This window comes from Kitasatospora sp. NPDC001225, from assembly GCF_053597855.1.
Map to the genome: position 1 here is coordinate 1 of NZ_JBSFJC010000079.1, position 41,575 is coordinate 41,575.

A 41,575-nucleotide genomic window follows, 5' to 3' on the forward strand; every position below is an offset into this window, starting at 1 on the left:
GCACGCCCGCCTTCTCGCAAGCGGCCGCGAACACCGCCCGCCCGACGCCGTCGGTCGCGTAGCGGTTGTTGACGTTGACCTTGAGGATCGGCCCGCCGTTCGGCATCGGGTGGTGGCCCGGCTCGTGCCGCTCGCTGTAGTTCGGGTGGACGGCGTGGCCCATGTCCGAGGAGAGGCAGACGGTGCCGGCGAGGGCCCGGGCCCGGTCCTCGGTGGTGCCGCCGCGCGCGTGCACCGTCCGGTCCAGCACGGTGCCGAGCAGCGGGCTCTGCGCGCCGGTGTCGGACTCGCTGCCGGTCTCCTCGTGGTCGAAGGCGGCCAGCACCGGGATGTACGGCAGGCTGGCGGCGCCCTCGGCGGTGGCGACGGCGGCGAGCGCGGCGGTGGCCGCGTGCACCGAGAGCAGGTTGTCCAGGCGCGGGGCGGCCAGCAGTTCGCGGTCGCGGCCCAGGTAGGAGGCGGGCTGGACGTCGTGGGTCATGAGGTCCCAGCCGGCCACGTCGGCGGCGTCCAGACCGGCCCGCTGGGCGACGTAGGAGATCAGCGCGCCCTCGTCGACCGGGCCGAGGCCCCAGATCGGGGTGAGGTGGCGCTGCTTGTCGAGCTTCATGCCCTCGTTGACCTGGCGGTCCAGGTGGATGGCGAGCTGCGGCACGCGCAGCAGCGGCTCGTCCAGCTGGACCAGCCGGGCGGTGCCGTCCTTGAGCGCGAGCCGACCGGAGAGGCCGAGGTCGCGGTCCAGCCAGGTGTTCAGCGGGACGCCGCCGTAAATCTCCACGGCGACCTGCCGCCAGCCCTCCGAGCCGGTGTCCGGCACGGGCTTGACCCGCAGGTTGGGCGAGTCGGTGTGGGTGCCGACGATCCGGAACGGCGTCTCGGGGCCCGCTCCCTCCGGCAGGTACCAGGCGATCAGCGCGCCCCCGCGGATCAGGTAGCGCCCGCCGGCCGCGTCGTCCCACGCGTCCGTCTCGGCGACCTGCCGGAAGCCCGCCTTCTCCAGCCGCTCCGCGGCGCTCGCCACCGCGTGGTACGGGGAGGGTGAGGTGCCGAGGAACGCGATCAGGTCGTCGCTGTGCGTCCGGTCGAAGAATGCCTGGCGGGCGGCGGTCGACATGCTGCTCCTGGGTCGAGTGAGGGCCGAAGCCGGATGGGGAGTCGGCTTCGCACCTGAGCATATGCCCGTACACGGACAGGGCATTCGGAACACCTGGTTCGGTGCACGACCCGGACACGACCGTGAACCGCCGCGCACGGTCGGAGCTTTCCGCCGCCGGACGCACACCCGGACGCACACCCGGACCACGGCCCCGGACGCCCGCCCCGGCCACGGCCCCGGACGCACCGAAGGGCCCGGTGGCAGCCGGGCCCTTCGGTGCGAGGGTGTGTCAGGCGGTTCGAGGGGTGCGCGGGCCCGGACGGGCCCTGCGGTCCCGGACGGGCCTAGAAGGCCTCCTCCGCCAGGTCCATGATCTCGTTGTCGATGCCCTCGGCGATCAGGCGCTGCGGGGTGACGGTCGGCAGGACGTTCTTGGCGAAGAAGCGGGCCGCCGCGACCTTGCCCTGGTAGAACGGGACGTCCTTCTCGGAGGCGCCGGCCTCCAGCTTGGCCAGGGCCACCACGGCCTGGCGCAGCAGCAGCCAGCCGACCACGACGTCGCCGGAGACCATCAGCAGGCGGGTGGTGTTCAGGCCCACCTTGTACATGTTCTTGACGTCCTGCTCGACCGAGGTCAGGTCGGCGATCAGCTTGCCGACGATGGCCTCCAGGTCGCCGGCGGCCTTGGCGAGCAGCTTGCGCTCGGCGGCCAGGGCGTCGCCGCCGGCGGCCGAGTCGATGAACTTCTGGATCTGCTCGTTCAGGGCGGTGAGCGCCTGGCCGCCGTCCTTGACGATCTTGCGGAAGAAGAAGTCCTGGCCCTGGATCGCCGTGGTGCCCTCGTACAGGGTGTCGATCTTGGCGTCCCGGATGTACTGCTCGATCGGGTACTCCTGGAGGTACCCGGAGCCGCCGAAGGTCTGCAGCGACTGGGCGAGCTGCTCGTAGGACTTCTCCGAGCCGTAGCCCTTGACGATCGGCAGCAGCAGGTCGTTGAGGCGCTCGGCGGCCTCGTCGTGCTCGCCGCGCAGCTTGGCGGCCATCATGTCGTCCTGGGTGGACGCGGTGAACAGCACCAGCGCGCGCATGCCCTCGGCGTAGGCCTTCTGGGTCAGCAGCGAGCGGCGCACGTCCGGGTGGTGGGTGATGGTGACGCGCGGGGCGGTCTTGTCCAGGAACTGCGAGATGTCGGCGCCCTGCACGCGCTCCTTGGCGTACTCCAGGGCGTTCAGGTAGCCGGTGGAGAGGGTGGCGATGGCCTTCGTGCCGACCATCATCCGGGCGAACTCGATGATCTTGAACATCTGGCGGATGCCGTCGACCTTGTCGCCGAGCAGCCAGCCCTTGGCCGGGTGCTTGGCGCCGAAGGTCATCTCGCAGGTGTTCGAGGCCTTGAGGCCCATCTTGTGCTCGACGTTGGTGGCGTAGACGCCGTTGCGCTCGCCCAGCTCGCCGGTCTCCCAGTCGAAGTCGAACTTGGGGACGATGAACAGGCCCAGGCCCTTGGTGCCCGGCTTGCCGCCCTCGGGGCGGGCCAGCACCATGTGGATGATGTTCTCGGACATGTCGTGCTCGCCCGAGGTGATGAAGCGCTTGACGCCCTCGATGTGCCAGGAGCCGTCCTCCTGCTGGATCGCCTTGGTGCGGCCGGCGCCCACGTCGGAGCCCGCGTCGGGCTCGGTGAGGACCATGGTGGAGCCCCACAGGCGGTCGGTCATCCGCTTGGCGACCTCGAGCTGCTCCTCGGTGCCCTCCTCGGCGATGACGCCGGCGAAGGCCGGGCCGGAGGAGTACATCCAGATGGCCGGGTTGGAGCCCAGGATCTGCTCGGCGAAGGCCCAGATCAGCGAGTTCGGGGTGACCTGACCGCCGATCGACTCCGGGATGCCCAGGCGCCACCACTCGGCGTCCATGAAGGTCTGGTAGCTCTTCTTGAAGGTGGCCGGGATCGGCGCGGTGCTGGTCTCCGGGTCGAAGACCGGCGGGTTGCGGTCGGTGTCGGCGTAGGACGCCGCGAGGTCGTTCTCGGCGAGGCGCGCGATCTCGCTTAGGATGTTCTTCGCGGTCTCGACGTCCATGTCCGCGAACGGTCCGGTGCCGTACACCTGCTCGCGGCCGAACACCTCGAAGAGGTTGAACTCCACGTCCCGCAGGTTGGACTTGTAGTGACCCATGGCCGTTATCTCCGGTTCGTCGCTTCCGGGAGACCGCCGCGTTCCGGCGTCCCGTACCCACCAGTAGGCATCATGATGCTACCCAGCGGTAACTTGGGCAAGCCCCCGCCGGCGAATCCGCTATGAACGTGGTCACGTCCCACAGCCGACGCGGCCACTCCTTGTCAGGATCGGCGCCAGCGCAGAGGGGTGCGCTCCCGCTAGCCTGTCCGTGTGTACGGATATGACCAGAACACATACCCGGGCGACCCCTACCAGCAGCAGGCGGGACCGCAGCAGGGCATGAACGGCATGCCCGGACCCGACGCCTACGGCGGGCAGTCGCAGGCCCCCCAGCAGTCCCTGTACCCCGAACCCTCGCCGCCCTCACTCGCGGACGCCGTCCGGGCCTTCACCACCGGCTCGATGGCGGTCGAGGACTTCCAGGCGATCTTCATCACCTCGAAGGTGCACTGCCCCCGCGGCGACCGCCCCGGCTTCCTGGCGCTGCACAACACCCCGACGCCGGTGATCCCGATGTTCAGCTCGCTGAAGGAGCTGCGCCGCTACGCCGGCAAGGACTCCAAGCACTTCACCGTCACCGGCGCCGAGGTCCTGGACCTGCTGCCGACCGGCTACGGCTTCGCGCTGGACATGGAGGGCGAGCACCGGATGGTGTTCGACGCCAAGGCCGTCGAGCAGATGGTCGACTTCACGATGCGCCGGATGTACGGCTGACCCATGCTGGACGAGGAGCCCCGCGCTCCTCCGTCACTACATAGTTCAACTTTCAACTTGCTTGTTGTTGAGGATTGAACTAATCTCATGGATGTAGGCCAGACACCCCCCGAAGGAGGCCGACATGCCCGCCGTGACCGTCGACAACCCGCTGACCCTCCCGCGCGTCACCACGCCGGACCCCGCCGTCACGAGCGCACGGCCGGTCCTCACCGTGGCGACCGCCCCCGAGGGCTACGAGGGCGAGGGCTTCCCCGTCCGCCGCGCCTTCGCCAGGATCAACCAGAAGTACCTCGACCCGTTCATCATGATGGACCAGATGGGCGAGGTGGACTACGCGGCCGGCGAGCCCAAGGGCACCCCCTGGCACCCGCACCGCGGCTTCGAGACCGTCACCTACATCATCGACGGAACGTTCATCCACCGGGACTCGCACGGCGGTGGCGGCACCATCACCGACGGCGACACCCAGTGGATGACGGCCGGCTCCGGCCTGCTGCACATCGAGACCCCGCCGGAGTCCCTGGTGCAGTCCGGCGGCCTGTTCCACGGCCTCCAGCTGTGGGTCAACCTGCCCGCCTCGGACAAGATGATCACCCCGAAGTACCAGGACATCCGCGGCGGCAGCGTCAAGCTGCTCAGCACCGAGGACGGCGGCGCGCTCCTGCGCGTCATCGCCGGCGAGCTGGACGGCCACCAGGGCCCGGGCACCACCTTCACCCCGATCACCATGATCCACGCCTCGATCAACCCCGGCGCCCAGATCACCCTGCCCTGGCGCGCCGACTTCAACGCCCTCGCCTACGGCCTCGCCGGCAACGGCTCGGCCGGCACCGAGCACCGCCCCTTCCACCGGGGCCAGGCCGTCGTCTTCGGCGACGGCGACTCGATCACCCTGCGCGCCGACGAGAAGCAGGACTCCCGCGACAACAACTTCGAGGTCGTCCTCCTCGGCGGCCTCCCGATCCGCGAACCCGTCGCCCACTACGGCCCGTTCGTGATGAACAGCCACCGCGAGCTCCAGCAGGCCATGGAGGACTTCCAGGCCGGCCGCCTCGGCACCATCCCCGCCGACGGCCACTGAGCCCGCCCGCTCGTGAGGGCCCGGACCGCACCCGGTCCGGGCCCTCGCGCGTCCACCGCCTACAGCAGCGCGTACAGGGCCGAGGCGTCGTCGTGCGTCTTGCCGCGCGGCCAGCGCTCGCAGCCGGCGTCCGCCCGCTCCACCGCCCGGACCTGGGCGATCAGCTCGCCCGGCCCGGACTCGGCGAGCAGCCGCAGCACGTCGCCCCAACTGCCCAGCCCGAAGCGCTCGGTGTAGCGCGAGGCGCCGTCGGTGAGGGCGGCCAGCGCGTGCAGCCGGTCCAGCCGGACGGAGCCGGTCTCGGCGTGCTCGGCCGCCCGCGGGCTGGCGGCGGCGATCCACGGGCCGTTGCCCCGGTTACGGGCGGCGCGCACGGCCAGCACGTACTCCAGGTGCAGCGCGGCCCGCTCGGCCGAGCCGGGGACGGTCTCCCAGACCTGCCGGCGCAGCTCCTCGCCGCCGGGGAAGCGCTGGTTGTCCCCGATCACCTTCGGCGGGCCGTCCTTGAACTCCAGCACCAGCAGGGAGTCGCCGAGCACCAGGTACTCCAGCGCCTCGCCGTGCCGCCGGGCCGCGACGACCATCGCGGCGGGGGTGTTCGGGTGGGCCAGGTCGCAGCGGCCGCCGTGCAGCGCGGCCGTCTCGACGATGGCGTCGGCCAGGCAGTCGGCGATCGAGCGGTCCGCCCGGTCGGTGAGCCGGGCGAGCAGGTGCACGCCCAGCCGGCGCACGTACCAGGCCGTCCCGTGCCGGCACCCGGACTCCAGGCCGACCGGCGAGCTCGCGCCGTCCAGCAGGACCAGCGCCTCCGGCGAGGCCACCGCGAAGTCCTCGCTCTCGCGGTCGGGCCGCCGTGCTTCCCCTGCGAGCTGTAGCTGCATCCCGACAGTGTGGCCGCCGCCCCCGGCCCGCGCCCAGACCCGTGCGCCGGTGTGGCGCGGGCCGGGGGCCGGCGCCCGGTGGCAGCCGGGGTGATTCGGCCATACCGTCGGACAGTGACCGGACGATTCGGCCAATCGGAGCGGGTCGGGTTTGGGATCACCTTCGGGTGTCCGGGCGGCCCGCGACTGACGAGGAGCGGAAGATGTTCTGGGAGTTCATCGTGTTGCTGGCCGCCTCGCTCGGCTTCCCGACCGCCGCACTGCTCTTCCTGATCGGCGGCCCGCGCTTCCCCGACGAGCAGCGCGGCCCCGAGAGCCGGGGCGCCGGGGCCGCCCGCCGCCCGTAGGGCCTGCCCGACCGCGGACGCGGGCCGAAGGCAGGCCCCGGGGTTTCCGGAATCCCCTGTGTTCCGGAACCCCCGGGGCGGACAGGGCCGTTACGGCTTCCAGGCCGGGTCGCGGCCGAGCAGTGCCAGGGCGCGGTCGAACCGGCCGGTGCCGCCGCCGGGTTCGAGCCCCGGGGCGAAGGCCCGGCCCGGCGCCCGGTGTTCCTCGGTGTTCGGGACGGCCTCGGTCACCGTCAGCAGCGCGGTGGCCAGCGCGTCGTCGCCGTCCACCGCGGCGACCAGCGCGGCCTGGGTGCCGAGCGCGGCGGCGACGTCCCAGCCGTGCACCAGGGTGTCCAGCAGGTGGAAGCCCACCGCCTGGGTGAGCGGGAAGGGGCCGCCGTCGCGGATCTCGGCCAGCCAGATCGGCCGGTCCGCGGTGGCCGCCTCCCGGAAGGCCTCGGTGAGGTCGGTCCCGGTGCGCCGGAAGGCGCCCGCCGGGTCGGCGCCGAGCGGGGCGTCCGCGAACAGCGCCAGGTCCGGCCCGGCGCCGCGGGCGGCCGCGGCGAAGCCCTGGTGCTGGCCGACGCAGTGCTCCAGCAGCTTGCGCAGCGTCCACCCCGCGCAGGGGGTGGGCAGGTCGAGCTGGTCCGGCCGTAGGCCGTCCACCACCTGGACGGCCAACTCCATGGCCTGTGCGTGCAGTTCGACGATCCTCATACGACAGCGACCTCCCGGCCGGCAGAGATGAATCCGATCACCTGATCAACAACGGCCGGCTCCGCGATAATCCTGCTGTGGCCCAGGCCCTGAGTGATGGTCAGCTCCAGCCGCTCCCCGTACGCCTCGCGCAGCCGGTACGCCTCGCTCGGCGGGACGACGGTGTCGCCCTCGTCGTGCACGACCAGGACCGGCCCGTCGACCGCCCCGACCCGGCGGGCCGCGTCGAAGCGCTCCCAGCCCCCGGCGTCCCCGCCGAACAGCTCCCGCTCGATCCGCTCCCGCAGCGCCCGCTCGACCTCGGCGTCCAACCCGAGCCCGGCACAGAACGCGGCCGGGAAGAAGCCCACCCGGGACACCCCGGAGACGGCCGCCAGCCGGCCCGCCCGCAGGCCGTCGGCCAGCGCCCCGAAGGCCGCGCAGACGCCCAGCGAGTGCGCCAGCACGGCCTCGAACGGCCCGTACCGCTCCTGGAGGCTCAGCGCGAGCTCGCGGTACTCCGGCACGCCGGTGGTCCGGCCGCCGGAGTCGCCGTGGCCCGGCGCGTCGAAGGCGACGACGCTCAGCCCGAGCGCCCGCAGCCGGGGCACGTACGGGGCGAACCGGGAGGCCCGGGAGCGCCAGCCGTGCAGCAGCAGGACCGGCCGCTCGCCGCTGCCCCAGCGGTAGCCGACCACCGCCTTGCCGTTCACGGCGAGCCGCTCGGTGGCCGCCCGTCCGTGCACCTCCCGCTCCGACGCGCGCACCCGGCTGCGCCGGACCGGGTGCGTGAACAGCTCGAAGGCGGCCCGCCCGGCCAGGCCGGGGGCGATCCGGGCGGTGGGGTTGAGGGTCGTACGGATCAGTCCGCGGGTCGGGTCCATCGGGTCTCCCTGCTCTCGCGCTCCTTGTCCTGCCTCGTTCGCGGCGAGATATTAGCACGACCGTTCGTGCAGTTTTAGGGTTCTCCGGGGCCACCCCGATGCACCCACTACCCTGGGCGGCACGCAGGGCGAGCGGAACAGACGAGCAGAACAGGGGCGCGGACGATGGCCGGAACGACCACGGACGGACGGGTCCTGCGCGGCGAGGAGACCCGCCGCGCGGTGCTGCGCCGCGCCGTCGGGATCGCCTCCGTCGAGGGCCTGGACGCGCTCTCCATCGGCCGCCTCGCCACCGACCTCGGGCTCAGCAAGAGCGGCGTCTTCGCCGGCTTCGGCTCCAAGGAGGAGCTGCAGCTGGCCACCGTCCGCGCCGCCCGCCGGATCTTCGCCGACGCCGTCGTCGCCCCGGTCGCCGACACCCCGCCCGGCCTCGCCAGGGCCCGTGCCCTCTGCGAGAGCTGGCTGGCCTACTCCCGCGCCCGGGTGTTCCCCGGCGGCTGCTTCTTCTACGAGGTCACCGCCGAGTTCGACGCCCGCCCCGGCGCCGTCCGGGACGCCCTGGCCGGCTGCGCCCGGGAGTGGTCCGACACCGTCGTCGAGACCCTCGCCGCCGCCCGGGCGGCCGGCGCCCTGCGCCCCGACACCGACCTCGGGGACCTCGCCTTCGCCCTGATCGCCGTCCTGGAGACGGCCAACTCCCAGGCCGTGCTGCACGACGAGGACACCCCGTACGAGCGGGCCGGCCGCCTGCTGCTGCGCCTGCTGCGCGCCGAGGCGACCGACCCGGCCGACCCGACGCTCGCCTAACGCTCCGTCAGCACCCTTTCAACGAACGCTGCTTGGGCCAGCAGAAGCTCGTCCCCGCCGGGCGCGCCGACCACCTGGAGGCCCAGCGGCAGCCCGTCCCCGGTCCGCCCGGCCGGCAGGCTCAGCGCCGGGCGCCCGAGGAAGCTCCACGGCAGCGACATCACCGCGTCCCCCGTGCTGTGCAGGCCCTCCGGCGCCCCGCCGGTCGCCGAGGGCGCCAACCACAGGTCCACCCCGGCCGCCGCGCCCGCCGCGGCCACCCGCTCGCGCAGCCGCTCCCGGAACCGCAGGGCGGCCTCCCGGTCCTCGGCCGCGACGCCCCGGCCGACCCGGATGCCCGCCGCCGTCTCCGGCCGGTAGAGCCCGCCGAAGCGGGCGAACCAGTCGGCGTGGCCGCGGGCCAGCTCGAAGCGGTTGACCGTCTGCAGCTGCCGGACGACCTCGGCGAAGTCCGGGAACAGCTCGACCCGGCGCACCGTGAGCCCGGCCCGCGCCAGCCGGGCCAGCTGCTCCTCGAAGGCGCGCAGCGCGGCCGGCTCGGCGCACTCCAGGTACGTCCCGTCCGGCACCCCGAGCACGGGCGGCCGGACCTCCCCGGCACCGATCCGGTCCGGGGAGGGAAGCCGGTCGTCGCCCCGCCAGTCGTCGCAGAGCAGCGGGGCCGCCAGGGCCGCGCCCGCCAGGTCGGCGGTGAAGGTCCCCAGGGTGTCGAGGCTCGGCGCGTTCGGGATCACCCCCGCGATCGGGATCCGCCCGTACGTCGGCCGGAAGCCCACCACCCCGCAGTACGCGGCCGGGCGGATCACCGAGCCAACCGTCTGGGTGCCGATCGCCAGCGGCACCAGCCCGGCCGCGACCGCCGCCGCCGAACCGCTGCTGGAGCCGCCCGGGGTGTGCCCCGGCCGGTGCGGATTGCGGGTCGGACCGGGGGCGCTCGCGGCGAACTCGGCGGTCACCGTCTTGCCCGCGACCATCGCCCCCGCCGCCAGCAGCCGGTCCACCACCACGGCCTGCGGCCCGGCCAGCACCCCGGGCGGCAGCGCCGAACCGCCGTGCGTGGGCAGCCCGTCCACGTGCACGATGTCCTTGACGCCCACCGCCACCCCGTACAGCGGCGGCCGCCGGTCGGGCTCCGGGTACCGCACGGCCAGCTCGCGCGCCCGCGACCGCAGCCGGTCGTACCGCCCGGGCTCCGGCACGAACGCGTGGATCAGCGGGTCCACCCGCTCGACCAGCGCGCACAACCGGTCCACGTACTCGGGGAGTTCCGGCACACCGGCGCGCAGCCCGGCGGCCTCATCGGTCAACGGCGACGGCCGGACGAGGGATTCCTCCATGCCGAGCACGGTAGCGCCGTTTACGGGTGCTCGGCCGCCAGGTACGGCGCCTCGCGCAGGAAGTACGCCCCGCAGGTGTGGCAGCACAGCTCCGGGGTCTTCCCCCAGTCCACCGCCTCCCGCACCCGCGCGGCCGGGTCGAGCTCGCGGCCGCACATCGCCACACTCTCCTCGCCCCGGACCATGTGCCACAGCCGCACCCCGCCGGCCTCGCCGTCGGCGCCGTACTCGGCCCGCATCTGGTGCATCATGCCCCCATCGTCCGACCGCCGCGCGCACCCGGCAACCGGAGCGGAACCACCGGTCGGCGGCCCGTACGGCCCACCCCCGGCCGGCTCACCGCGGACATCCGGAGCGTCTCTCTCCGTAACATCCACGTTGACTGGGCCTACCGCCCGGCCGAGACTTGTCGTGCGTACGCTCCACACTCGGCTACGGGGGGAACCGATGGGCGATGCACAGCTTTTGACGATCGATCATCTTTCGAGAATGCGCGCGGCGGCCGACCGGGTCAGGGGGCTCTCCCAGCGCCGCGCCCAAGTCCTCGAACTCATCGGAACCGACCTGTCCAACCAGGAGATCGCCGCCGAACTGCGGATCGAGGAGCGGACCGTCAAGGCGCACACCGCCGCCCTGTTCGAGCAGCTCGGCGTGTGCTCGCGCATCCAACTGGCCCAGGCGGCCCTGCTGTTCCGGCTGGAGGACTGTACCTGAGGACACTGGTGGACCGTCCGGCCCGGTGCTGAGATGTCCTGGCCCCACTCGGGGCATCGGCAACTACCCTCCGCACCAAGAGAGATGGGACTCACCATGCTCAAGAACCGCATGGGCCGCGTGGCCACCGTGGCAGCCGCCGCCGTCGCCGCGCTGACCCTCGGCACCGGGGCCGCCAACGCCCTCTACGTCAGCGACTACACCACCGCCGCCAACATCCGCAGCGGCCCGTACACCAACTCCTCCATCAACGGCATCGGCTACCCGGGCCACGGCACCAACGACTGGTGCTTCACCAACGGCTCGACCGTCAACGGCTACACCGCCTGGGACAGCAACACCGACCGGGCCACCGGCGTCTGGGGCTACACCTTCGAGGACTACATCTCCGGTGCCCTCTCGAACCAGTGGACCAAGTGCTGATCTGCTCCACCGCACCACGGCCCTCTTCGCCCCACCGCTAATGGGGCGAAGAGGGCTCCGCCCGAGACTACCGGCCCGCCCACCCGATGAGGTCCACTCGTGAGGTCCCACCGCCGCACCGCCCTGGTCGTCGCCGCCACCGGGCTCGCCCTGCTCACCGGCTGCTCCTCCGGCGGGAGCGCCGCCCCGATCACCGGCGGAACCGGCGGCCAGGCCGCCGCGCCCGCCCTGACCGCGACGCCCACCCCGACGACCGTGGCCGACACCCAGCAGCTCCCGCTGCGGGCCTTCGCGGCGAGCCCCCAGGAACTGACCGGCATCGCGAAGGCGCAGGGCCTGCTCACCCAGGACTGCATGAAGCGGCTCGGCTTCGCCTCCTGGCAGCCGAACAACGCCGACCTCACCAAGGCCGGCAAGGACGACATGCCCACGCCGTACGGGTTCCTCAACGAGGCGCAGGCCGCCCAGTACGGGTTCCACCAGCCCGGCACCGCCGGAGGAGCCAAGGTCGGCAGCGGCAGTCCGATGAACCCCGCCGAGTTCACCGCGCTCTCCGGGCTGAAGTCCCCCACCGGCGGCGAACCGGCCGGCGGCAGCACCCCGCCCGGCGGCTGCACCGGCGAGGCCGACCGCAAGCTCAAGGGCGACAAGCCGCCCGCCGCCGACGTCTACGGGGACCTCACCGGCCAGTCGATGAACCGCACCAAGGCGGACGCCCGGGTGGTCGCCGCCACCACCGAATGGGCGTCCTGCATGAAGCAGCGGGGCTACGCCTACGGCAACCCCGAGAGCCTCAGCACCGAGTCCTGGGGCCCCACGGTGACCCAGCGGGAGATCGACACCGCCAAGGCCGACGTCGCCTGCACCCGGCAGACCAACCTCTCCGGCATCGCCTTCGGCGTCCAGAGCGCCATCCAGAAACAGCTGATCGAGCAGCACGACAACGAGCTGAAGGCCTACCGCGCCGCCATCCAGTCCCAGCTCGACCAGGCGGCGACGGTGCTGCGGGAGCACGGCCAGTGAGCCGCGCCCGGCCCGGCCGCCCGGCGCGGACGGCCGCCGCCGCCCTGGTCTGCGCCGCCGTCCTGGCCGCCGCGGGCTGCTCCGGCACCTCCTCGGCCGCCCCGGACCGCACCACCGCCACCGGCCCGAACGGCGAGCGGCTGACCACGGTCGGGGACGACCTGCGGCAGCCGTACCTCGCCTACTGGGACGAGTGGACGAAGGTCGCCCGGGCCGGCGACGTCGCCGCCGCGCCGCTGGACGCCCACGCCGACGAGCCCAACCTCTCCATCCTGCGCGCCTCGGTGGACCAACTGCGCCAGGAGGGGCAGCACATGAGCGGCGAGGTGAAGCACCGGCTGCTCGGCGTGCGGACCGACGGGGAGGCCCGCCGGCTGTACGACTGCGTCGACCTGAACGCCTGGCGGATCGTGGACGCGGGCACCGGCCACGAGATCAGCCAGGTCAGCCAACGACCAGAACAGCTCAGCATCATGACGATGCGTCGGATCGACGGAGTGTGGAAGGTCACGGACATCCAGAACCCGCTGCCGTGCCCCGGGGGCACCGCCACCCCGTCCCGCAGCAGCTGACCCCCGTCCGAGCGCGAAGCACCGGAAGACGTACCGGAAATGGAAGCCGTGGAAACACCCGAGCCCGAGGCCACCGCAGCGGAACCCGCCACCCCGGCCGGGTCCACCCCGCGTCGACGGCGGCGGCTGATCGTCGTGATCGCCCTGGTCGCGGCGGTCACCGCCGGGGGCGGGATGTGGGCCGCCACCCTGATCCGCTCGCCGGAGCAGGCCGCCGCCGACGCCAAGGCGCCGCCCGCCTCGGTGCTCACGGCACCGGTGGTGCAGCGGGTGCTCTCCAACACCACGGTCCTGCGCGGGGTGTTCACGGCCGGCCAGTCCTTCCCGGTACAGCCGGGCGCGGTCTCGGCCAGCGCCGGCGGCCCGGGCGGCGGCACCCCGATCGTGACGGCGCTGAAGGTCAACAGCGGGGACGCGGTGGACTCCGGGCAGGTGCTGGCCGAGGTGTCCGGACGGCCGGTGATCGCCCTGCCCGGCTCGACACCCGCCTACCGCGACATGGCACCGGGCGAGTCCGGCGGCGACATCGGCCAACTGCAGGACGTGCTCCGGGACATGGGGTACTACCCGGGCGGCGACGACAAGGGGTACTTCGGGGCCGCCACCAAGGCCGCCGTGGCCAGGCTCTACCAGAAGCTCGGCTACCCGGCGGCCACCACCGGCGACCAGACCGCCACCGCCGTCCGGACCGCCCAGCAGGCCGTGGACCAGGCCAAACAGGCCGTCCGGGACCTGGAGAGCCAGCCCGCCCGCGGCGGCGGCGAGCCGACCGCGGCGGCCACAGCGGCCACCACGGCCCCGGCGGCCGGCAAGAACGGCGCACCGGCCCCGGGAGCCACCGGGACCGGCGCACCCGCCGGTGGTGCCGGTTCCGGTGGCGCCGGTTCCGGTGGCGCCGGTTCCGGTGGCGCCGGTTCCGGTGGTGCCGCCGCGCTCGCCCGGGCCCGCGCCGATCTCACCGCCAAGCAGCAGGACCTGGCCCGCGCCCAGGCCAAGGACGGCCCCCAACTGCCCGCCGCCGAGGTGGTCTTCCTGCCCGCGCTGCCGGCCCGGGTGGGCGCCGTCGGCGCCAGGGTCGGCGACAAGGTGACGGCCCCGGTCCTCACCCTCACCGCCGGCGGCCTCAACCTGACCGGCCACCTGCTCCCCGGCGACGCCCCGCTGGTCAAGCCCGGCATGGACGTCACCGTGCTGTCCGAGACCACGGGCGTCCAACTCACCGCCAAGGTCGGCTCGGTGGGCGCGCTCGTCACCCCGGGAAGCCCCGGTGGCGGCGGGGGTGGAGGCGGCGCCGCCAGCGCGGCACCGGCGGCCCCGGGCGCCGGCACCGACCCCTACGTCCCGCTCGTCGTCACCCCCGACGCCCCCTGGGACCCGGCCCTGGAGGGCCAGGACGTCCGGATCACCGTGGTCGCCGCCTCCACCCAGGGCGAGGTGCTCGCCGTGCCCTCCTCCGCCATCAGCTCGGGCGTCGACGGCCGGACCTCGGTGTCCGTCGCGGGCACCGACGGCACCCGGCGCACCGTGGAGGTGACGGTGGGCGTCGCCGCGGACGGCTTCGTCGAGGTCAAGCCCGCCGCCGGAGCCGAGCTCAAGCCCGGCGAGCAGGTCGTGGTCGGCCGGTGAGCGGGGCCGGGACAGACCGCGCCGGAGCCGACCGCGACACCCCGGTGATCCGGCTGCGCGGGGCGTTCCGCACCTTCCCCGGCCCACCGCCGGTCACCGCCCTGCACCCCCTCGACCTGGAGGTCGCCCGCGGCGAGTACGCCGCCGTGATCGGCCCCTCGGGGTCCGGCAAGTCGACCTTCCTCAACCTGCTCGGCCTGCTCGACCGGCCCAGCGGCGGCACGTACGAACTCGAGGGCATCGACACCGGCGCGCTCTCCGAGGCCCGCCGCACCGCGCTCCGCGGGCGCCGGATCGGCTTCGTCTTCCAGTCCTTCCACCTGCTGCCGTACCGGACCGCACTGGAGAACGTGATGCTCGCCCAGGTCTACAACGGATCGGCCAGGGCGGGCCGGGCCGACGCCGCCCGACGGGTCCTGGACCAGGTCGGCCTCGGCCACCGGGCCGAGGCCCTGCCCTCCAGGATGTCCGGAGGTGAACGTCAACGCGTCGCGGTGGCAAGGGCGTTGGTGAACCGGCCGTCGCTCCTGCTGTGCGACGAACCGACCGGGAACCTCGACTCGGCGACGGCCCTGCGGGTCATGGAACTGTTCGAGGAACTGCACGGGAGCGGCCTGACCCTGCTGGTCATCACCCATGACCGCGAGGTCGCCGAACGGGCCCGGCGGACCATCACCATCCGGGACGGCCGGCTGAGCGCGACCGGGGCGGCGGTCGAACGGTGAGGAGGCGCGCCACGTCCACCGAAGTCCCGCTCTCCCGGCTCGGGTTGACCGACCTGCTGAGCGAGGCACTGTCCGGCATGGTGCAGCGCCCCGGCCGGTCGGTGCTCACCCTGCTGGGCACCGTCCTCGGCGTCGGCGCCTTCGTCGCCGTCCTCGGGCTCACCTCCAGCGCCACCGGCCAGATCGGCAAGCGCTTCTCGGCCCTGCAGAACACCACGGTCACCCTGGTCGGCAGCGGAGCGGAGGTGGTCCTCGGCAACGGCCAGCACCGCGCCGCCATGGACTTCCCCGAGGACGCCGACCGCCGGGTGGGCCGGCTCAACGGCGCGGTCGCGGCCGGGGTCTACTGGAGCGCGCCGCTGACCGAGCCGAAGATCTCCACCTCCCCGGTGCCCGGCACCGGCTCCGGCGCCGGGCTCAACGTCCTGGCGCTCTCCCCCGGCGGCTTCGACGCGATCGAGGCCCGGGTCTCCGCCGGCACCGTCTACAACGCCTTCCACAGCGAACGCGGCCTGCGGGTCGCGGTCCTGGGCTCGGCCGCCGCCGGACGGCTCGGCATCAGCCGCCTCGACGCCCACCCCGCGGTGTTCGTCAACGGCGTCGGCTTCACCGTCATCGGCATCATCGACGGCAGCGCCCGGCTGCCCGAGACCGCGCTCGACGTCATGGTGCCCACCACCACCGCGCGGACGCTCTGGGGCAACCCGCCGCCCGGGGAGAACGGCCGGGCCCGGATGGTGGTCCGCACCCGGACCGGCGCGGCCGCCCTGGTCGCCTCCCAGGCCCCGACCGCCCTGCGCCCGGAGGCCCCCCAGGACTTCGAGGCCCTCGCCCCGCCCGACCCGCACACCCTGCGGGACTCCGTCTCCACCGACCTCACCGGGCTGTTCCTGCTGCTGGCCGCCATCTGCCTGGTGATCGGCGCGGTCGGCATCGCCAACACCACGCTGGTCGCCGTCCTGGAGCGCACCGGCGAGATCGGCCTGCGGCGCGCCCTCGGCGCCCGGCCCCGGCACATCGCGGCCCAGTTCCTCACCGAGTCCACCGTGCTCGGCACCCTCGGCGGGCTGATCGGCACCGCGATCGGCGTGGCCGTCGTGGTGCTGGTCGCGCTGGCCCGCGACTGGACCGCCCTGCTCCAGCCCTGGACGGTCCTGCCCGCACCCCTGGCCGGCAGCCTGGTGGGCCTGTTGGCCGGCCTCTACCCGGCCCTCCGGGCCGCCGCCGTCGAACCGGCCGAAGCCCTGCGCCACTGACCGCCCCCGGCTCCCCCGCCGTCCCCTACAACGCCACCCGCCCTACGAAGCCGCCCGCAGCAGCGCGTCGTCCTGCCACTTGAGGATCTTGTCGAAGCTGACGATCGCCCCGCGCAGCGGGTGGTTGCGCAGCTGGACGTGGTCGGTGAGGGCGTGGATGAGGAAGAGGCCGCGGCCGGACTCGGCGGTGAGGTCGGGGAGGGTGTCCAGGTCGACCGGGCGCAGGGTGGGGACGCTGGGGCGACAGGGCAGGACGTGGGTGTCGTACGGGTGGCCGTCACGGCGGGGGCCGTACGCGGCGAGGACGCGGGCCGGGACGGTGGCGCGGCCGCGGCGGGTGCGGCGGGGCGCCCGGCCGGCCACCGCCGGACGGGCCTGGTCCGGCGCGGGGGTGCGGCGGACGGCGGCAGCGGCCCCGGCGGGGGCGGGGGCCGGCAGGCCGGGGCCCGAGTCGGTGACCTCGATCCGCAGCCGGTCGCCGCAGATCGAGGCGGTGACCTGGAAGCCGTCGTCGGGCCGCCCGGTGGCGCCGTGCTCGACGGCGTTGGCGCAGGCCTCGGTGAGGGCGACGCCGAGGTCGTCCGCGATCTGCGGGTCGACGCCCGCGGTCGCCATCGCACCGAGCAGGATGCGCCGGGCCAGCGGAACGCTGGCCGGGTCGCGCTTGAGGTGCAGAGTCCACCAGATGTCCACGGGAGGTCCCTCCTGGCTGCGGCTCCACATACAACTAGGTATCTCCGGGCGATTCCCCGGCGAACCGTGCCCGGGGGCCGCTACCGCCCGTTCGGCGGATGGACCGGGGGCCGGGGTCTGTGCCGGGCGACGCGTACGCCCCCTCGCACGCGCCGCCGAAAGGGGCATTCGTAGGGATTTCCCACCCTGCCCGTGTCGGCGGCGTACGCAATGAGAGGATGGCCCGGCCATGACTGCCCTCGCCGCCGCCCCGCTCCCGGGCGCCCCCGGACCGGCCCAGCCGGTGGGGTCCGCCGCCTGGGACCTGCGGCTTGCCCGGGCGGTCCCGTTCGCGCTGGTGTGCACCCTGATAGCCGCCGCCGGGCACGCCCTGGCGGGTGGCGGGAACGTGCCGCCGACCGCACTGGCGCTGGGCTTCGCCGCGGTGCTGGCGTTCGCGGTGGTCTGCGGCGGGCGGGAGCGTTCGCTGGCGGCCATCGCCGGGGCGCTCGGTGCCGGGCAGCTCGGACTGCACTGCCTCTTCCACGGTTTCAACGGTTTCGGCGGCTCCATGGCCGGCATGCACCACGGGGGCTCCGGTCCGCTGACGGTGCCGCAGGTGGCCGGCCGGCTGATCTGCAACGAGGCCCGCCCCGGCACGCTGCTCGGCCTGCCGGGCAGCCCGTCCCCGGAGCAGCTGGTCTCCTCCGCGGGCCTGGACCCGCACGCGTTCGCCGCCGCGCCCTGGTGGCAGGCCGGGGTCTTCGGCATGACGCCGTCGATGCTGGCCGGGCACCTCGGCGCCGCGCTGGTCGCGGGCTGGTGGCTGCGGCGCGGCGAGGCGGCCCTGTGGCAGCTGCTGCGGGTGGCCGCCACAGCCGCCCGGGAGCACTGGGCGGCGCCGCTGCGTACGGCGTTCGCGCTGGTGGCCGCGTTGCTGCGCGGTCTGTTCGGGACGGCCGGCCCGGCCCGCCGGTTCGGTGCCCGGGGCGGGGAGAGCCCGCTCCCGGCGGGTGCCGTGCTGCGGCACAGCGTGGTGCGGCGCGGCCCGCCGTGCGGGGCCCTCGCGTACTGACCGGCGTTTCCTGGCGGCCCTCGGCCGTCCCGGGTGCCCGGCGTGCGTACCGTCCGGCCGTTCCCCCGACCACCGGGGCGGCCCGAGGCTCCACCCCCACGTCCCCACCCCCGCGGCCCCCGCGGCACGGCTCCCGTCCGTCGCCGGTTCCGGCTGCCGCCGAGCTCCGATCGGAGACCCGCATCATGCGTTCCCTTCCCGCCCGCCGTCTCGCCGCCGTCGCCCTCACCGCCGCCGCGTCCGTGGTGGCGCTGGCCGGCCCCGCCTTCGCGCACGTCACCGTGAACCCGGGTGCGGCCGCCCAGGGCGGCTACACGGCCGTCGACTTCCGGGTGCCGAACGAGAGCGACACGGCGGGCACGGTGAAGCTGGAGGTCAACCTCCCGCTGGACCACCCGCTGGCCTCGGTCCGGACCCTGCCGCTGCCGGGCTGGACCGCCGCGGTCGAGAAGGCCAAGCTCGACAAGCCGATCAAGGTGCACGGCAACGACGTCACCGAGGCCGTCTCCAAGATCACCTGGACCGCCGACGCCGGCACCAAGATCGCCCCCGGCCAGTTCCAGGAGTTCCGGGTCTCGCTCGGCCCGCTGCCGACCGACACCGACAACCTGGTCTTCAAGACCCTCCAGACCTACGACAACGGCGACATCGCCCGCTGGATCGACGAGACCAAGGACGGCCAGCCCGAGCCGGCCAAGCCCGCGCCCGTCCTGAAGCTCACCAAGGCCGCCGAGGGTGACGGCCACGGCGTCACCGCCTCCCCGGCCGCGGGCGCCCACGGGGGCAGCTCCGACCAGGCCGCCGCCGGCGACACCAAGTCCAGCGACTCCACCGCCCGCACCCTGGGCGTGGTCGGCATCGTCGTCGGTGTGATCGGCACCGCCGTCGGTGTGCTCGGCCTGCGCCGCAAGAGCGGCAACACCGCCTCCTGACCCCACGCCGGCGGGGCCCGTACCCGGACCACGGGTACGGGCCCCACCGGTGGCCCACCCCGCACGATCGGAACTCCCATGCCCCGCACCACCCGCCTGGCCGGCGCGGCCGCCCTCGCGCTGGCCGCCGCCCTGACCCTCTCCGCCTGCGGCTCCTCCGGCGGCGGCTCCACCGCCGCCAAGGTCACCCGGCAGAAGGAGGACACCCCGTACCAGGGCACCAAGCTCGCCAAGAACTTCGAGAAGCCGGACCTCCAGCTGACCGACACCGCCGGCCAGCCCTTCGACCTGCGCCAGCAGACCAACGGCAAGGCCACCCTGCTGTTCTTCGGGTACACCAGCTGCCCGGACGTCTGCCCGACCACCATGGGCGACATCGGCGTCGCGATGAAGGCGCTCCCCGCGGAGGAGCGGCAGAAGGTCAACGTCGTCTTCGTCTCCACCGACCCGCAGCGCGACACCCCCCAGGTGCTGCGCACCTGGCTGGACTCGATGGGCAGCGACTTCATAGGCCTCACCGGGGACCTGGCCAAGGTGAAGACCGCCGCCAGGTCGCTCGGCATCATGATCGAGGACCCGGTCGTCAACGCGGACGGCACGGTCACCTCCACCCACGGCGCGCAGGTGCTGGCCTTCCTCCCCTCGGACGACAAGGCCCACGTGCTCTACATGAGCGGCACCGAGGAGAAGACCTACGAGCACGACCTGCCGCTGCTCGCCAAGGGGGTCGCGGCGTGACCCCGGCACAGACCGGGACCGGCCGCTTCCGCCGCAGCGCCCTGCTCGGCGCCGTCGTCGCCACGGCCCTGGGCGGCGGCGCCATCCTGGCCGCCTGCGGGACGGGCGGCGGCGCGGGCGGCCAGGACGGTGCCGCCGCCGGGCCGGCCCGGCTCAGCGTCGCCGACTCCTACATCCCGCTCCCCCCGGCCGGCGGCATGGCGGCCGGCTACCTGACCGTCCGCAACGACGGCGGTCAGGACCAGCTGCTCAAGGTGAGCAGCCCGGCCGCCGAGTCGGTCACCATGCACCGCTCGAGCGCGTCGACCATGGAGCAGGTGGACAGCCTCGACGTCCCCGCGCACGGCGCGCTGCAGCTCGCCCGGGGCGGCAACCACCTCATGATCATGGGATGGCAGAAGGCCCCGGTCCTCGGCGACGAGCTGGAGCTGGACCTCACCTTCGCCAAGTCCGGCACCATCTCGGTCAAGGTGCCGGTCAAGGAGCTCACCTACCGCCCCGGCCAGAGTTAAGGGGACCGCCACCATGCAGTCGGCCGGCCTGGAGAAGGCCACCCACCGCCGGATCGCCGGGGTGCTCGGAGTGCTCGGCGCGTTGCTCGCGCTGATGCTCGCGGGCGCCGGGCCGGCCTCCGCGCACGCCACCCTGGATTCCACCGACCCCCGGCAGAACTCGGTGGTCGCCACCGCCCCGCAGGCGGTGACGCTGACCTTCAGCGAGTCCGTCTCGCTCTCCAACGACTCCGTCCGGGTGCTCGACCCGGCCGGCAAGGCCGTGGACACCGGCAACCCGGCGCACGCCGACGGCAAGGGCAACACCGCCCGGGTCGGGCTGCGCGACGGACTCGCCAACGGCACCTACACGGTGGCCTGGCGGGCCGTCTCGGACGACTCCCACCCGGTCGGAGGGGCGTTCACCTTCTCCATCGGCGCGCCCTCGGACACGTCGGTGTCGGCCACCGCGCTCCAGGGCGCCGAGGCCGACGGCCTGGTCGCCGCCCTGTACGGCACCGGGCGCACCGTCGCGTACGCCGCCTTCGCGCTGCTGGTCGGCGTCGCCGCCTTCGTGCTGCTCTGCTGGCCGGCCGGCACCGCCCGGCGCCGGGTGCAGCGGCTGCTGATGACGGGCTGGACGGCGCTGCTGGTCTCCACCGTCGCGGTGCTGATGCTGCGCGGCCCGTACGAGCGCGGCTCCGGGATCGGGCAGGCCTTCGACCTGTCGCTGGTGCGCGCCACGCTGGACGAGCGGATCGGCACCGCGCTGGCCGCCCGGCTGCTGCTGCTCGCGGCGGGCGGGGTGTTCCTGTCGCTGCTGGTCGGGCAGCTGGGGCAGCCGCCGCGGCCGGTCGTGCCGAAGCCGCGGGACGAGGAGGAGGCCGGCACCGACGACCTCGCGCGCGGCGCGGCCGCCGAGGACGACGCCGAGGCCGCCGAGCTGCGCGAGCTGGAGCGGCGGGCCGCCGAACGGCCGCAGCGCGAGGCCCGGCTCGGCCTCGGCGTGGCCGGACTGGTGCTGGCCGTCGCCCTCTCGGCGACCTGGGTCGGCGCCGACCACGCCTCGGTGGGCATCCAGGTCTGGCTGGCGCTGCCGCTCGGCATCCTGCACCTGATCGCGATGGCGCTCTGGCTGGGCGGGCTGGCCGCACTGCTGGTCGCGCTGCGCGAGGGCGTCGGCGCCGAGGTCGTGGACCGCTTCTCGAAGATCGCCTTCGGCTCGGTGGCCGTGCTGGCCGGGACCGGGATCTACCAGTCCTGGCGGGGTCTGGGCAGCTGGGGCGCGCTGACCGGCACCGAGTACGGGCGGCTGCTGCTGGTGAAGAGCGGCTGCGTGGCCGCGATGCTGGGCGTCGCCTGGATCTCCCGCTCCTGGCTGGCCAGGCTGCGCTCGGCCCCGGCCGAGGCGGTCGAGGTCGCACCGGCCGAGCTGCCGGAGCCGGTCGCCGTGGCGGCGCACAGCGAGGACCCGGCCCGGCAGGCGCAGCTGGAGCGCCAGCGGGCCGCGCTGCGGAGCGCCGGACGCGACCGCGGGCTGACCCCGACCCGGGCCGGGCTGCGCCGCTCGGTGCTGGTCGAGGCGCTGGTCGCGGTGGCGGTGCTGGTGGTCACGACGATGCTCACCAACTCCCCGCCCGGGCGGGTGGCGGGCGAGGTCAAGGCCGGGGCGGCCGCCGCTCCGGCCGCCGGCGGGGCCGCCGCGGCGCCGCAGACCGAGCCGGGCCGCACCGTCGACCTCAAGCTCCCGTACGACACCAAGGGCCGGACGCCGAACGCCAAGGGCACCGCGACCGTCACCCTCAACCCGGCCCGGACCGGGCCGAACGAGGTGAAGCTCGCGCTGGACGGCGCGGACGGGCAGCCGGTGGACGTCCCCGAGGTGGAGCTCGCCTTCACCCTGCCGGACCGCGACCTCGGCCCGCTGCCGGTCGCGCTCACCCCGGAGGGCACCGGCCGCTGGAGCGGCACCGCGCAGCTGCCGCTGGCGGGCACCTGGGTGGTGTCGGTGCAGATCCGCTCCTCCGACATCGACCAGACCACCCCGACCCAGCAGTTCAAGATCGGGTGAGCGGGGTGACCGACATGTCGACGGACCACGCTTCGACGGGCCGCAACCCGGCGGGCCACGGCCCGGCGGACCACGGCCCGGCGGACCACGGCCCGGCGGACCACGCTTCGACTGGGCCCGCGGGCTTCACCCGGCGGGCGCTGCTCGGCACCGCCGGGGCCGGGCTGCTGGTCGGGGCCGGCGCGGGCGTCGCCGGGGCGGTCGCCTACGACCGTCCCGACCGGAGCGGCCGGGCCGCGGCCGGCCCGGGCGGCGCGCTGGGCGCGGCCCGGGTGCCGTTCCGCGGCGAGCACCAGGCCGGGATCACCGACCCGCCGCAGGCCAGGGTCCAGCTGGCCGCCTTCGACCTGGCCGAGGGCGTCGGCCGGGACGGGCTGCGCACCCTGCTCCAGCGCTGGACGAAGGCGGCCGACCGGCTGACCGCCGGGGAGCCGTCCGAGGAGTTCGACAACCAGGTCGCGCTGGACGCCGGCCCCTGCTCGCTCACCGTCACGGTCGGCTTCGGCGCCACGCTGTTCGACAAGGCCGGGCTGGCCGACCGCCGCCCGCCCGGGCTCGCACCGCTGCCCGCCTTCCCCGGCGACGCGCTCGACCCGGCCCGCGGCGACGGCGACCTGTTCGTCCAGATCGGCGCGGACGACGCCCTGGTCGCGGTGCACGCCCTGCGGGTGCTCCAGCGGCTGGCGGCCGGTACGGCGGCGCTGCGCTGGCAGTCGACCGGCTTCGCCCGCACCCCCGGCGCCGCCGCCCAACCGGTGACCGGGCGCAACCTGATGGGCCAGATCGACGGCACCAACAACCCCCGGCCGGACGAGGACGGCTTCGCCGCCAAGGTGTTCTGCGCCGCCGGTGGCGACCAGCCGGCCTGGCTGGCCGGCGGCTCGTACCTGGTGTTCCGGCGGATCCGGATGCTGCTGGACAACTGGGAGGCGCTGCCGGTGGACCGGCAGGAGCGGGTGATCGGGCGGCGCAAGTCGGACGGCGCCCCGCTCGGCGCGCCCGCCGGGGCCGGCGAGCGCTCCCCGGTCGACCTCGCAGCGCAGGGCCCGGACGGCACCCTGGCGATCCCCGCCGACGCGCACATCCGGGTCGCCGCCCCGGCGGCCAACGGCGGGGCGGCGATGCTGCGGCGCGGCTTCTCGTACCACGACGGGCTGCTGCCGGACGGCTCACCGGACGCCGGGCTGCTCTTCCTCGCCTTCCAGAACGACCCGGGCAAGGGCTTCACCCCCGTGCAGCGCAAGCTCTCCCGGGGCGACGGCCTCTCCCGCTTCCTGCGGCACGAGGCGAGCGGCCTGTACGCGCTGCCGCCGGGCGCGCCGCCCGGCGGCTACCTCGGCCGGCAGCTGCTGGAGGGGTAGTTCCCCGGACGGTTCCCCGGGGGTCCGACGGCGGACCCCCGGGATCCACCGCCGCGGTCCCGGCCACTGGAACGCTTGGCCGCCGGGGCCGTTGAATCGTTAGGGTGACTGCTTCGGCACACCCTGCCCGCGCAGTACCCCGGAACCCCACGGAGGCGTCATGTCGGCCACCCGCTACACCTACCTCGGACCGGCCGGCACGTTCACCGAGGCGGCCCTGCACACCCTGCCCGAGGCGGCGACCCGGGAGCTGGTGCCGCTGTCCTCGGTGGCGCTGGCGCTGGACGCGGTGCGCGGCGGGGAGGCGGCCGGGGCGTTCGTCCCGATCGAGAACTCGGTGGAGGGCGCGGTCACCGCGACCAACGACGAACTCGCCTCCGGCACACCGCTGATGATCTACCGTGAGGTGCTGCTGCCGATTACCTTCGCGCTGCTGGTGCGGCCGGGCACCGAGCTGTCCGGGATCAAGACGGTGACCAGCCACCCGGTGGCCCAGCCGCAGGTACGGCGCTGGCTGGCGGCCAATCTGCCGGAGGCGGACTGGGAGTCGGCGGCCTCCAACGCGGACGGCGCCCGGCTGGTCGCCGAGGGCCGCTACGACGGCGCGTTCGCGGGCGAGTTCGCGGCGCCGATCTACGGGCTGGAGCCGCTGGTCAAGGAGATCGCGGACGCGAAGAGCGCGGCCACCCGGTTCGTCCTGGTCGGCCGCCCGGGGCGGGTCTCCTCGCCGACCGGCGCGGACAAGACCTCGATGGTGGTCTGGCTGCCGGACGACCACCCGGGCGCGCTGCTGGAACTGCTCCAGGAGTTCGCGGTGCGCGGGGTCAACCTGATGCGGATCGAGTCCCGCCCGACCGGCGAGGGCATGGGCAGCTACTGCTTCCTGATCGACTGCGAGGGGCACCTGTCCGAGCGCCGGGTCGGCGAGGCGATGATGGGGCTCAAGCGGATCTGCCCGCAGGTGCGGTACCTCGGCTCCTATCCGCGCGCCGACCGGCAGGAGTCCACCCACCGCCGACCGGGGACCTCGGACGGGGATTTCACCTCGGCGGCGGACTGGCTCTCCCGCGCGCTCGACGGCCGCGGGGACATCTGAGCTTCTCCTCGAGTCCTTCCGGACTTTTCCGACTGTTTTCGCCCGGCCCGGGCGGCCCGGGCGGGTGACCGCACCGTCGTCCACAGGGGCCGTCGGGGCCGGAGACCGCTGTCCACAGGGCTCCCCGCTGTCCACAGCCCGGAGTTATCCACAGGCCTGGGGATGAGTCGACAAACCGGTATAGCCATTGCCCAGACCCGGTCGGACCATCGGTTTGCGTCGCAGAGATGACCAATCGGACCAGAGTCACCCGGTTGCCAGCAAATCACCCGTCCGAGTGCTTCAATTCCCTCACCCGAGAAGGTTGATTGAGGTTTGAAACCTCAATTCCCTGGTTCGTTCACGCGGAAGGCAATCCTCCCCTTTGATCCACAGGTCCGGGGCCAGGCCTGTGGATAACCCGGCGACGGGAAGTTTCCCACAGGAGTTATCCACAGGCGCGGACGAGTTATCCCCAGGGAAAAAGCCGTACCGGTGGAGGAACGGTCTCCCGGTACGCTTGGGCCTGTGATTGACCTTCGCCTGCTCCGTGAGGACCCTGACCGAGTGCGCGCCTCGCAGCGCGTCCGTGGCGAGGACGTCGACCTGGTCGACGCCCTCCTCTCCGCCGATGAGCGGCGCCGGTCCTCGGGCAGCCGCTTCGACGAACTGCGCAGCGAGCAGCGGGTGCTCGGCAAGCAGGTCGCCCAGGCCAAGGGCGACGAGAAGGCCGCCCTGCTCCAGCGCACCAAGGACCTGGCCGCCGAGGTCAAGGCCGCCGACGCCGAGCAGGGAGCGGCCAAGGAGGAGGCCGACCGCCTGCTCCGCTCCCTGGCGAACCTCATCGACCCGGCCGCCCCGGTCGGCGGCGAGGAGGACTTCGTCACCCTCGAGGAGATCGGCACCCCGCGCGACTTCGCCGCCGAGGGCTTCGAGCCCCGCGACCACGTCGAGCTCGGCCAGATCCTCGGCGCGATCGACACCGAGCGCGGCGCCAAGGTCGCCGGTGCCCGCTCCTACTACCTGACCGGCGTCGGCGCGCTGCTGGAGCTCGCCCTGGTCAACATGGCGATCGCCCAGGCCACCGCGGCCGGCTTCATCCCGATGATCACCCCGACCCTGGTCCGCCCGGCCGCCATGGACGGCACCGGCTTCCTCGGCCAGGCCGCCGAGAACGTGTACCACCTCGCCGAGGACGACCGGTACCTGGTCGGCACCAGCGAGGTCCCGCTCGCGGCGTACCACATGGACGAGATCCTCGACGCCGACAAGCTGCCGCTGCGCTACGCCGGCTACTCGTCCTGCTTCCGCCGCGAGGCCGGCACCTACGGCAAGGACACCCGCGGCATCATCCGCGTCCACCAGTTCGAGAAGGTGGAGATGTTCGTCTACACCACTCCCGAGGACGCGGAGAACGAGCACCGGCGCCTGCTCCAGTGGGAGAAGGACTTCCTCAACGCGCTGGAGCTGCCGTACCGGGTGATCGACGTCGCCTCCGGCGACCTCGGCGCCTCGGCCGCGCGCAAGTTCGACATCGAGGCGTGGATCCCCACCCAGGGCAAGTACCGCGAGGTCACCTCGACCTCCAACACCACCGAGTACCAGGCCCGCCGGCTGTCGATCCGGATGCGCGAGGAGGGCAAGACCCGCCCGCTCGCCACCCTGAACGGCACCCTGGTCGCCGTCCCGCGCACCATCGTGGCGATCCTGGAGAACCACCAGCAGGCCGACGGCTCGGTCGTCGTGCCCGAGGCGCTGCGGCCGTACCTCGGCGGACGGACCGTCCTCGAGCCGGTCAAGTAAGCCGGCCCGCCCAGCACCACCTGCGACACTCCCGGGAGACGTACGGCCCATGAGCACCACCAGCCCCAGCCCCGTCTCCCCCGACGGTGGCGACCTGCCCTACCGGCTGGTCGCCACCGACCTCGACGGCACCCTGCTCACCAGCGGGGAGACCGTCTCCGAGCGCACCCGCGCCGCCCTGGCCGCGGCCACCGGCGCGGGCGCGCTGCACATCATCGTCACCGGGCGCTCCGCGGTCTGGGCCCGCCCGGTCTTCGACGAGATCGGCTACACCGGGATAGCGGTCTGCGGCCAGGGCGCCCAGGTGTACGACGCCGGCGCGCACAAGCTGCTCACCTCGCTCACCCTGGACCGGCGGCTCGCCGCGCTCGCGATCGAGAAGATCGAGGCCGAGACCGGCCCGCTGGCCATCGCCGCCAACCAGGACGGCCTCGACGGCCAGGTGCTGGCCGGCCCCGGCTACGAGCTGCTGATCGGCTCCGACCTGCCGGTCGTCCGGGTCGACCGCGGCGGGCTGTACGACTCCCCGCTCAGCAAGCTGTACATCCAGCACCACGCCCTCACCGACGACGCCCTCGCCGAGGCCGCCCGCCGCGCCGCCGGCGACCTGGTCGGCGTGGTGATGGCCGGCGCCGGCGTGGTCGAGCTGCTCCCGCTCGGCCTGTCCAAGGCCACCGGCCTGGCCGTCGCCGCCCGCCGCCTGGGCGTCCGCGCCGCCGACACCATCGCCTTCGGCGACATGCCCAACGACGTCCCGATGTTCGGCTGGGCCGCCCACGGCGTCGCCATGGCCAACGCCCATGAGGAACTCCTCGCCGTCGCCGACACCGTCACCACCAGCAACGACGAGGACGGCGTCGCCGCGGTCCTGGAGCACCTCTACCCGCAGCGCTGACGCCTCCGGCGCGGCCCTTGTGCGCCGTGCTCCGGGCTCGCACACCCCGTAACCCCGCCCGAAGCCGGAGAACCGCCGGCGCTCGGGCCATCCGCTGCGGCCTTCCGCCCCGCGCAGTTCCCCGCGCCCCTGCTGGGGCGCGGGGATTTGGTGTCTGCGGAGGAGACGCGCCCGGGGGTCCGAGGTGGGGTCCGAGGTGGGCATGCCGTGCGGGGCGCGGGGAGGAACCCGCCCCTGGGACCTGGGCCCGGGTTCGGGGCCGGAGGGGCTGTCGGCGGCGGGTGGGGTGAGGCCGATCGGGGGGGGTTCAGGGGCTGGTCAGGGGTGGGTTGTAGGATGACCGGGCAAGCGGTTGTAGGATGACCGACGACTGGTTTCGGCGTGTGCGGTGGGAAGGGAGGTCCGGCATGAGCGGCGGTCTGCAGGCGGCCGGGCGGCGTTCCCTGGTGGACACCGCGATCGAGCAGTTGCGGGAGCAGCTGGCCGGTGGGGCGTGGCCGGTGGGGTCGCGGATTCCCACCGAGCACGAGCTGGCCGAGCAGCTGCGCGTCGGGCGGAACACCGTGCGGGAGGCGATCCGGGTGCTGGTGCACGCCGGGATGCTGGTCTCCCGGCAGGGCGAGGGGACGTTCGTCCGCTCCACCAGCGACCCGGCGTCCGTGCTGCGCGGCGTCCAGCGCTCCGGCATCCGGGACGTCCTGGAGGTCCGTGCGGCGCTGGAGACCGAGGGCGCCCGGCTGGCCGCGCTGCGGCACACCCCCGAGGACGTCCGGCGGATGCGCGCCGCCCTGGCCCGTGAGGCCGAGGTGTTCGCGGCGCACCCCGAGCGGGCGAGCCGCGAGGCCACCGTCGAGCACGACCTGGAGTTCCACACCGCCGTCGTCGAGGCCGCGCACAACCCCGCGCTGGCCGAGGTGTACCGCTACTTCGGTGCCTCCGTCCGCGAGGCGATGACCTCCGCCTTCGGCGACCACGACATGCCCGAGGCGGTCGTGGCCACCCACGAGGCGCTGGTCGACGCGATCGAGAGCGGTGACCCGGACCGGGCCGAGGCGGCGTGTCGTGCGCTGCTCGCCGGCCCGACCGCGGCCGTCGAGCAGCTGCTCGCGGCCATCGCGGCCCGGAAGTAGGACGGCGCGAGCCTCCCTTCCGCCGTCCGCTTCCCCCGCACATTCACGAAAGAACAGCACACCCATGGCCGTCACCCGTGCCCAGCAGCCGGTTGTCACCGCTCCTGCCCCGCTCCCCGGCCGCGCCCGGCTGGCCCATCCGCTGCTGCTGCTGACCGGCATCGTGCTGGTCGCGCTGAACATGCGCGCCTGTCTGGCCGCGGTCTCCCCGATGGTCGGCGAGATCCAGCGGACCTTCGGCCTCTCCGCCACCGCGAGCGGTCTGATCACCACCGTCCCGGTGCTGTTCCAGGGCGTCGGCGCCCCGCTCACCCCCCGGCTGACCCGCCGTTTCGGCGCCGAGCGGGTGGTGCTCGGCGCGGTGCTGGTGCTGGGCGCGGGCGTGCTGCTGCGGGTGCTGCCCTCGGTGGCGGCCCTGTACGCGGGCTGCGTGGTGATCGGCGTGGCGATCGCGGTGCTGAACGTGTCGATGCCGGGCCTGGTCAAGCGCGAGTTCCCGGACCGCGCGGCCACCATGACCGGCGTCTACTCGACCACCATGCTGGTCGGCGCCACGCTCGCGGCCGGCACCTCCGTCCCGCTGGAGCACGCGCTCGGCGGCGGCTGGCGGGCCTCGCTCGGCGCCTGGTCGCTGCTCGCGCTGGTCGCGGCGGTGGCCTGGCTGCCGCAGGTGCTGCGCTCCCGCCAGGAGCGGCAGGGGGCGGTGGCCGCGGCCGCCGCGCCGGCCAAGCCGATCGAGGGCATCTGGAAGTCCGCGCTGGCCTGGCAGATCAGCCTCTTCATGGGCATCTCGTCGCTGCTGGTCTACACCCTGGTCGCCTGGATGCCGACGATCCTGGCCGAGCACGGCATGGACCGCGGCCAGGCCGGTCTGGTCTTCGCCTTCTCCAACCTGGTGCAGGTGGCGGGCGCCTTCCTGGTGCCGCTGATGGCCGGCCGGATGACCAGCCAGCGCGCGCTGGCGGTGGTCATGGTCGCCCTGAACGGGCTGGGCATCGCGATGCTGCTGGTCGCGCCGGTCTCCGCCGCGTGGGTGTCGGCGACGATCCTGGGTGTGGCCCAGGGCGGTTCGCTGGGCCTGGGCCTGGCGTTCATCGTGCTGCGCACCGACACCGCGGCCGGTGCCGCCCAGCTGGGCGGGATGTCGCAGGCGATCGGCTACCTGGTCGCGGCGGCCGGCCCGGTCGGCGCGGGTGCGCTGCGCCAGCTGACCGGCGGCTGGGAGACACCCCTGGTGCTGATGCTGGTGCTGGTCCTGGTGGTCGGCGCGGCCGGCTGGGGCGCGGGCCGCAACCGCACCCTCTGAACCGACCGCGCGCCCGTACGGCCCCGCACAAACGGTGAGCCCCAGACACCCTCACAGGTGTCCGGGGCTCACCGCTTGTGCGGTACGGGGCTCACTCCTCGCCGGCGAGGGTCATCCCGGCCAGCTTCACCGAGGCGAGCACCGTCGCCGCGACGGTGACCACCAGCAGCAGCGGCACGGCCGCTCCGAGCGAGACGTCCGAGCTGATCGCGTTCTGTCCCGCGACCGCCTCGGCCACCGAGCGACCCCACTGCTGGATGCTCAGCGTCCGGGCGCCCTCGACGAAGTTGCCGACCGTCGACTCCCAGATCAGGGCGTACGCCAGACCGGCCACGACCGCGTGCCGGGTGACCACGCCGAGCAGCAGGAACAGCGCGCTGTACGCGGCCCCGGCGACCAGCACGGCCACGGTGTAGCCGAGCGCCACGCCGTCCTGGGTGCCGACCAGCAGCAGCCCGGCCAGCAGCGTCGGGACGACCGAGAACAGCCAGGTGACGCCGATCGCGACGACCAGCTTGGTGGTCACGATCCGCCACCGGGGCAGCGGCTTGGCGAGCAGGTAGACGATCGAGCCGTCGTCGATCTCGTTGGCGATCACCCCGGTGCCGACCACCAGTCCGAGGATCGGGATCAGGGTGCCGAGGCCGAGGGCGCCGAGGATGTTGTTGGCCATGTCGTGCGGGTCGGCGCTGGACACGCTCGCGACGGCCGCGACGACCAGCAGCAGGGCGGGGGCCACCAGCAGCAGCAGGCCGCGGCGGCGCCCCAGCAGCCCGCGCAGGGTCAGCCTGGCGACGGTGGGGTTCATGGTCGGTCGGCCCCTTCCTGGGCAACAACGGTCCTGGCGGCAGCGGTCCCGCCGACAGTGGTCCTGCCGACGGCGCTCACGCGGAGACCAGGTAGGAGAAGACGCTCTCCAGCGATTCGTCCGCCGGGGAGACGGTGTACAGCCGGATGCCGGCCTCCCGGGCGACCCTGGGCAGCAGGGTGGTGAAGCCCTGGAAGTTCACCGCTTCGATCCGCAACGCCCGCTCCCGTTCGTCCACCTCGATGCCGCTGGTCGAGCCGTCGGCGATCAGCGCGGCGGCGAGCCGGCGGTCGTCGCTGGAGCGGACCAGGTAGCGGTGCGGGCGGTCGGTCATCAGCCGGCGGATCTTGCGGAAGTCGCCCGAGGCGGCGTGCCGTCCGGCGACCACCACCTCGATGTGCCGGGCCAGCTGCTCGACCTCCTCCAGGATGTGGGAGGAGAACAGCACCGTCCGGCCGTCGGCGCCGAAGCGGCGCAGCAGGTCCATCAGCTGGAGCCGCTGGCGCGGGTCCATACCGTTGAAGGGCTCGTCGAGCAGCAGGACGGACGGGTCGTGGACCAGCGCGGAGGCCATCTTGACCCGCTGCTTCATGCCCTTGGAGTAGGTGCCGGTGCGGCGGTCCTTGGCGTAGTCCATCTCCACCAGGTCCAGCGCCCGGCGGGCGGCGGCGCCCGGCTGGGGCAGGCCGTGCAGTTCGGCGTTGGCGAGGACGAACTCCCAGCCGGTCAGGTAGTCGTACATCGACTCCCGCTCCGGCACCAGGCCGATCTGCTTGTACACCTGCTGGTTGCGCCAGATCGGCGCGCCGTCCAGGGTGACGGAGCCGCTGGAGGGGGCCAGGAAGCCGCTCATCATGTGGATGAGGGTGGACTTGCCCGCCCCGTTGGGACCGAGCAGGCCGGTGATGCCGGGGCCGATGGTCATGGTGATGTCGTTGACCGCGACCACGTTCCCGAACCAGCGGGAGACCTTGTCGATGCTGATGGTGGCCATGCCGCCCTCTCAGACGTTCCGGTAGCGGCGCAGCAGCAGCCGGTACGAGCCGACCACCATGGCCACCGCGACGAGCGCGAACACCGCCAGACCGAGGCCGCCCGGGGCGTGCCGGCGGTCGAAGCCGTCGCCGAGCCCGAACAGCTCGTTGACCAGGGACTCCACCAGGTCGGTGGGCGAGATCAGCGACATCCACTGCGGGGCGTCGGAGCCGGTCGTGCTGCGGTTGCTGATCCCGACCGCGGCCGCTCCCAGCGCGGCGCTGACCGCCAGGTAGCCCATGATGGCGGCCACGCCGAAGCCGCGGCGCGGGGTGGCGGCCGCGATCACCACGGCCACCGAGGTCGGCACCAGGGCGTACAGCACGGCCGCGACCAGGCCGTACAGGAAGTGCGCGGTGTTGTGCCCGAAGTCCATCCCGGCGAGCAGCGCGCCGATGTACAGCACCAGCAACGGGGATGCCATCAGCAGCAGTTGGGCGCAGACCATGGCGCCGAACTTGGCCCGGACGTAGTCGGTGCGGGTGATCGGGCGGGAGAAGTACAGCGGGACGGTCTGGTAGCGCAGGTCCCGGGAGAGCAGGACCGGCGCCTGGGAGGCGAGGAAGACCGAGATCACCAGGCTGAAGATGGAGAGGTAGCCCGCGTACTCGACCGGCAGCTCGTCGCGCTTCATCACGACCGAGACCGCCACGAAGATCAGCGCGGGCACGGTGATCACGCCCAGCACCAGCATCGGCAGCACCTTGGACTTGCCGGAGCGGCCGAGGCCGTACGCGGCGCGCAGGCTCTGGGTGAAGAGCGCGCGGGTGGCGTAGGTGCGGCCGAGCCGGGGGCCGGTGTAGCCGCGGTAGCCGATGTCGTGGATGACGCCGGTGTCGGCGGACCTGGTCTCAGGAGGCAGCGGCATCGTTCGTCCCTCCCTTGCTCTGCTCGGTGTCCTGGGCGTCGGTGAAGAGCTCGGCGACCCGGTGCCGGCGCTGCTCCAGCCGGACCAGGCCGAGGCCGAGTCCGGCGACGGCGTCGCGGATGGTGTCGTACGTCGACTCGTCGGCCAGCCGGACCAGCAGCAGGTGCGAGCCCTCGGGCTGGACGGACAGTCCGGCCGCGGCGAGCCGCTCGCGGACCGCCGGACCCGGCTCGCGGCCGTGGTCCTCCGGGAAGTCGCCGACCTCGACCGCGAGCACGGCCGTCGCCTCGGTGAAGGAGGCGGTGGAGGAGGAGCGCAGCAGCTTGCCGCCGTCGATCACGACCAGGTGGTCGCAGGTCCGCTCCAGCTCGCCGAGCAGGTGGGTGGTGACCAGCACCGAGATGCCGAAGTCGGTGTGCACCCGGCGGATCAGCGCCAGCATCTCGTCCCGGCCGGCCGGGTCGAGGCCGTTGGTCGGCTCGTCCAGCAGCACCAGTTTCGGGTCGTGCACCAGCGCCTGGGCGAGCTTGACCCGCTGCTTCATGCCGGTCGAGTAGCCGCCCATCGGGCGGTACCGCTCCTCGTACAGGCCGACGTGCCGCAGGGTGTCCGCGGTGCGCTCACGGGCGGCGGTGGCGGGCAGGCCCGCCATCCGCGCCATGTGCACCACGAACTCCGTCGCGGAGACGTCCGGTGGCAGGCAGTCGTGCTCGGGCATGTAGCCGACCTGCGCGCGGATCTCGGAGCCCTGGGTGGCGACGTCCAGGCCGAGGACCTCGCCGCGGCCGGAGGTCGCCGGGGCGAGCCCGAGCAGGATCTTGATGAGAGTGGACTTGCCCGCGCCGTTGGCCCCGACCAGACCGACCACACCCGGCCGCACCTCGACGGTGAGCTGGTCGAGCGCGGTGACACGGGGATACCTCTTGGTGAGGCCGTCCGTCTTGATGACAGCTGTGGACACGGGACCAAACGTAACGGCCTTGTGCGGTACGGGTCATGAGCTGGAATGACGAGGCCGTCTGCTGCTGCGGTATGACGTCGGAGCCCCTCACCCCTAGGGGTTAGAAAAAGCGGAATCCACCTGTACCCTTTGTCGAATCTCTTTACACACTTGCCTGACTCTTTGCCAACGGGGGTGCCGGAGCAGCGCCCCGGCACGGAGGGGGACGATCGACATGTCTGATCGGGCGACCGCGTTCGACCGGATGATGAACCCTTGGGCCTACGACGCGGACGGGAACCTGACCGACTCGGCCCGCGCCCGGGAAGCGGCCCGCACACAGCTCAACTCGGCCTCGGCGTCCGGCGGCGGAGGCGGGGGCGGGGGCGGCTTCAGCGCCGACACCAACGCGCTCACCACCGCGGGGAACAACTCCGACCAGATCCACGCCCGCCTCAACACCGAGGGCCGGGGCGCCGACGAGGCCACCGCCAAGGTGTCCACCTCGCTGGCCAATTGGAGCACCGGCAAGGCCGCGGCGGGCGCCGCCGGCACCTGGGACCAGTGCGTCGCCGCCCTCGGCGGCACCATCGGGCAGACCACCCAGGCGCTGCGCGCCACCGCCGCCAACTACCGGCAGAACGAGTCGGCCGTCCAGCACGACCTCGGCAACTGAGAGGACCACCGAGATGGTCGACTTCCACGAGCTCAGCACCGCCGACTTCGGCGTCCTGGACACCGCCGCCACCGCCTGGACCACCGTCGCCCAGAAGCTCCACGCGATGGACGGCGACTGGGACACCACGGTGATCGCCCAGGTCGACTCCGCCTGCTGGAGCGGCCCCGCCGCCGACCAGGCCCGCCCCGGCCTCCAGCGCACCAACGAGCAGCTGACCGCCGCCGTCACCGAGGCCAACGCCTTCGCCTCGATCTTCACCGAGGCGTCCACCGAGTTCAAGGCCGCGAAGACCAAGCTGGACAAGGCGGTCGCCGACGCCCGGACGGCCGGGCTGACCGTCACCGAGAACGGCACCGTGAGCTGGCCCCCGGCCGACAACGCCACCCGGCACGACTACGAGGCCCTCCGGGACTACCAGAAGGAGTGGGGCGACAAGGCGGAGGCCGCCCGCAAGGCGATCGACTCCGCCGTCGCCGAGGCCACCGCCGCCGACGAGCGGATCGCCTGGGCGCTGCGCGCCGACAGCATGACGGACGGTCAGAAGTCCTTCAACGGCAAGGCCATCGGCGGCGGCCCGGAGGCCGACGGACGGCGCGCCGCCCAGCTCGCGGCCCGGGGCGGGGACATCACCGAGCCCGAACTGACCGAGCTGAACTCGCTGTTGGCCTCGCACGGCAACGACCCGAAGTTCGCCACCACGTTCTACCAGGACCTCGGCCCGGACGGCCTGATCAAGTCCTGGAACAGCATGGTCGGCGACCCGGCGCACCCCCGCGACGACAAGGACCCGCGCTGGAAGGCCTACCAGGACCTCCAGAAGAACCTCGGACTCGGCCTGGCCACCGCCACCCGCAGCACCAACGAGCCGCACCTGTCCGACGAGTGGGCCGCCGCGCTGCGCAAGGCCGGCTCCCAGCCGGTCTGGGACAAGCCGTACCGGGCCTCCGGCCTGGACTACGTGCCGTACGGCTACCAGGTGCTCTCCGGCATCCTGATGAACGGGAACTACGACGCCCACTTCATCAACCCGATCGCCGAGCACGTCACCCAGCTCGACACCCAGGACCGGTACTGGCCGGCCCCGATGCCCGGCTCCAGGATCCAGGGCTTCAACCTGACCGGCGGCGACGAGGCGGGCTCCGGCTTCCGCCCCACCACGGCGATCCTGGAGGCGCTCGCGCACAGCCCGGACGCGGCCAACAGGTTCTTCACCGAGCAGCCGACCGCCTACAACCAGGACGGCACGGTCAACCAGGGCGGCAAGCCGAAGCCCTCGGACTACTTCTCCTACTACTCCCACGACAAGGACTGGATCCCGGACACCACCTCCCGGGACTCCAAGGTGTGGGACGCGAGCAAGCAGGCCGGTCCGGCCGCCTTCGGCCGCGCCCTGGAGGCCGCCACCACCGGCCACCCGTACGACGAGCCGGGCCCCGTCCCGCCGGACCGGCACACCACCGAGCAGGCCGACCTGATGAAGCGGGTCGTGGACACCTTCGGCCGGCACGGCGACGACGGGGCGCTGGACGACATCAAGGGCGACGGCAAGCTCGCCGCCATGCGGGGCAGCCTCGGGCACATGACCGCCGAGTACATCGGCGACGTGCAGAACTCGCTCTCCCACGGCACCGACCTGCCGGTCAACGGCTCCCCGGCCTCCCTCGACGCCTCCTCCGTGGCCGGGCTGCTCGACGCCCTCGGCCGCGACCCGGACGCCTACGGCGCGGTGGCCAACGCCAACCAGGCGTACACCACCGCCCTCATCCGCGGCCACCTGGACAGCGGGCAGACCGACTTCGCCCGGCTGGAGTCGGACATCAAGCACAACGCCGAGTCCGGCGGCGTCGTCAGCGGCTACCTCAACCAGGCCCGCATCGACGAGGTGCACAACGAACACGCCGCCTCCGACAAGGAGTTCAACGACGCGCTGGAGAAGAACGTCGGCTACGGCAAGGACGCCTTCAACGCCGTCATCGGCAGCGTGACCGAGAAGATCCCGCTCGGCGGCGAGATCGCGGACCAGATCGTCGACTCGATCGCCGACAGCGTCATCGAGGCCAACAAGAAGGACACCACCGAGGACGGGCGCCAGGAGAGCCGCAACCACACCGCCGAGGCCGAGGGCCGGGTGGCGAGGGGGGCCGACCAGGCGGTCCGGGACGCCGGCAGCGGCACCGGGATCGCCCGCCAGGACATCGACCGGCTCGCCAACAGCGCCCGCGACAGCGCGCTCCAGGGCATGTCGCGCGGGACGGCGAACAACTCGTCCACCAACGCGAAGGGCGACGCGTGAGCGGGTCCGGCGCCGGGCCCGCGGCCCGCTGGGCCCGGCTCCTCGCGGACCGCTGGGCCGGGCGGCTGCACGACCCGCTGCTGCTGCCCGCCGTGCTGGTCGTGGCGGTGGCCGCCGCCGGGTTCGTCGGCTACCGGGACTGGCAGGGCCACCGCCCGTCCGAGCCCCCCGGCCGGTCCGCCCACCTCTGCCGCCTGCCCACCGGCGCCGACACCCCGCTAGGACGGCTGCTGCCGCCCGGTGACCAGGACTCCGAGGAGCGGACCAGCTCCGGCGTCCGCGACACCGACCAGCAGAGCTGCGCCGTCCGGATCGACGGCCGCGCCGTGCTCACCCTCACCGCCGTCCGGCGCGAGGGGGAACTCGCCCTGGCCGCCGCGGAGGCCACCCGCCCGGACGCCCGCCCGCTCGACCTGCCCGGCCTGTCCGCGGCCTGGCCGGGCGGCGCCACCGCGGCCCAGTACTGCGTGACCGGGCCCAGCGGCTACATCGAGGTGCGGGTCACCTCCGGGGAGGCGGCCCGCGCCGACGGGGCGGACGGCCGACAGGCGCTCGAAGAGGTCACCCGCGCCGCGCTGGCGGCGAAGACGAAGGAGCTCTGCCGGTGAAGCACCCCCGGGCCCTGATCGCGGGCGGGTCCGCGCTGCTGCTCGGCGGCGGCCTGCTCGGCTGGCACCTGTACCTCGACCACACCGCCTACCGGCCGCCGGCCGTCGCCCTGTCGCACGGCGAGTGCCGCGGCCTGCTCGACGACCCGGCCGTCACCGGGCTGCTCGGCGGCGCCCCCCGGGTCTTCGTGGAGACGGCCTACCGGGCGGCGACCCCCGACGCCCCGGCCTCCGTACGCTGCTCGGTCAACGGCGGGGACGGCCGGCTGCTGACCGCCGAGGCGTCGTTCGGCGGCGTGCTCTCCGGCGGCGACAGCCTCGGCGCGGTGGGCTTCGAGTGCACCGTGGACGGCCGGCGCACCGGCTACCGCGCCGTCCTCAGGCTCACCGGCAAGGACGGGAAGCTCCTCCCGGACGGGCCCGGCCGCAAGCGGATGGGCGAGGCCGCCCGCGGCTTCGCCGAGCGCGCCGCCGGGCAGCAGCTCGGCTGCGCGGGCGGCGCCGAGCGGCTCGACGTGGTGTGAGCCGCCCGGCGCCGGGCCCCCTTCCGCCGCCGCGACGGCGACGGGTGCCGCTCCCTGGAGGAGCGGCACCCGTCGGTCCGTCAGGTCGCCCGGGGCGGGCGGTGGATCAGGGGCGGCCCGCCGCCGTCCGCGCGGCCGCGACCGGCAGCCGCAGCGGGTTCGCGTCCGGCAGCGCGACCGTCCCGGGTGCCGCGGCGGACGGCGCGACGGCGGCCGACCTGGCGGTGGCCGCGGCCGACTTCGCGCCGACGCCCGTGGTGTAGTACCCGAACATGTCGACCACCAGGTCGGTGCTGCCGACGTGGTTGAAGAAGTCCACGTACCCGTTGGCCCCGACCGAGGCGTTGACCATGTTGGGGATGGTCTGGCCCGCGGTGAAGTTCAGGTTCGAGGCGTCCGGCAGCCCGGCACCGGTCGGGGCAGCGTCCGCCGGCCCGCCGTCCGGGTAGACGGTGACGAAGCTGTCCGCGGTCGGGTTGGTGACCGTCACGTTGAGCAGCAGCGAGCCGATGCCCCAGTCGCGCGGCTTCAGGCCCCAGCCGAGCAGGGAGCTGCCGCCGGGGACCGGGCCACCGCCCTGGCGGCTGTCGTACTGCCGCACGGGGGTGCCGGTGACCAGCACGCCGTCGGTGGTCTGGCCGCTGTCGTCCGGGACGAAGTAGCCCGAGGTGTCGACCACGATGTCGACCGGCGCGAAGGCCGAGCTGAAGACGTCCACCAGGCAGCCGTCGCCGAGCCGGGCGACCGCCATGTTGGAGATCGTCTGCCCGGGCGTGAAGTTGAGGGTCGACGCGTTCGGCAGCGCCTGGCCGTGCGGGTAGACCGTCAGGAAGCCGACGTCCTTGGGGTCGGTGACGGTCACGTTGAGCGCGGCCGCCGTCGCGTTGTACGGGATCCGGGCCTGGTTGCACAGGTTCACCGTGACCGTGCCGCGGGACGGCACGTGGGTGGGCCGGGTGTCCAGCACCCGCTTGGGGGTGAAGCCGGTGTAGACGGCGCCCGTGGTGTCCGGGACGTAGTAGCCGGTGACGTCGGCGATCAGGTCGAGGTCGCCGTCCGAGCCGTTGAGCAGCTCGACGGCGCCGCCGGCCCCGAGCTGGACCGTCACCGCGTTGGGGACGGTCTGCCCCGCGGTGTGGTTCAGGTTGGAGGTGACGGGGGCGGACCCGCCGGCCGGGTAGACGGTGACGAACCCGGTGTCCTTGGCGTTGGTCGCGGTGACGTTCATGACCACGGCGACGGCGTCGGCCGGGATGCCCGCGGTGCCCGCGACCTTCAGCGGGGTGACGCCGCGGCCCCGGAGCGTCCCGGTGGTCCGGGTGTCCAGCAGGCGCTGCGGCGCCATCGCCACGTAGGTGCCCGCACTGCCCACCGAGATGTCCAGCGGCTTGGCCAGCGGGGTGCCGACCGCGCCGTAGCTGTGGGTGCCGTTCGCGTCGGTGACGGCGATCTCCAGCGCGTACAGGCCGGGCTGGCAGCCCGTCGGCTTCGAGCCGTCCGGGGTCGTCCCGGCCGCGGCGAACGGCAGGTACAGCGAGACGTTCGTCGTGAGGGTGCCGGGCGGGACGGTGGTCGAGGCGGTCGGCGCGCAGCCCGGGGCGACCGGGCCGTGGGCCGTCACCGCGACCTGGGAGATCGGGACCGTGTCGGACACCGGGAAGGAGACCGGCACGGTGCCGCCGTCCGGCGACAGCCGGCGCTGGAAGGACACGTCACCGATCGTCAGGGCGGTGGCCGGGGTTTGCAGCGGGGTGATGACCAGCCCGGCCGGGGCCTTGGCCTCGAAGTTCCGCTGGCTGTCGTCGGTCACCCGGACGGAGGTGACCACGCACGGGGTCGTGGCGCTGGTCGGCACCGTGATCTTCATGGTGACCGTGTCGCCCGACCAGGAGAGGTCGCCGACGTTGCCCCAGCAGTCCCCGGTCAGCTCGGGGCCGACCTGGGTGATCCGGCCGGCGGTGTCGGTGGCCTTCATCGACATCGTCACGGTCTGGGCCTGGGCCCGGTTGTCCGCCGTGGTGGCGCCCAGCGTGAACCCGGAGGCCTGGATCGGGTTGGCGCCGGCCGTCAGCTCCACCGACGGCACCTTCAGCTGGGTCCCGATGGCGGACGTCACCGGCTGCCGGTACACCGAGCCGTCGGGCTGGGCCAGCTCCACCTGGGTCATCCCCCAGTGGCCGAGCGCGCTGCCGCCCGGGAAGTGCACCGTCACCCGGCAGTTGCTGTTCGGCGACCCCTGGGGCGTCCAGCAGGGCGCGCCCTGCCCGTCGCCGCCGAAGCTCGCCTTCACGGTCTGCGAGGGGTCCGTCGAGGAGGTGAAGGTGACGCTGTTCCCGCCGGTCATCCCCGTCCCCTTGACGAAGAACCAGAACGTCCGGTCCCCGCCGTCGGGCTGGAGGTAGACGCGGGTGTCGGCGGTCCACACCGCACCGGTGGAGATCACGCTGTGGACCGGGCCCGCGTCGGCCGAGGCCGCCGGGGCGGCGAGGCCCGCCGCCGCGAGGCCGGTCACCGCCGTCAGGGCCACCGCGGTGGCCCGGCGCAGCCGAGCGCCTCGGGATATGTCTCTGGTCATGCTGTCCTTCGTCTCGGACTCGACACACGCGACCGGGGCATGCGGAATCACGGACTCCAGAACCATCCCCCGGGAAATCGGCCAGATCCTAGCGCCAGCCGACGACATGACGGAGCCGGAGCTCCCCGGGGGGGGTGCTCCGGCTCCGTGGGCCCGCGGCCTCAGCCCAGCTGGGCGAGGCCCTCGGTGGCGATCCGTTCGAACACGGTGAGGTCGTTCTCGAAGATCGAGTCCGGGATCGGCCAGTGGATCACCAGCTCGGTGATGCCCACCTCCCGGTAGGTGCCCGCCCAGTCGACGAAGGCGTCCACCGACTGCAGCGGCTTCTCCGCCGTCGACCCCTGGAGCAGCACCTTCTCCAGCGTCCCGGCGTCCCGCCCGACGGCCTCGCAGGCCGCCGTCAGCTTCCCGATCTGCGCGGCGACCACGCCGGGCGCCTCCGCCACCGGCACGTCCGCCGGGCCCTTCGGGTCGCCGTACGTCACCCAGCCCTGCCCGTGCTCGGCGGCCAGCCGCATCCCGCGCGGGCCGGCGGCGGCCACGTAGAACGGCACCCGCGGGGTCTGCACGCAGCCCGGGATGTTCCGCGCCTCGACCGCCGAGTAGTACGTCCCCTTGCGGGTCGTGGCGTCGTTGGTCAGCAGCTCGTCCAGCAGCGGCACGAACTCCCCGAACCGGTCCGCCCGCTCCTTCGGCGACCACGCCTCCTGGCCCAGCGCCGTCGCGTCGAAGCCCGTCCCGCCGGCCCCGATGCCCAGCGTGACCCGCCCGCCGGACACGTCGTCCAGCGTGATCAGCTCCTTCGCCAGCGTCACCGGGTGCCGGAAGTTCGGCGAGGTGACCAGCGTGCCGAGGCGCAGCCGCTCGGTGGCGCAGGCGGCCGCCGTCAGCGTCGGCAGCGAGCCGAACCAGGGCTCGTCCTGGAAGGACCGCCAGGAGAGGTGGTCGTAGGTGTACGCGGTGTGGAAGCCGAGTTCCTCGGCCCGCCGCCAGGTCTTCTGCCCCTCGCTCCACCGGTGGACGGGGAGGATCACGGTGCTCAGTCGCATGCCCCCGACCCTACGTCCGCGCGGCGCGGTCACGGGTGCGGGCGGGTGCGTTGGGCGGGGAGGGACGGGGCGGAGGTGCGGCGGGCGAGGTCGGCGAGGGTGTGGAAGAGGACGTCGCCGAGCAGGACCGGGTCGCGCGAGGCTTCGGGTGCCCGCGGCGCTTCGGTGGCCTGCGGGTCGCGGGTGTCGGGACGGGCGGGCGGGGGCGGCTGGTCACGGAGCTGGCGTGTGGGCATGGCTCTTCCTGCCGACGGGGTTGCCGTGGGCAGTCATGCCCGCCGTGGTCGGCCGAACACCCCGGGT

General features: G+C 73.8%; 41 protein-coding genes. 26 read left to right on the forward strand and 15 right to left on the reverse strand.

The features are described from left to right. Together ACWDCZ_RS24845 and ACWDCZ_RS24850 are read right to left on the reverse strand one after the other, a co-directional pair. On the reverse strand, positions 1-1,114 hold a 1,114-nt coding region (locus ACWDCZ_RS24845; protein ID WP_449817000.1), incomplete at its 3' end, for a M18 family aminopeptidase. Positions 1,115-1,440: 326 nt separating this feature from the next. Then, the gene (locus tag ACWDCZ_RS24850) at positions 1,441-3,270 is read right to left on the reverse strand and encodes an acyl-CoA dehydrogenase (protein WP_449817001.1); all 1,830 of its coding nucleotides are present in this window, start codon (positions 3,268-3,270) and stop codon (positions 1,441-1,443) included. 213 nt (positions 3,271-3,483) lie between these two features. On the opposite strand from ACWDCZ_RS24850, the gene ACWDCZ_RS24855 reads away from it, so the two are divergent. Together ACWDCZ_RS24855 and ACWDCZ_RS24860 are read left to right on the forward strand one after the other, a co-directional pair. Next, entirely contained in the window at positions 3,484-3,987 is a 504-nt protein-coding gene (locus ACWDCZ_RS24855; protein ID WP_049651062.1) for an SseB family protein, read from the forward strand. 124 nt (positions 3,988-4,111) lie between these two features. Further along, the gene (locus tag ACWDCZ_RS24860) at positions 4,112-5,071 is read left to right on the forward strand and encodes a pirin family protein (protein ID WP_049651061.1); all 960 of its coding nucleotides are present in this window, start codon (positions 4,112-4,114) and stop codon (positions 5,069-5,071) included. Positions 5,072-5,130: 59 nt separating this feature from the next. On the opposite strand, the gene ACWDCZ_RS24865 is transcribed toward ACWDCZ_RS24860, so the two are convergent. Beyond that, positions 5,131-5,952, reverse strand: a complete 822-nt coding sequence (locus ACWDCZ_RS24865; RefSeq protein ID WP_063780134.1) for a protein phosphatase 2C domain-containing protein — start codon at positions 5,950-5,952, stop codon at positions 5,131-5,133. Between the two features lie 203 nt (positions 5,953-6,155). Between ACWDCZ_RS24865 and ACWDCZ_RS24870 the strand changes: the two genes are divergently transcribed. Next, the gene (locus tag ACWDCZ_RS24870; protein WP_158077691.1) at positions 6,156-6,299 is read left to right on the forward strand and encodes a hypothetical protein; all 144 of its coding nucleotides are present in this window, start codon (positions 6,156-6,158) and stop codon (positions 6,297-6,299) included. Between the two features lie 90 nt (positions 6,300-6,389). On the opposite strand, the gene ACWDCZ_RS24875 is transcribed toward ACWDCZ_RS24870, so the two are convergent. Both ACWDCZ_RS24875 and ACWDCZ_RS24880 read right to left on the reverse strand, forming a co-directional pair. Further along, a complete protein-coding gene (locus ACWDCZ_RS24875) occupies positions 6,390-6,998 on the reverse strand; it encodes a TIGR03086 family metal-binding protein (RefSeq protein ID WP_449810620.1) in 609 nt (202 codons plus the stop codon). Further along, entirely contained in the window at positions 6,995-7,861 is an 867-nt protein-coding gene (locus ACWDCZ_RS24880) for an alpha/beta hydrolase (RefSeq protein ID WP_449810621.1), read from the reverse strand. The genes ACWDCZ_RS24875 and ACWDCZ_RS24880 overlap by 4 nt, the downstream gene beginning before the upstream one ends. A gap of 165 nt (positions 7,862-8,026) precedes the next feature. Between ACWDCZ_RS24880 and ACWDCZ_RS24885 the strand changes: the two genes are divergently transcribed. After that, a complete protein-coding gene (locus ACWDCZ_RS24885; protein ID WP_117488904.1) occupies positions 8,027-8,668 on the forward strand; it encodes a TetR/AcrR family transcriptional regulator in 642 nt (213 codons plus the stop codon). On the opposite strand, the gene ACWDCZ_RS24890 is transcribed toward ACWDCZ_RS24885, so the two are convergent. Both ACWDCZ_RS24890 and ACWDCZ_RS24895 read right to left on the reverse strand, forming a co-directional pair. Beyond that, a complete protein-coding gene (locus tag ACWDCZ_RS24890; protein ID WP_449817002.1) occupies positions 8,665-10,005 on the reverse strand; it encodes an amidase in 1,341 nt (446 codons plus the stop codon). The two genes, ACWDCZ_RS24885 and ACWDCZ_RS24890, sit on opposite strands and share 4 nt — an antisense overlap. A 20-nt stretch (positions 10,006-10,025) precedes the next feature. Further along, positions 10,026-10,256 carry a hypothetical protein gene (locus tag ACWDCZ_RS24895; protein WP_117491857.1) on the reverse strand — a complete coding sequence of 77 codons (231 nt, stop codon included), beginning with the start codon at positions 10,254-10,256 and terminating at the stop codon, positions 10,026-10,028. A 238-nt stretch (positions 10,257-10,494) separates the two neighbouring features. Between ACWDCZ_RS24895 and ACWDCZ_RS24900 the strand changes: the two genes are divergently transcribed. From ACWDCZ_RS24900 to ACWDCZ_RS24930, 7 genes are all read left to right on the forward strand, one after another. Beyond that, on the forward strand, positions 10,495-10,719 hold the full coding sequence (locus tag ACWDCZ_RS24900; protein ID WP_049657156.1) for a response regulator transcription factor: 225 nt from the start codon (positions 10,495-10,497) through the stop codon (positions 10,717-10,719). Between the two features lie 84 nt (positions 10,720-10,803). Next, positions 10,804-11,142 (forward strand): hypothetical protein, encoded by a 339-nt coding sequence (locus ACWDCZ_RS24905; protein WP_449817003.1) that lies wholly within the window; start codon positions 10,804-10,806, stop codon positions 11,140-11,142. Between the two features lie 99 nt (positions 11,143-11,241). Further along, on the forward strand, positions 11,242-12,165 hold the full coding sequence (locus ACWDCZ_RS24910; RefSeq protein WP_449817004.1) for a hypothetical protein: 924 nt from the start codon (positions 11,242-11,244) through the stop codon (positions 12,163-12,165). Then, positions 12,162-12,737, forward strand: coding sequence for a hypothetical protein (locus ACWDCZ_RS24915; RefSeq protein ID WP_449817005.1), 576 nt, complete (start codon positions 12,162-12,164; stop codon positions 12,735-12,737). Before ACWDCZ_RS24910 ends, ACWDCZ_RS24915 begins: the two co-directional genes overlap by 4 nt. Positions 12,738-12,785: 48 nt before the next feature. Then, on the forward strand, positions 12,786-14,363 hold the full coding sequence (locus ACWDCZ_RS24920; protein ID WP_449817006.1) for a peptidoglycan-binding protein: 1,578 nt from the start codon (positions 12,786-12,788) through the stop codon (positions 14,361-14,363). After that, positions 14,360-15,088, forward strand: a complete 729-nt coding sequence (locus tag ACWDCZ_RS24925) for an ABC transporter ATP-binding protein (protein ID WP_449817007.1) — start codon at positions 14,360-14,362, stop codon at positions 15,086-15,088. Before ACWDCZ_RS24920 ends, ACWDCZ_RS24925 begins: the two co-directional genes overlap by 4 nt. After that, on the forward strand, positions 15,085-16,344 hold the full coding sequence (locus ACWDCZ_RS24930) for an ABC transporter permease (RefSeq protein ID WP_449817008.1): 1,260 nt from the start codon (positions 15,085-15,087) through the stop codon (positions 16,342-16,344). Before ACWDCZ_RS24925 ends, ACWDCZ_RS24930 begins: the two co-directional genes overlap by 4 nt. Before the next feature lie 42 nt (positions 16,345-16,386). On the opposite strand, the gene ACWDCZ_RS24935 is transcribed toward ACWDCZ_RS24930, so the two are convergent. Next, on the reverse strand, positions 16,387-17,037 hold the full coding sequence (locus tag ACWDCZ_RS24935; RefSeq protein WP_449810627.1) for an ATP-binding protein: 651 nt from the start codon (positions 17,035-17,037) through the stop codon (positions 16,387-16,389). Positions 17,038-17,266: 229 nt separating this feature from the next. Between ACWDCZ_RS24935 and ACWDCZ_RS24940 the strand changes: the two genes are divergently transcribed. From ACWDCZ_RS24940 to ACWDCZ_RS24990, 11 genes are all read left to right on the forward strand, one after another. Further along, positions 17,267-18,091, forward strand: a complete 825-nt coding sequence (locus ACWDCZ_RS24940; RefSeq protein ID WP_079272020.1) for a hypothetical protein — start codon at positions 17,267-17,269, stop codon at positions 18,089-18,091. 185 nt (positions 18,092-18,276) lie between these two features. Next, positions 18,277-19,023, forward strand: a complete 747-nt coding sequence (locus tag ACWDCZ_RS24945) for a YcnI family copper-binding membrane protein (RefSeq protein WP_449817009.1) — start codon at positions 18,277-18,279, stop codon at positions 19,021-19,023. Between the two features lie 78 nt (positions 19,024-19,101). Beyond that, complete coding sequence (locus ACWDCZ_RS24950) at positions 19,102-19,761, forward strand: SCO family protein (protein WP_049660017.1); 660 nt, start codon at positions 19,102-19,104, stop codon at positions 19,759-19,761. Then, on the forward strand, positions 19,758-20,273 hold the full coding sequence (locus ACWDCZ_RS24955) for a copper chaperone PCu(A)C (protein WP_053112532.1): 516 nt from the start codon (positions 19,758-19,760) through the stop codon (positions 20,271-20,273). The genes ACWDCZ_RS24950 and ACWDCZ_RS24955 overlap by 4 nt, the downstream gene beginning before the upstream one ends. A 13-nt stretch (positions 20,274-20,286) precedes the next feature. Beyond that, a complete protein-coding gene (locus tag ACWDCZ_RS24960; protein ID WP_449817010.1) occupies positions 20,287-22,323 on the forward strand; it encodes a FixH family protein in 2,037 nt (678 codons plus the stop codon). A 14-nt stretch (positions 22,324-22,337) separates the two neighbouring features. Continuing rightward, positions 22,338-23,684, forward strand: a complete 1,347-nt coding sequence (efeB, locus tag ACWDCZ_RS24965) for an iron uptake transporter deferrochelatase/peroxidase subunit (protein ID WP_449817011.1) — start codon at positions 22,338-22,340, stop codon at positions 23,682-23,684. 160 nt (positions 23,685-23,844) lie between these two features. Next, positions 23,845-24,780, forward strand: a complete 936-nt coding sequence (gene pheA / locus ACWDCZ_RS24970) for a prephenate dehydratase (protein WP_049652857.1) — start codon at positions 23,845-23,847, stop codon at positions 24,778-24,780. Positions 24,781-25,287: 507 nt separating this feature from the next. Continuing rightward, entirely contained in the window at positions 25,288-26,562 is a 1,275-nt protein-coding gene (serS, locus tag ACWDCZ_RS24975) for a serine--tRNA ligase (protein ID WP_074002021.1), read from the forward strand. A 49-nt stretch (positions 26,563-26,611) separates the two neighbouring features. Then, positions 26,612-27,457, forward strand: coding sequence for an HAD family hydrolase (locus tag ACWDCZ_RS24980; RefSeq protein WP_049652861.1), 846 nt, complete (start codon positions 26,612-26,614; stop codon positions 27,455-27,457). Between the two features lie 407 nt (positions 27,458-27,864). Next, the gene (locus ACWDCZ_RS24985; RefSeq protein WP_049652863.1) at positions 27,865-28,587 is read left to right on the forward strand and encodes a FadR/GntR family transcriptional regulator; all 723 of its coding nucleotides are present in this window, start codon (positions 27,865-27,867) and stop codon (positions 28,585-28,587) included. 64 nt (positions 28,588-28,651) lie between these two features. Then, on the forward strand, positions 28,652-29,893 hold the full coding sequence (locus tag ACWDCZ_RS24990; protein ID WP_074002020.1) for a CynX/NimT family MFS transporter: 1,242 nt from the start codon (positions 28,652-28,654) through the stop codon (positions 29,891-29,893). 91 nt (positions 29,894-29,984) lie between these two features. Here ACWDCZ_RS24990 and ACWDCZ_RS24995 read toward each other — a convergent pair whose 3' ends face one another. The 4 genes from ACWDCZ_RS24995 to ACWDCZ_RS25010 form a co-directional block, all read right to left on the reverse strand. Then, a complete protein-coding gene (locus tag ACWDCZ_RS24995; RefSeq protein ID WP_049652868.1) occupies positions 29,985-30,701 on the reverse strand; it encodes an ABC transporter permease in 717 nt (238 codons plus the stop codon). Positions 30,702-30,777: 76 nt separating this feature from the next. Next, complete coding sequence (locus tag ACWDCZ_RS25000) at positions 30,778-31,695, reverse strand: ABC transporter ATP-binding protein (RefSeq protein WP_049652871.1); 918 nt, start codon at positions 31,693-31,695, stop codon at positions 30,778-30,780. 9 nt (positions 31,696-31,704) lie between these two features. Continuing rightward, the gene (locus tag ACWDCZ_RS25005; RefSeq protein ID WP_049652874.1) at positions 31,705-32,604 is read right to left on the reverse strand and encodes an ABC transporter permease; all 900 of its coding nucleotides are present in this window, start codon (positions 32,602-32,604) and stop codon (positions 31,705-31,707) included. Beyond that, a complete protein-coding gene (locus ACWDCZ_RS25010; RefSeq protein ID WP_049652877.1) occupies positions 32,588-33,565 on the reverse strand; it encodes an ABC transporter ATP-binding protein in 978 nt (325 codons plus the stop codon). Before ACWDCZ_RS25010 ends, ACWDCZ_RS25005 begins: the two co-directional genes overlap by 17 nt. 214 nt (positions 33,566-33,779) lie before the next feature. Between ACWDCZ_RS25010 and ACWDCZ_RS25015 the strand changes: the two genes are divergently transcribed. Genes ACWDCZ_RS25015 through ACWDCZ_RS25030 form a run of 4 tightly spaced genes read left to right on the forward strand, consistent with a single transcriptional unit; the run spans position 33,780 to position 37,648 of the window. Continuing rightward, positions 33,780-34,220 (forward strand): hypothetical protein, encoded by a 441-nt coding sequence (locus tag ACWDCZ_RS25015; protein ID WP_074002018.1) that lies wholly within the window; start codon positions 33,780-33,782, stop codon positions 34,218-34,220. A 13-nt stretch (positions 34,221-34,233) separates the two neighbouring features. Continuing rightward, entirely contained in the window at positions 34,234-36,516 is a 2,283-nt protein-coding gene (locus ACWDCZ_RS25020; protein ID WP_449817012.1) for a hypothetical protein, read from the forward strand. Continuing rightward, on the forward strand, positions 36,513-37,124 hold the full coding sequence (locus ACWDCZ_RS25025) for a hypothetical protein (RefSeq protein WP_449817013.1): 612 nt from the start codon (positions 36,513-36,515) through the stop codon (positions 37,122-37,124). Before ACWDCZ_RS25020 ends, ACWDCZ_RS25025 begins: the two co-directional genes overlap by 4 nt. After that, complete coding sequence (locus ACWDCZ_RS25030; protein ID WP_117488865.1) at positions 37,121-37,648, forward strand: hypothetical protein; 528 nt, start codon at positions 37,121-37,123, stop codon at positions 37,646-37,648. Before ACWDCZ_RS25025 ends, ACWDCZ_RS25030 begins: the two co-directional genes overlap by 4 nt. Before the next feature lie 106 nt (positions 37,649-37,754). Here ACWDCZ_RS25030 and ACWDCZ_RS25035 read toward each other — a convergent pair whose 3' ends face one another. From ACWDCZ_RS25035 to ACWDCZ_RS25045, 3 genes are all read right to left on the reverse strand, one after another. Beyond that, positions 37,755-40,223 (reverse strand): hypothetical protein, encoded by a 2,469-nt coding sequence (locus tag ACWDCZ_RS25035; protein ID WP_449817014.1) that lies wholly within the window; start codon positions 40,221-40,223, stop codon positions 37,755-37,757. Between the two features lie 161 nt (positions 40,224-40,384). After that, positions 40,385-41,272: an LLM class flavin-dependent oxidoreductase gene (locus ACWDCZ_RS25040; RefSeq protein WP_449817015.1), complete on the reverse strand. Its 888-nt coding sequence runs from the start codon at positions 41,270-41,272 to the stop codon at positions 40,385-40,387. A gap of 29 nt (positions 41,273-41,301) precedes the next feature. Continuing rightward, entirely contained in the window at positions 41,302-41,508 is a 207-nt protein-coding gene (locus tag ACWDCZ_RS25045; protein ID WP_074002013.1) for a hypothetical protein, read from the reverse strand. Between the last annotated feature and the right edge of the window lie 67 nt (positions 41,509-41,575).

Excerpts from the sequence above, each read along its gene's own strand:
- ACWDCZ_RS24850 (WP_449817001.1), bottom strand. The coding sequence starts at position 3,270 with ATGGGTCACTACAAGTCCAACCTGCGGGACGTGGAGTTCAACCTCTTC.
- ACWDCZ_RS24860 (WP_049651061.1), top strand. The coding sequence starts at position 4,112 with ATGCCCGCCGTGACCGTCGACAACCCGCTGACCCTCCCGCGCGTCACC.
- ACWDCZ_RS24865 (WP_063780134.1), bottom strand. The coding sequence starts at position 5,952 with ATGCAGCTACAGCTCGCAGGGGAAGCACGGCGGCCCGACCGCGAGAGC.
- ACWDCZ_RS24870 (WP_158077691.1), top strand. The coding sequence starts at position 6,156 with ATGTTCTGGGAGTTCATCGTGTTGCTGGCCGCCTCGCTCGGCTTCCCG.
- ACWDCZ_RS24875 (WP_449810620.1), bottom strand. The coding sequence starts at position 6,998 with ATGAGGATCGTCGAACTGCACGCACAGGCCATGGAGTTGGCCGTCCAG.
- ACWDCZ_RS24880 (WP_449810621.1), bottom strand. The coding sequence starts at position 7,861 with ATGGACCCGACCCGCGGACTGATCCGTACGACCCTCAACCCCACCGCC.
- ACWDCZ_RS24885 (WP_117488904.1), top strand. The coding sequence starts at position 8,027 with ATGGCCGGAACGACCACGGACGGACGGGTCCTGCGCGGCGAGGAGACC.
- ACWDCZ_RS24890 (WP_449817002.1), bottom strand. The coding sequence starts at position 10,005 with ATGGAGGAATCCCTCGTCCGGCCGTCGCCGTTGACCGATGAGGCCGCC.
- ACWDCZ_RS24895 (WP_117491857.1), bottom strand. The coding sequence starts at position 10,256 with ATGATGCACCAGATGCGGGCCGAGTACGGCGCCGACGGCGAGGCCGGC.
- ACWDCZ_RS24900 (WP_049657156.1), top strand. The coding sequence starts at position 10,495 with ATGCGCGCGGCGGCCGACCGGGTCAGGGGGCTCTCCCAGCGCCGCGCC.
- ACWDCZ_RS24905 (WP_449817003.1), top strand. The coding sequence starts at position 10,804 with ATGGGACTCACCATGCTCAAGAACCGCATGGGCCGCGTGGCCACCGTG.
- ACWDCZ_RS24940 (WP_079272020.1), top strand. The coding sequence starts at position 17,267 with ATGACTGCCCTCGCCGCCGCCCCGCTCCCGGGCGCCCCCGGACCGGCC.
- ACWDCZ_RS24945 (WP_449817009.1), top strand. The coding sequence starts at position 18,277 with ATGCGTTCCCTTCCCGCCCGCCGTCTCGCCGCCGTCGCCCTCACCGCC.
- ACWDCZ_RS24950 (WP_049660017.1), top strand. The coding sequence starts at position 19,102 with ATGCCCCGCACCACCCGCCTGGCCGGCGCGGCCGCCCTCGCGCTGGCC.
- ACWDCZ_RS24960 (WP_449817010.1), top strand. The coding sequence starts at position 20,287 with ATGCAGTCGGCCGGCCTGGAGAAGGCCACCCACCGCCGGATCGCCGGG.
- efeB (WP_449817011.1), top strand. The coding sequence starts at position 22,338 with ATGTCGACGGACCACGCTTCGACGGGCCGCAACCCGGCGGGCCACGGC.
- pheA (WP_049652857.1), top strand. The coding sequence starts at position 23,845 with ATGTCGGCCACCCGCTACACCTACCTCGGACCGGCCGGCACGTTCACC.
- ACWDCZ_RS24980 (WP_049652861.1), top strand. The coding sequence starts at position 26,612 with ATGAGCACCACCAGCCCCAGCCCCGTCTCCCCCGACGGTGGCGACCTG.
- ACWDCZ_RS24985 (WP_049652863.1), top strand. The coding sequence starts at position 27,865 with ATGAGCGGCGGTCTGCAGGCGGCCGGGCGGCGTTCCCTGGTGGACACC.
- ACWDCZ_RS24990 (WP_074002020.1), top strand. The coding sequence starts at position 28,652 with ATGGCCGTCACCCGTGCCCAGCAGCCGGTTGTCACCGCTCCTGCCCCG.
- ACWDCZ_RS24995 (WP_049652868.1), bottom strand. The coding sequence starts at position 30,701 with ATGAACCCCACCGTCGCCAGGCTGACCCTGCGCGGGCTGCTGGGGCGC.
- ACWDCZ_RS25000 (WP_049652871.1), bottom strand. The coding sequence starts at position 31,695 with ATGGCCACCATCAGCATCGACAAGGTCTCCCGCTGGTTCGGGAACGTG.
- ACWDCZ_RS25005 (WP_049652874.1), bottom strand. The coding sequence starts at position 32,604 with ATGCCGCTGCCTCCTGAGACCAGGTCCGCCGACACCGGCGTCATCCAC.
- ACWDCZ_RS25015 (WP_074002018.1), top strand. The coding sequence starts at position 33,780 with ATGTCTGATCGGGCGACCGCGTTCGACCGGATGATGAACCCTTGGGCC.
- ACWDCZ_RS25020 (WP_449817012.1), top strand. The coding sequence starts at position 34,234 with ATGGTCGACTTCCACGAGCTCAGCACCGCCGACTTCGGCGTCCTGGAC.
- ACWDCZ_RS25035 (WP_449817014.1), bottom strand. The coding sequence starts at position 40,223 with ATGACCAGAGACATATCCCGAGGCGCTCGGCTGCGCCGGGCCACCGCG.
- ACWDCZ_RS25040 (WP_449817015.1), bottom strand. The coding sequence starts at position 41,272 with ATGCGACTGAGCACCGTGATCCTCCCCGTCCACCGGTGGAGCGAGGGG.
- ACWDCZ_RS25045 (WP_074002013.1), bottom strand. The coding sequence starts at position 41,508 with ATGCCCACACGCCAGCTCCGTGACCAGCCGCCCCCGCCCGCCCGTCCC.